Consider the following 57,363-nt stretch of genomic DNA (forward strand, 5'->3'; position numbering starts at 1 on the left):
ACGGCACAAACGCGAGAACTCAGAACCTATGGTGAGCGTGTCCTGGAGACACACTCGTTATAGGGTCAAGCGAACAAGTGCATGTGGTGGATGCCTTGGCGATCACAGGCGATGAAGGACGCGGTAGCCTGCGAAAAGCTTCGGGGAGCTGGCAAACAAGCTTTGATCCGGAGATGTCCGAATGGGGAAACCCGGCCCGAATGGGTCATCCCTTGCTGAATACATAGGCAAGGGAAGCGAACGCGGCGAACTGAAACATCTAAGTAGCTGCAGGAACAGAAATCAACCGAGATTCCCAAAGTAGTGGCGAACGAAATGGGAAGAGCCTTGTACTCTTTAGCAGTGGTGTTAGCAGAACGGGATGGAAAGCCCGGCCATAGCAGGTGATAGCCCTGTATGCGAAAACACGATTGTGGAACTAGGTGTACGACAAGTAGGGCGGGACACGTGAAATCCTGTCTGAAGATGGGGGGACCATCCTCCAAGGCTAAATACTCGTGATCGACCGATAGTGAACCAGTACCGTGAGGGAAAGGCGAAAAGAACCCCGGGAGGGGAGTGAAATAGATCCTGAAACCGCATGCATACAAACAGTCGGAGCCTGGAAACGGGTGACGGCGTACCTTTTGTATAATGGGTCAGCGACTTACATTCAGTGGCAAGCTTAACCGATTAGGGAAGGCGTAGCGAAAGCGAGTCCGAACAGGGCGTTGAGTCGCTGGGTGTAGACCCGAAACCAGATGATCTATCCATGGCCAGGTTGAAGGTGCGGTAACACGTACTGGAGGACCGAACCCACTAATGTTGAAAAATTAGGGGATGAGCTGTGGATAGGGGTGAAAGGCTAAACAAATCTGGAAATAGCTGGTTCTCTCCGAAAACTATTTAGGTAGTGCCTCGTGTCTCACCTTCGGGGGTAGAGCACTGTCATGGTTGGGGGGTCTATTGCTGATTACCCCGCCATAGCAAACTCCGAATACCGAAGAGTGCAATCACGGGAGACAGACATCGGGTGCTAACGTCCGGTGTCAAGAGGGAAACAACCCAGACCGCCAGCTAAGGTCCCCAAGATTGGCTAAGTGGGAAACGAAGTGGGAAGGCTAAAACAGTCAGGAGGTTGGCTTAGAAGCAGCCACCCTTTAAAGAAAGCGTAATAGCTCACTGATCGAGTCGTCCTGCGCGGAAGATGTAACGGGGCTAAGCCAGTCACCGAAGCTGCGGACGCGCGCAAGCGCGTGGTAGGAGAGCGTTCTGTAAGCCTGTGAAGGTGTCTTGTAAAGGATGCTGGAGGTATCAGAAGTGCGAATGCTGACATGAGTAGCGATAAAGGGGGTGAAAGGCCCCCTCGCCGTAAGCCCAAGGTTTCCTACGCAACGTTCATCGGCGTAGGGTGAGTCGGCCCCTAAGGCGAGGCAGAGATGCGTAGCTGATGGGAAGCAGGTTAATATTCCTGCACCGTCGTATGATGCGATGGGGGGACGGATCGCGGAAGGTTGTCCGGGTGTTGGAAGTCCCGGTCCCTGCATTGGAGAAGGCGCTTAGGCAAATCCGGGCGCGGAATTCAAGAGTGTGGGGCGAGCGGCTTTATGCTGCGAAGCAATCGGAAGTGGTTCCAAGAAAAGCCTCTAAGCTTCAGTCATACGAGACCGTACCGCAAACCGACACAGGTGGGCGAGATGAGTATTCTAAGGCGCTTGAGAGAACTCGGGAGAAGGAACTCGGCAAATTGGTACCGTAACTTCGGGATAAGGTACGCCCTGGTAGCTTGACTGGCCTGCGCCAGAAGGGTGAAGGGGTTGCAATAAAATGGTGGCTGCGACTGTTTAATAAAAACACAGCACTCTGCAAACACGAAAGTGGACGTATAGGGTGTGACGCCTGCCCGGTGCCGGAAGATTAAATGATGGGGTGCAAGCTCTTGATTGAAGTCCCGGTAAACGGCGGCCGTAACTATAACGGTCCTAAGGTAGCGAAATTCCTTGTCGGGTAAGTTCCGACCTGCACGAATGGCGTAACGATGGCCACACTGTCTCCTCCCGAGACTCAGCGAAGTTGAAGTGTTTGTGATGATGCAATCTCCCCGCGGCTAGACGGAAAGACCCCATGAACCTTTACTGTAGCTTTGCATTGGACTTTGAACCGATCTGTGTAGGATAGGTGGGAGGCTTTGAAGCGTGGACGCTAGTTCACGTGGAGCCGTCCTTGAAATACCACCCTGGTTTGTTTGAGGTTCTAACCTTGGCCCGTGAATCCGGGTCGGGGACAGTGCATGGTAGGCAGTTTGACTGGGGCGGTCTCCTCCCAAAGTGTAACGGAGGAGTTCGAAGGTACGCTTGGTACGGTCGGACATCGTACCTAAAGTGCAATGGCAAAAGCGTGCTTAACTGCGAGACCGACAAGTCGAGCAGGTGCGAAAGCAGGACATAGTGATCCGGTGGTTCTGAATGGAAGGGCCATCGCTCAACGGATAAAAGGTACTCTGGGGATAACAGGCTGATACCGCCCAAGAGTTCATATCGACGGCGGTGTTTGGCACCTCGATGTCGGCTCATCTCATCCTGGGGCTGTAGCCGGTCCCAAGGGTATGGCTGTTCGCCATTTAAAGAGGTACGTGAGCTGGGTTTAAAACGTCGTGAGACAGTTTGGTCCCTATCTGCCGTGGGCGTTGGAATCTTGACGGGGGCTGCTCCTAGTACGAGAGGACCGGAGTGGACGTACCGCTGGTGTACCTGTTGTCTCGCCAGAGGCATCGCAGGGTAGCTATGTACGGAAGAGATAACCGCTGAAAGCATCTAAGCGGGAAACTCGCCTGAAGATGAGGATTCCCTGGAGGCTTGACCTCCTTGAAGGGTCGTTCGAGACCAGGACGTTGATAGGCTGGGTGTGGAAGCGCAGTAATGCGTTAAGCTAACCAGTACTAATTGCCCGTAAGGCTTGATCCTATAACCAGTGTGTCTTGCCTGGTGATAGCGTTCCGCTAATGTGCCGGCCATATACGACACAACCCCCTTTACTACACCCAGATTCGTCACGCTGACCTCCGGTCAGCGTGACAACCCCTTATGCCTGGTGACCATAGCGAGTTGGAACCACCCCTTCCCATCCCGAACAGGACCGTGAAACAACTCCGCGCCGATGATAGTGCGGATTACCCGTGTGAAAGTAGGTCATCGCCAGGCTCTTATGCTCAGAACCCCTCAGCGCTTCCCGCTGAGGGGTTTTGTTTTTTTGCAACGCGCATCGCGTTCAGGGTACCGGAGCATTCCGGCCTTCCCCCCCATCTGATATCTTCCCCTCCAAGTTTCGTGCATTAGCGAAACGATGCAGTCAGCAACAGCAAAGCCGTGGTGCCAAGTTGAAGCAATGACGTAGCGCCGTAGCGGCAAAAAGTATTCGGGTTGGGGGAAAGTCATGGGGGCCAAGTTGTTTCGGCCGGTGAACTGGGCCGGCGCGGCGAGCGCGCTGGTGCTTGCGGGATGCGCTTCGACGGTGCATCCGCCCGACGATCCTTCGAGTCTTGCTGCGGCATCCGCTATCGATTGCAAGACGTTCGCCGCCAAAGCCGCCATGAAGTCGGCCGTTAGAGGGTCGCTGAGCGCGCCGCTCGTTTCCGCACTTCCCACGCTCGATCCCCTCGAACTCGCCAACCGTGCCGGCAATCCGGACGCCGATGCCGGCGGCTCGGGCGAGGCCGATAGCGAAGGCGACACCGTGATCGCGCCGCCGCTGGCGACGCTGCCGCTGTTCTCGACCGCCGCGGGTCCCGCGCGGACGCCTGCCGGCTGGCAACCCTGGACCATCAATCGCAACAAGACCCCCACGCGCTACGCACTGACGCAGGTCGATGACCGCGTGGTGCTGCATGCCGAAGCCGACAATTCGGCATCGGGCCTGTACGTGCCGCTGGAGCAGCGGACGGCCGGCACCATTCGCTGGACGTGGAAGACGCGCGACGTGATTCGTGGCGCCGATAACGGCGAGAAGCAGCGCGAAGATGCGCCGCTTCGGCTGTTCGTCGCGTTCGATGGCGACCATTCGACGCTGTCGCTGCGCGATCAGCTGATGTTCGAGATGGCCCGCATTACCACGGGCCGCGAGATGCCCTATGCCACGCTGATGTATATCTGGGGCGGGCGCCGCGCCGAAGGCACCGTGCTGCCCAACCCTCATACCGATCGCGTGCGCATGATCGTCGTGGACTCCGGCACGCGTCACGCCAACGAGTGGCGCTGCCATGAGCGCGACCTGCGCGCGGACTACAAGAAGGCGTTCGGTACCGACCCCGGCAAGGTGATTGCGGTGGGACTGATGACCGATACCGACAATACCAAGACGCGCGCCGAAGCCTGGTACGGCGATATTGCCCTCGATTAGACCGAGCAGGTCAGCGGTTCGGCGCGGTCCGCCAGCGCCAGCAGCGCGAACGACGCCAGCCAGTGGGTGGCCACGTAGTGGCCGTCCGCGGCCTGCGACAGCGAGGCCTCGAGGTGCGCCGACCATGCGCGCACCGCGAGCGGCTGCATCGGCTCGGGCAATGCGGGCGCGAGCAATCGCCAGCACCACGCGCGCGACAGGTTCAGGCCGTCGAGATGCGACAGCTTGGGATCCGAACGGTCGCTGACCATCACCGGTGTCATCCACGTGGCGAGGTCCGCCTGCGTGGGCGCGAACAACCCCCACCATTCATCGAACTCGCAGCCGTCGAGCACGTAGCGCATGAGCACCGCTTCGGTCATGCCGCCGGAGAGAAACTCGTCGCCACCCGGCTCGTAGCGGGCCGGGTAACGCTGGTCGTGACCGAACCAGCGATGGGCACGGCGTACGATTGCGCGCTTCAGCGCCGGATGCGAGTCCGTGTTGGCATACGACCACGCCATGATCAACGCGAAGGCACTATTGGCGTGCGTGCCCGTGCGAATCGGAAAATCCGCGATATCGAGATAATCGATCAGCCGCTGGGCCAGGTACGTGGCCAGCGGCGCGCATGCATCGGCCCAGCGCCTGGCCTGCGGGTCGCTGGCGGCCAGAGTGTGCAGCTCCGCCTGCAGCCGCAGCACCCACGCCCAGCCGTAGGGACGTTCGAACGTGCTTGCACCGCCATGCTCGAAATAGGCGAGTTCCGTCGCGATGGCATCGGGGCGCAGTTGCGCATCGAGCGTGGCGCGAATCTCGGTGGCGATGTCGAGCGTGGGCCGTAGCGCGAGCACGCGCACAAGCAGCCAGTGCATGTGCACGCTCGAGTGCCAGTCGTAGCTGCCGTAGAAGACCGGGTGCATGGCAACCGGCTCGGCGATATCGTCGGGGCCGGTCATCAGGTGATCGACCTTGTACGGATAGCGCCGCACCACGTTGTCGAGTGCCACGCGCGCAAAGCGCGCGGCGGTGTCGTCATCCAGCAGCGGAGGCGTCATGGATCAGGCCGGTGCGAGCCACTTTTCCACGAGCTTGACGAAGAACGTCGAGCCCACGGGCAACAGTTCGTCGTTGAAGTCGTAGCTGGGGTTGTGCAGCATGCACGGGCCCATGCCGTGGCCGGACTCGCGATGCTTGCCTTCGCCGTTGCCGATGAACAGGTAGCAGCCGGGCTTCTCCTGCAGCATGAACGAGAAATCCTCGGCGCCCATCGTCGGCTCGTAATGGCCATCGACATGGTTCGCGCCGACGAGCTCGCTGGCCACGCCCACCGCGAATTCGGTCTCGGCCGGCGTGTTGATCGTCGGCGGATAGTTGCGGTGGAACGCGAAGTCGACGGTGCAATCGAAGGCCTGCGCGACCGCGCGGGCGACTTCTTCCATGCGGCGCTCGATCAGGTCCAGCACCGGCACCGTGAACGTGCGCACGGTGCCGCCGAGCCATGCTTCGTTCGGCACGATATTGGTGGCGTCGCCGGCGTGGAACTGCGTGACGGAGATGACCGCCGTGTCGATCGGGCGCTTGTTGCGCGTGATGATGCCCTGCAGCGCAGACACGATCTGCGCGCCCGTGAATACCGGGTCCGCGCCGTTGTGCGGCATGGCCGCGTGCGCACCCTTGCCGCGCACGACGATCTTGAATTCGTTGCTCGATGCCATGAACGGGCCGGCCGTGGTGCCGAACGAACCGGCCGGCATGCCGGGCCAGTTGTGCATGCCGAACACCGCGTCGCACGGGAAGCGCTCGAACAGGCCGTCCTTGATCATCTCGCGCGCGCCGCCGCCGCCTTCTTCGGCCGGCTGGAAGATCAGGTTCACGGTGCCGTCGAACGAGCGGTGCTGCGCGAGATAACGCGCGGCGCCGAGCAGCATCGCGGTGTGGCCGTCATGGCCGCACGCATGCATCTTGCCCTTGTGCTGCGACGCGTGATCGAACGTATTGGCTTCCTGCAGCGGCAACGCGTCCATGTCGGCACGCAGGCCGATGGCGCGGTTGCTGTTGCCGTTGCGGATCACGCCGACGAGGCCGGTGGTGCCGAGGCCGCGGTGCACCTCGATGCCCCACGATTCGAGCGTGCTGGCGACGAGGTCCGCCGTGCGCTGCTCTTCGAAGCAGAGCTCCGGATGCGCGTGGATGTCTCGTCGGATCTTCTGGATTTCGGCTTGCGCCTGGAGGATTTCGGGGAGAAGTTTCATGATGCCGCTTGGGGTCGGGTCATTGCTGGCCATGGGGGACACCCCAAGATCATACGACGACCGTCATCAAAGCGCCAAAGCATGCACTTCCGATCACGTGCCCGGCTACCCGAACCCGCGTCCGCCCGCGCGGGTGGGTTTTCACGCATGGCGTGGAGGGGTTACTGCTGGAACAGTTCATGCTTGAAGTGCCCGGCCAGCCGCGTGACATTCCACGATGCGTAACGCGCCGCACCAAAACGGCGCCACGCAGCGAAGTGTCATCGATGGCTGATTGCCATTGATTCGTCCCATCCAGACTTCAGACTTCAGACTTCCTCTAGGGAGATTCGCGCGATGTTCCTTCGCAACGTCAAGAAGGCGGCCCGCCAGCTATGCGGCGCCGCGCTGCTCACCGGGGCCCTCGGCCTCTCGGCAGCCGTGCCGGTCCACGCCGCGGACCTGCGGATTGCCATGAGTTCGCCGCCGACCTCGATGGATCCGCACTTCTATAACCTGTTCTCGAACATCAACGTCTCGGAACACGTCTTCGATACGCTGATCAAGCTCGATCCGGACAGCCGCGTGATTCCCGGTCTGGCGGAGTCCTGGAAGCTCATCAACGACACCACGTGGGAATTCAAGATCCGCAAGGGCGTGAAGTGGCATGACGGCACGGAGCTGACCACCGAGGACGTGGTCTGGGCGCTCGACCGTCCCGCGACGATCCAGAACAGCCCCGGCAAGTTCGACGTCTACACGAAGGCGATCGTCGGCAAGAAGATCATCGACAAGTACACGATCCAGCTGACGACGGCGCAGCCGTATCCGCTGATGCTCAACGACCTGACCTCGGTCTTCATGGTGCAGAAGAAGGCCACGCAGGGCCTTTCCTCGGACGACTTCGCACAGGGCAAGGGCATGATCGGCACCGGCCCGTTCAAGTTCGTGAGCTATGCGCGCGACGACCGGGTCGAACTGGTGCGCAACCCCGACTACTGGGGTCCGAAGCCCGCATGGGACAAGGTGACGCTGCGCTTTATCCCGAATCCGGCCACGCGCCTCGCCGCGCTGCTGTCGGGCGACGTGCAGGCCATCGAGAACGTGCCGACGCCGGACCTGCCGAAAGTGCGCCAGGATCCGAAGCTGAACTTCTTCTCGAAGATCTCGCATCGCGTGATCTACCTGTACTTCGATACCAAGCGCGACAAGTCGCCGTTCGTCACGACGAAGGACGGTCAGCCTATGGACAAGAACCCGCTGAAGGACGCGCGCGTGCGCATCGCCATCAGCACGGCCATCAACCGCCAGGGTATCAAGGACCGCCTGATGGAAGGCCTGTCGGAGCCGACCAACAACCTCGTGCCGTCGACGCTGTTCGGCTACAACCCCGAGCTGAAGACCCTCAAGTACGACCCGGAAGCGGCCAAGAAGATGCTGGCCGACGCGGGATATCCGCAGGGCTTCGGGCTGACGCTGCATACGCCTAACAACCGCTATGTGAACGACGAGCGCATTGCGCAGACCATCGCGCAGAACCTGACGCGCGTCGGCATCGTGACCAAGGTGGAAGGCATGCCGATGGCCACGTACGCGTCGAAGGGCGGCAAGCACGAATGGTCGTTCGGCCTGGTGGGCTGGGGTGCGCAGACGGGCGAAGTGAGCTCGCCGCTGCGCGCGCTGCTGGCCTGCGAGGACTCGAAGAAGGGCTTCGGCACGGTGAACTGGGGCGAGTACTGCAATCCGAAGATGGATACGGTGCTCGAGAAGGCCCTGGCCACGGTGGACGACAACGAGCGTTCGAAGCTGCTGCAGGAAGCGACGGCGATCGGCATCCTCGATGGCGGTATCATCCCGATCCATCATCAGGTGACGACGTGGGCGACGGTCAAGGGCATTACCTACGTGCCGCGTACCGACGAACGCACCTACGCGCATAACTTCAAGCCGCAGTGACGATGGGCGGAGCTGGCTGCGGTCTGGCAGCCGGCTCCGCGCGGTGAATGTAGTCAACGCGGTCGTTGCAGGCGAAAGGATAGTGTCCCCAATATGCTGGTCTTCATCATCCGGCGCCTGATGCAGAGCATTGTCGTGCTGCTGGTCATGTCGCTGCTGGTCTTCCTCGGCGTCTTCGCCATCGGCAACCCGGTCGATATCCTGATCAGCCCGCAGGCAGACCAGGAGGACATCAAGCGCACCATCGCGGCGCTCGGTCTCGACAAGCCCCTCTGGGAGCAGTACTGGATCTTCCTGCAGAATGCGCTGCACGGAAATCTCGGCACGTCGTTCGCGCATGGCACGCCCGCGCTCAAGCTGATCTTCGAGCGCATGCCCGCGACGATGGAACTCGCGGTCTGCGCGATCCTGCTGGCCATCGTGCTCGGCATTCCGCTGGGCCTGATTGCGGGCCTGCGGCCGAACAGCGTCGCGGCCAAGTCGATCATGACGATCTCGATCCTCGGCTTCTCGCTGCCGACCTTCTGGGTCGGGCTGATGCTGATCGTCGTCTTCGCCGTGCAGCTTGGGTGGCTGCCTTCCAACGGGCGGGGCGAGACGGTGTCCGTGCTCGGCGTGCCGTTGAGCTTCCTGACGCTCGACGGCATCCGGCATCTGATTCTTCCCGCAATCACGCTCTCGTTGCTCAATATCGCGATGGTGATCCGGCTGACGCGCGCCGGCACGCAGGAGGCGATGCTGCAGGACTACGTGAAGTTCGCGCGCGCCAAGGGCCTCTCGAACTCGCGCATCGTCGGCGTGCATGTGCTCAAGAACATCATGATCCCGATCGTGACGGTCATCGCGCTGCAGTTCGGCTCGATCATCGCGTTCGCGATCGTGACCGAGTCGATCTACGCGTGGCCCGGCATGGGCAAGCTGATCATCGATTCGATTCAATTGCTGGACCGGCCCGTGATCGTCGCGTACCTGATGGTGGTCGTGACGCTGTTCATCCTGATCAACCTCGTGGTCGACATCGTGTACAGCATGCTCGACCCGCGCGTTCGCATCGCCGACAACAAGGGCTGACGTCATGAGTCTTACTACCGCATCTCAAGGCGCGACAGCCAAGCCGCAGCGCGAGCAGACGCCGTGGCGCCGGTTCGTCGGGCAGTTCGTCGCGAGCAAGCTGGCCGTGACGGGCCTGGTCGTGCTCGCGCTGATCCTGCTGGTGGCGATCTTCGCGCCGCTGCTGTCGCCGCAGAATCCGTACGACCTGTCCTCGGTCAATATCCTCGACAACTTCCGCCTGCCGGGCGAACGCGGCGACGACGGCATGCTGTTCGTGCTCGGCACCGACGAGCAGGGCCGCGACGTGCTGTCGGCGGTCATGTACGGGCTGCGCATCAGCATCGCCGTGGGCGTGGTGAGCACGATCATCGCGCTGATCGTGGGCGCGACGCTGGGCCTGCTGGCCGGTTTTCTCGGCGGCCGCACCGAAGCGATCGTGATGCGCGTGGCCGATCTGCAGCTGTCGTTTCCGCCGATCCTGCTCGCGCTGATCCTGCTGGCGCTGCTGGGCCGCGGCATCGGCAATATCGTGATCGCGCTGGTCGCGGTGCAATGGGCGTACTACGCGCGTACCACGCGCAGCGCCGCGCTCGTGGAACGGCGCAAGGAATATATCGAGGCCGCGGCGTGCCTCGGGCTGCCGGCGGGGCGCATCATGTTCCGCCATCTGCTGCCGAACTGCCTGCCGCCCCTGATCGTCATCGCGGCGCTGCAGGTGGCATCGGCGATCACGCTCGAGGCGACGCTGTCGTTCCTCGGCCTCGGCGTGCCGGTGACCGAGCCGTCGCTGGGCTCGCTGATCGCGAACGGGCAGCAGTTCCTGCTGTCCGGGAAGTACTGGATCAGCTTCTTTCCCGGCATCGCGCTCGTCACGACGATCGTCGCCATGAACCTCGTCGCGGACCAGTTGCGCGACGTGCTGAATCCGCGTCTGCAGACGCAATGACCCAGGGGGTGCCACTATGAGCCAGCCGACCTTGGTCGTGGAGAATCTCAAGACGCAGTTCTTTACGCGCGCGGGTGTCGCGCGCGCGGTCGATGACGTGTCGTTCACGGTGCGCCGTGGCGAGATCATGGGCCTGGTCGGCGAGTCCGGCTCGGGCAAGTCGATGACGGGCTATTCGATCATGGGATTGATCGACCCGCCGGGCAAGGTCGTCGATGGGCGCATCGCGCTCACGAGCCGGGACGGCATCACGCGAGACCTGCGCGCGCTCACGCCCGCGCAGCAGCGCGATGTGCGCGGCAACCGGATCGCGATGATCTTCCAGGATCCGATGATGACGCTGAATCCGGTCCTGCGCATCGATACGCAGATGATCGAGGCAGTGCTCGCGCACGAGAACGTCGGCAAGGCCGTGGCGCGCGAGCGCGCGCGCAATGCGCTGGCGCGCGTCGGCATTCCTTCGCCGGACGAGCGGCTGCAGTCCTATCCGCATCAGTTCTCGGGCGGCATGCGGCAGCGCGTGGCGATTGCGATTGCGCTGCTCAACAAGCCGGACCTGATCATCGCGGACGAGCCGACCACCGCGCTCGACGTGACGATCCAGGGGCAGATCCTTTACGAGATGCAGACGCTGTGCCGCGAGTCCGGCACCGCGCTGATCTGGATCACGCACGACCTGTCCGTGGTCGCGGGCCTCGCGGACAGCGTGTGCGTGATGTACGCGGGCAAGATCGTGGAGCAGGGCAGCGTGCAACAGGTGCTCGAGCATCCCGAGCATCCGTACACGCATGGGCTGATCAGTTCGGCGCCGTCGCGCAATCCGCGCGGTGCACCGCTGCGGCAGATTCCCGGGATGACGCCGTCGCTGCTCAACCTGCCCGGCGGCTGCTCGTTCCGCGAGCGCTGCCCCTATGCGACCGATATCTGCAAGACCGAACCGCCGCTGGCGCACACGGCCGATGGCCGGGGCCTGCGCTGTTTCCATCCGGTCGCTGCGCAACAGGAGGCCGCATGAATGCACCCGTGATCGATTCCGCGCGCGCACAGGCGGCCGCCGCGTCGGACGTTTCCAATACGGCTGAAGGGACGCCCACCGCGCCGCTGCTCGAACTGCGGCGCGTGTCCAAGCGCTTCGTCAAGTCGCTCGACACCGCCGCGAAGATTGCCAACGTGCTGGGCGCGCGCATGCGCGAGGAAGTCGTGCATGCGGTGGATCGCGTCGACCTGTCGATCCGCTCGGGCGAGGTCGTCGGTCTGGTCGGCGAGTCGGGCTGCGGCAAGTCCACGCTCGGCCGTATGGCGGTGGGTCTCCATTCGCTGACCGAAGGCGAGCGGTTCTGGCGCGGCACCGACCTCGACCGCCTGCCACCCGAGAAGCGCCGCGAGCGGCAGCTCGGCATCCAGATGATCTTCCAGGATCCGTATGCCTCGCTGAATCCGCGGCTGCGCGTGCTCGACATCGTCGGCGAGGCACCGGTGGTACACGGCATCGTGCCGAAGGGCGAGCAGAAGGCCTACGTCGAGGACATGCTCGTGCGCGTGGGGCTCGATCCCACCGTGCTGCGGCGCTTTCCGCATCAGTTCTCGGGCGGGCAACGCGCACGCATCGGCATTGCGCGCGCGCTGGCCGTGCGGCCCGAGTTCCTCGTGTGCGACGAGTCCGTGGCCGCGCTCGACGTCTCGATTCAGGCGCAGGTGCTGAACCTGTTCATGCGCCTGCGTGAAGACCTGAACCTGACGTACCTGTTCATCAGCCACGATCTTGGCGTGGTGAAGCACATCAGCGATCGCGTGGTCATCATGTATCTGGGCCGCGTGGTCGAATCCGCGCCGACCGAGGACGTGTTCGCGTCGCCGAATCATCCTTATACGCAGGCATTGCTTGCGGAGGCACCCAAGCTCGAGGTGGGCAAGAAGACTTATGTGGCGATTCGCGGCGAGATTCCGTCGCCGCTGAATCCGCCGACCGGGTGCCATTTCCATCCGCGTTGCCCGCATGCGATGGATCGGTGCCGGAGCGAGCAGCCGGCGCTCAAGGAGATTGCGCCGATGCGCTGGTCGGCGTGCCACCTCAATGACATGACGTAAGTCATGGCGAGGCCCCCCGCCATCGTCGGCGGGGGCGGGCGCGGCTCAGCGAATGACGACGCCGCGCGAATTGATGATCGTCATCTCGACGAACTTCGAACCGACGTGGTTGTCCGGTCCGAACTGGACGATAAAGCCGCCGAGGTCCACGTTGCGCATGCCCTCGACCGTCGTCACGAATTTCTCGCGCGTGAGGTCGCGGCCCGTGCGGCGCAGGCCTTCGACGAAAGCCTTCGCGGCGATGAAGCCCTCGATACTCGCGTAATCGAAGTCGTTCTGGCGGCCGGCCGCCTGGAGCAGGCGCAGATACTCGCGCACCACCGGCAGCGTCGCGTTGCCCGGATGCGGCATCACCTGCGAGATGATCACGCCGCTGCCCTGCGGACCCACTTCCTTGGCCAGCGCCTGCGTGCCGACGAACGACACGTTGTAGAACTGCCCCGTGTAGCCGCGCCGCAGCGCTTCCTTGACGAAGGCGCCGACGGTCCGGTACGCGCTCACGAGCACGACCGCATCGGGCTTGGCCTTCATGGTCTCCTGCATCGCGTCGCCGATCTCGACGGTATTGCGGACCACGTTCGCGCGCGAGACGAGTTGCACGCCGCTGTCCGCCGGCAGGCCCTTGATCGCGTGTTCGACGCCGTCGAGGCCGGACTTGCCGTACGCGTCGTCGTTGTAGACGACGGCCACGCGCTTGAGGCCCGTCGTGCGGATCTGCCGCACGATGGCCATGGTTTCCTCGTCATAGCCCGCGCGTACGTGGAATACGTAGCGGCTGCGCGGGTCGCGGAGCGATTGCGCGCCGGAGAGCGGTGCGAAGAACGGTACGCGGGCCTGGTTCGCGAGCGGCACGGCGGCCTGCGACGTCGGTGTGCCGACATAGCCGAACAGCGCAAATACGCGACTGTCCTCGATCAGCTTCTTCGTATTCTTGATGGCCTCGTCCGGCTCGTAGCCGTCGTCGAGCACCTGCAGTTCGATGCGGCGGCCGAACACGCCGCCCTGCTGGTTGATCGCGTCGAAGTACAGCCGCGCGCCCGCGTTCATCTGCTTGCCGAGCGTGGCGGTCGGACCCGTGAGCGCGGCGGACTGCCCGATGACGATCGTGTCCGCGGTGACGCCGACTTCCGCTGGCGCGGTGTTGGCCGCGAAGGCGGCGCCGGACAGGCCGGCACCCGTGACACCCATGGTGGCGCACGCCACCAGCAGGCCGGCGAGGCGCCGGCGCTTGACCCTTGATTGCAAAACCATTGTGATAGCCCCGTCAATCCAACCATTCTTGCTTGCTGCGTGCGCGGCTGCCGGTCTGTCGCCGGGCTGTTGCTAGCGCCCGGACATCATAATCGAAGAGCGGTGACTGCAAGCAAAATATGACGGTTCCGCCTGTTCGGGCGAGGCAAGGACGCCACAGGCGCGGCTAGCGGATGGCCTGCCCGCGCGCGTTGAGCACGGCCAGATCGACGAACCTCGAGCCGACGTGATCCTCCGGCGAGAACTGGATGTCGAATCCGCCCAGATCGACGGCGCGCATGCCCTCCAGAGCGGCGATGAACCTGTCGCGCGTCGGGTCGCGGCCCGTGCGGCGCAGCCCTTCGACAAACGCCAGCGCGGCGATGAATCCCTCGAGGCTCGCATGGCTGTACGCGCCGGCATGGCCGGCGGCCGCGAGCAGGCGCTGGTACTCGCGCACGAGCGGCAGCGTGGCGTTACGCGGGTTCGGCATGACCTGCGAGACGACGACGCCGGCCGCCTGGGCGCCGAGCGCCTTCGCCAGCGAGGTGGCGCCGACCGAGGAGAGGCAGTAGAACTGGCCCGCATAGCCGCGCCGCAGCGCCTCGCGGATAAACGCGGCGGCCGTGCCGTAGGCGCCGATCACCGCGACCGAGTCGGGATGCTGCTCGAGGACCGCCGCCGCCGTGGCGCTGACATCCACGGCATTTCGTGCCACCGCGTGTTCGCCGGTGATCCGCACATCGGCGGCCGGCCGGCTCCGCACCGCCCTGGCGATGCCCTCGAGGCCCTCGCGGCCGTAGCTGTCGTCGTAATAGACCACGGCAAGCCGATGCAGGCCCGACGATGCAATCTGCCGCACGATGGCCGCCGTTTCGCGGTCGTATCCCGCCCGGACATGGAACACATGGCGGTTGACGGGCGTGCGCAGCGCGCGGGTGCCCGTGAACGGCGCGAACAAGGGGATGCGCGCCTGCTGGATGAGCGGCAGCACCGCCAGAGTCGTGCTGGTGCCCACATAGCCGAAGAGCGCGAACATGCCGTCGACGAGCAGCTTGCGCGTGTTGCGTGTGGTTTCGTCGGGCACATAGGCGTCGTCGAGCGCGTGCAGTTCGATCGCGCGGCCGAAGATGCCGCCGTGCCGGTTTACGTTGTCGAAGCACAGCCGCGCGCCGAGGTTCAGCTGGGTGCCGAGCTCGGCGGCGGGGCCCGACAGCGGCGCCGACTGGCCGATCAGGAGGGTGGTGGGGGTGACGCCGGGCTCCGGCCGGACGCCGATGCGCGTGTCGGTGCGGGCGGGCTCCGCCGCGGCAGCGGGGCGCAGGGCGGCAAACGGGGTGGCGAGCGCGGGCAGCGTGCCGGCGAGGCGGCCGCAGAAATGCCTGCGGCCCTGCCCGGACGCGAGGTCTGCGGTGGGGTCCGGGTTTCGGTCCATAGGGAAGGATCTTGAAAGCCAGTGGGGCCGCGAAGCGTAAGTCGGATGGGCGCCGCAGGGCCGGATTCGAATACAATCCTTAACAAAATTCCGCCGGCATTCGCTGCGTCGCGGGCGCCGGCCGTCCTGCCCCCATCTCGTATTTCCGTCCCCATGGCCACCAGCATCGTCCGCGCCGCCTGTCCCCACGATTGTCCCGATACCTGTGCCTTGCACGTCACCGTCGAGGACGGCCGCGCCATCAAGGTCGTGGGCGACCCCGACCATCCCGCCACGCGTGGCGTGCTGTGCACGAAGGTGTCGCGCTATACCGAGCGGACCTACCACCGTGACCGCCTGCTGACGCCGCTGCGGCGCGTGGGCAAGAAGGGCGAAGGACGCTTCGAACCCATTTCGTGGGACGAGGCGCTGACGGAGATCGCGAGCCGGCTGTCCGGCATTGCCGCGCGCGATCCGCAGGCGATCGTCCCGTACAGCTACGCGGGCACGATGGGCCTCGTGCAGGGGGAGAGCATGGCCGCGCGCTTCTTCCACAAGCTCGGCGCGTCGCTGCTCGACCGCACGATCTGCGCGAACGCGGGCGCGACCGCGCTGCGCTATACGTTCGGCGCGCCGGTCGGCATGGATATCGAGTACGTGGCCGACGCGAAGCTCGTGATCATCTGGGGCGGCAACCCGATTGCCTCGAACCTGCATTTCTGGACGCGCGTGCAGGAAGCCAAGCGCCGCGGCGCGACGCTCGTGGCGATCGATCCCTACCGCTCGCTGACGGCCGAGAAATGCCATCGCCATATCGCGCCGATGCCGGGCACTGACGGCGCGCTCGCGCTGGCGATCATGCACGTGCTGATTCGCGACGATCTGCTGGACCACGACTACATTGCGCGGCACACGGTCGGCTTCGACGCGCTGCGCGAGCGCTCGGCAGCGTTCACGCCCGAGCGGGCGGCCGGTATCTGCGGCATTCCCGTGGACGATATCGAATGGCTGGCCGCGCTCTATGGCCGCACCGCGGTGCGGGAGCGCCAGCCCGTGGCCATCCGCCTGAACTACGGCATGCAGCGCGCCCATGGCGGCGGGCAGGCCGTGCGCGCGGTGGCATGCCTGCCGGCGCTCGTCGGCGCATGGCGCCACGCCGCGGGCGGCATGCAGCTATCGACGTCGGGCTTCTTCCCCGTCGACAACCAGGCGCTGCAACGGCCCGACCTGCTGCCGGACTGGCCGCGCGTGCCGCGCACGGTGAACATGAGCACCATCGGCGATGCGCTGCTCGACGACGGCACGGGCGGCAACGGCCCGAAGATCGAGGCGGTGGTCGTCTACAACAGCAACCCCGTCGCCGTGGCGCCGGAGTCCGCGAAGGTCGCGGCCGGCTTCGCGCGCGAGGACCTGTTCACGGTGGTGCTCGAGCACTTCCGCACCGATACGGCCGATTACGCCGATATCGTGCTGCCGGCCACGACGCAGCTGGAACACGTCGATGTGCACAAGGCCTATGGCCATACCTACTTCCTCGCCAACAACCAGGCGATTGCGCCGATCGGCGAGTCGCTCCCGAACACCGAGATCTTCCGCCGGCTGGCGGCGCGCATGGGCTTCACGGACCCGTGCTTCCAGGACAGCGACGAGGCCATTGCCGCGCAGGCGATCGATCGTGGCGACGCGCGCGCGAAGGGTATCGACTGGGACACGCTGAAGGCCGAGGGGTGGCAAAAGCTGAACGTGCCCGCGGCGCCGTTTGCCGACGGCAACTTTCCGTCGGCCTCGGGCAAGTGCGCGTTCTATTCGGAAGCGATGGCGCGCGACGGGTTCGACCCGCTGCCCGCCTATGTGCCGCCGTACGAGTCTCCGGCCACGGCGCCGGACCTCGCCTCGCGGTATCCGCTCGCGATGATCTCGCCGCCCGCGCGCAACTTCCTGAACAGCTCGTTCGTGAACGTCGATAGCCTGCGGGCCACCGAGGGCGAGCCGCATCTGGACATCCATCCGCAGGACGCGGCGGCGCGCGGCATCGTGGATGGCGCGATCGTGCGCGCGTTCAACGACCGCGGCACCCTGCGCGTCCGGGCACGCGTGACCGAGCGCGCGCGTCAGGGGCTCGTGGTGGGGCTCTCCATCTGGTGGAAGAAGCTCGCGCCGGACGGCAAGAACGCCAACGAACTGACGAGCCAGCGCCTGACCGACCTGGGGCGCGCGCCGGTCTTCTACGACTGCCTCGTGGAAGTGGAGGCGGTGACCCAGTCCGAACGCGAGGGCATCGCGTCATGATCCGGCGGCCGGCCTGCCGGCGCGTGGCGGGTGCGATCCTCGCACTCGCCGCCGCCGTGCTCGTGGCCGGCTGCGACACGCTGGGGTATTACTACCAGTCGATCGGCGGGCATCTGGGCGTGATGGCGCAGGCACGGTCGCTCGACGATGCGATCGCCAACGCGAACGATGCCAACGACGCGCGCCTTGCGCAGCGACTGGCGCTGGCCGGCAGGATGCGCGACTTCGCGTCGCGCGAACTGCTGCTGCCGGACAACGGCAGCTACCGCCGCTATGCAAACCTGCATCGGCCGTACGTGGTGTGGAGCGTGTTTGCCACGCCCGAGCTGTCGATGGACCTGCACAAGTGGTGCTTCCTGGTCGTCGGCTGCATCACGTACCGCGGCTACTACGCGCAGGACGATGCCGACCGCTATGCGGCGGAGTTGCGCAAGGAAGGCTACGACGCCTACGTGGCGGGCATTCCCGCCTATTCGACGCTTGGCTATTTCGACGATCCGCTGCTGAACACGTTCGTCTATCTGCCCGAGGGCGAACTCGCGCGCATGATCTTCCACGAACTCGCGCATCAGGTCGTGTACGTGCGCAACGACACCGCGTTCAACGAATCGTTCGCCACGGCCGTGGAAACGGCGGGCGTGGAGCGCTGGCTCGCGGAGGATGCGTCGCCCGACGCGCGCGCGAGCTACCGGCTCTACGACGAGCGCCGCGTGCAGTTCCGGGCGATGCTGCTGCGCACGCGCGACCGGCTCGTCGCGCTCTACCGATCGAATCAGGACGAGGCGGCCAAGCGGCGCGGCAAGGCGCAGATCTTCGCCGACCTGCGCGCCGAGTACGAGACGCTCAAGACATCGTGGGGCGGCTACAGCGGCTACGACCGCTGGTTCGACCGGCCCCTGACCAATGCCCAGCTCGCGGCCGTGGCCACCTATCAGCAATGGGTGCCGGCGTTCACCGCGCTGCTCGCGCAATGCCACGGCGAGTGGAAGTGCTTCTATGCGGCCGCCGGGCGCATCGGCGATCTGCCCGCGAAGGAGCGCGACGCTGCGCTGCGCAGGCTCGCGCCGCCGGCCACGCATGTGGAGCCGCTGACGGCCGACCGCGCGGGCAACTGATTGCCGTCAACTGACGCATCGGAATCGTCCTAGCCCGACCTCGCACATGCGAGAATTGCGCACCATGTCACACGCCCCAAAGAAAACGCACACCGGACCGCGCGCCGCCGAGGCGCTGACGCTCGCGGAAGACGGACCGGCACGCGCCCACGTGGCCGAGCGGCAGGAAGCCCGGCGGCGGCAGATTCTGGATGCCGCGGCGCAGCTCTTCTACACGAAGGGCTATCCCGGCATGACGATGAACGACCTGTGCCGCGCGCTGGGCGTGACCAAGCCCGCCGTCTACTATTACTTCACCGACAAGTACGAGATCTTCGACATCCTGTGCCGGGAGTCGGCGCAGACCTGCCTGCCCGTGCTTCGCGAGACGGCCGATGCGTCGCTGCCCGTGCGCGAGCGGTTGCAGGCCTGCCTGCTGGAGCTCGCGCGGCGCTGCGTGCGTTGCCATGTCGCGGCCACGCTGAGTTTTCGGGACAACCAGTACCTGAAGCCGGATACGGTGGCATGGCTCGAGCGCATGGCGCGCGATTTCTATCGCGACCTGTACGCGTTGCTCGACGAGGGCCGTTCCGCGGGTGTGCTGTCGTTCGGCGATGCGCGCGTGACCGCGCATGCGATCGGCAGTGTCATCGGGTTCATGTACACGTGGCATGTGCCGGGCCGCATGGATGAAGAACTGCTGGCGCGCGAGCTGGCCGCGAACATGATGAAGCTGGTGCTGCCCTGAGCGGGCGCGGCTGCCGGTAGGGGTAATCCCTCGCAAGGGTCTGTCGAGTGTCGCATAATTCACGATTCAGGCGAATTGTGGTGTCGAGGAGTTCATCTAACGTGTTGTCTTAGGCGGGGCGCACGTTTAGGATTCCCCAAAAAAGCGAACGACCATTCAGAAATTCAGGAGACCGGCGTATGGAAAAACTGTGGCTGAAGCAATATCCGGCAGGCGTCCCCGCGGAGATCGATGCCAGTCCCTATCGTTCGCTGGCCCAGTTGCTCGAGGAATCGTTCCGTACCTATGCGGCCAGGCGCGCGTTCGTGTGCATGGATGCGTCCATCACGTATGGCGACCTCGACCGCCTCTCGCGCCAGTTCGGCGCGTGGCTCCAGTCGCGGGGGCTGAAGCCCGGCGCGCGCGTGGCCATCATGATGCCGAACGTGCTGCAGTATCCGGTGGTGCTGGCGGGGGTGCTACGCGCGGGCTACGTCGTGGTCAACGTCAATCCGCTGTACACGCCGCGTGAGCTCGAGCATCAGCTGAAGGACAGCGGCGCCGAGGCGATCGTCATCCTCGAGAATTTCGCGGCCACGCTGCAGGCGGTGCTGCCGAACACGCCGGTGCGCCACGTGGTGGTGGCGAGCATGGGCGACATGCTGGGCACCGTGAAGGGCGCGGTCGTCAACTTCGTCGTGCGCAACGTCAAGAAGATGGTGCCCGAGTGGCAGTTGCCGAACTGCGTGCGCTTCAACGACGTCCTCCGCGAGTCGCGCCAGCTGACGCTGGCGCCGGTGAATACCGGTCCCGACGATATCGCGTTCCTGCAGTACACGGGCGGCACCACGGGGATCTCGAAGGGCGCGGTGCTGCTGCATCGCAATGTCGTGGCCAATGTGCTGCAGTCCGAGGCATGGATGCAGCCCGCGCTGGACAAGGGCGCGCCGATCGACCAGGTGATCACGATCACCGCGCTGCCGCTGTACCACATCTTCGCGCTCACGGTCTGCTGCCTGCTGGGCATGCGCAATGGCGGCCTGTCGGTGCTGATTCCGAATCCGCGCGATATCCCGGGCTTTATCAAGGAACTGCAGAAGTACCGCTTCAATATGTTCCCGGCCGTGAACACGCTCTACAACGCGCTGCTCAATCATCCGGACTTCGACAAGGTCGATTTCTCGGGGTTGCGCGTCGCGAACGGCGGCGGCATGGCGGTGCAGGAGGCCGTGGCGAAGAAGTGGCTGTCGCGCACGGGCTGTCCGATCATCGAAGGCTACGGCCTCTCGGAGACGTCGCCGTCGGCCACGTGCAATCCGACCGATACCGATGCGTTCTCGGGCACGATCGGGCTGCCGCTGCCCTCGACGGAAATCGCGATCCGCGACGACGACGGCAACGACGTGCCGCTGGGCCAGCCCGGCGAAATCTGCCTGCGCGGGCCGCAGGTGATGGCGGGCTACTGGAACCGCCCCGACGAGACGGCCAAGGTCATGACGCCCGATGGCTACTTCAAGACCGGCGATATCGGCGTGATGGACGAGCGCGGCTACACGAAGATCGTCGATCGCAAGAAGGACATGATCCTGGTCTCGGGCTTCAACGTCTATCCGAACGAGGTGGAAGGGGTCGTGGCCGAATGCCCGGGCGTGCTCGAAGTGGCCGCGGTGGGCGTGCCCGACGTGCACTCGGGGGAGGTCGTGAAGCTCTTTATCGTGCGCAAGGACCCGGCGCTCTCGGAGGAGTCCGTGATCGCGTTCTGCAGGGAGCGGCTGACGGGCTACAAGCGTCCGAAGTACGTCGAGTTCCGCACCGAACTGCCGAAGACCAACGTCGGCAAGATCCTGCGTCGCGAACTGCGCGACAGCCGCCAGGCGGCCTGACCCCGGTCAGTCGCCAGCGGCCCGGGCCCTTCAACACTCGTTGGACGGGCCCATCTGCGGCTGCTGCACGCCATCGGGGTAAGTCAGCCGCACGCATGTGCCGACGTCGAGCCCTGGCGCGGCCGGCGCGTTGACGGACGCGATGGTGCCATCCTGCGCGCGTACCTTGTACTGGAAGAGGTCGATCTGCTGCGCGGGCGGCGGCTTGTTGAACAGCCGCGACAGATCGAACGACATCCCGACCCCCACGCCACCGCCACCGCCGCCACCCACACCGGCGGCGCCGACGCCCACGCCGGTGCCGCCATAGGCCGGCGTCTGGGTGACATCGACCCGCGACAGATAGGTTTTCTCGGTAACGCGGCCGAGCTTCACGGTGGCGTTGATGGGCGTGACCTGCGGCGGTTGCGGCTGGCTCGCGCACGCGGTCAGCAGCGCGGCCAGCGCGAGCGGAGAACTGGCAAGAAGGGTGCGGACGAGTGTCATGACGTGGTCAGGCTGGTTTTGAGGGTGCCGAGCAGTCGGAACAGCGCGTCGCGATCGGCTTCGGCGAGCCCCGCGAACAGACGTTCGACCCACGCTTCGTGCGCAAGTGCCATGCGCGAAAAGGCTTCCCGGCCAGCCGGTGTCAGCCGGATGAGATAGGCGCGGCGATCGTTGGGCAGGGGCTCGCGCGTGACGAGGCCCTCTTCCTGCAACTGATCGGTAATGCCGGTGACGTTGCCACCCGTGACCATCATGCGGCGCGACAGCTCGCCCATCTTGAGGCCCTCGGGATGGCGGTCCAGCTGGGACATGAGGTCGAACCGCGGCAGCGTGACCGCGAAGTCCTGACGCAGGCGCGAGCGGATATCGGTTTCCACCAGCGTGGTGCAGGTCAGCAGCCGCAGCCACAGACGCAGCGCGGCGTGGCCGCTGTCGCCGGCGCGCGTTTCCAGATCGATCTGTGCGTGCGGTTCGGTAGCGGACATGGCGGGGCGGCGGACATTTGTTGAAGTCTCAAGTATATGCCCATGCCCGCCGTGCCCGGGCCTGCGGGAACGCGGTCAGTCCACCTTCGCGCCCGAGTCCTTCACCACCTTCGCCCATTTGACGTGCTCGGACTTGATCAGCGCCGCGAACTGCTCGGGCGTGTTGCCGCTCGGGTCCGCGCCCTGCGCGAGCATGCGTTCGCGCACCGCCGGCGTGGCCAGGCTCCTGGCCACTTCCTGCTGGATCTTCTGGATGATCTCGTGCGGCGTGCCGGCGGGAGCGAGCAGGCCGAACCACGAGCTGGCCTCGAAGCCCGGCAGCTTGGCGGCCTGCGCGACGGTCGGCAGGTCGGGCAGCGCCGGCGACGGCTTGGCGCTGGTGACCGCGAGCGCCTTGAGCTTGCCGGCCTTGATCAGTGCCATCGACGACGGCAGGTTGTCGAACATGACCTGCATGGTGCCGCCCGCGAGGTCCGCCAGCGCGGGGCCGCTGCCGCGGTACGGGAAATGGACCATGAAGGTCTTGGTCTGCGTCTTGAACAGTTCGCCGGCCAGATGGATCGAGGTGCCGTTGCCGCTCGACGCCATGTTGAGCTTGCCGGGGTTGGCGCGCGCGTAGGCGATGAGGTCGTTGACGCTGTTGATGTGGTTCTGCTGCGCGAAGGCGGGGTTCACCACGAGCACGTTCGGCACCGCGGCCACGAGCGTGATCGGCGCGAAGTCCTTGATCGGATCGAACGGCAGCTTGCCGTACAGCGACTGGTTGATGCCGTGCGTGCCCACGGTGCCCATGAGCAGGGTGTAACCGTCCGGGGCGGACTTCGCGACCATGTCCGCGCCGATGTTGCCGCCGGCGCCGGGGCGGTTATCGACGACGACGTTCCAGCCCGCGAGCTTGGACAGCTCGGCCGAGACCGCGCGGGCGAGGATGTCGGTGGTGCCGCCGGCCGCGAACGGCACGACCAGGCGGATCGGCTTGTTGGGGTAGGGGTCGGCGGCGTGCGCGGCGGGCAGGGCGAAGGGCAGTACGGCGGCCGACAGCAGCAGCGCGAGCGCGCGGCGGCGAGGTTGTTGCATGGCGATGTCTCCAGAATGGGGGCCGGGATGGGTCCGGTCTCGCCGCCCATTCTAGTTGCATGTGGCGCACACCGTGGATGAGGGAAATCCCACTGTCGGCCGTGGTGTTCCCTCACCCGGAGGATCAGAACTTGTGCCGGATGCCGAGCGCCACGCCGATCATCGTGTTCTTGCCCGCCTGCGGGAAGTATCCGTTCGCGAAGCTCACGGCCGAGGTGTCGAAGTTCAGGCCCGAGTTCTTGGAGAAGCCCGTGGTCAGGTACACGTCGGTGCGCTTGGAGAAGTTGTAGTCCGCCACGAAGCTGATCTGCCACGGGTTGGTCGGGTTGTTCGAGGGCGATGCCAGCGTGGGGCGCAGCTGCTTGAGGTCGTCGTAGAAATACGCCAGCGTGAGGCTGAGCGGCGCGGTGACCTGATAGTTCAGGCCGACCCAGTAGTAGTTGTCGCGCTGCAGTTCGCTGCCGTCGGGGGCGGTGATGCGGCCCCAGCGGTAGCCGGCCATCAGCTTGGCGGGGCCATAGCTGTAGCTGGCCGCGGCACCGATCTTGCGCGAGCGGCCGGGGTCGTTGATCGTGGCCGTCGGTCGCCATTCGTCATAGGCGACCGTCAGGCCGAGCGGCCCGGACATGTACAGCAGGCCCGCACCGCCGCCCGCGTTGTTGTCGAAGTTGCCGGGGGTTTCGCCCGAGCCGCCGTTCGCGAGCGGATTCAGGCCGATGGCCGCGACGCCCGTGCCGAAGCTCCAGTGCGCTTCCGCAGTCAGCGCGCCGAACACGGCGGTGTACTTGACGGTGTTGTCGGAGCGGAAGTTGGTGCCCAGCTGCGCGACCACGGGCTCGTAGATCGTGGCGTAACCGGTCGGCGAGAAGTTCGCGAACATGTCGAACATCGTCGTGTACTGGCGGCCGAAGGTCAGCCGGCCCAGCGAGTCGTTCTGCATGCCGACGTACGCCTGGCGGCCGAACAGGCGGCCGCCCTGCTGCGACTTGCCGTCATCGACGCCGAAGCCCGATTCGAGCACGAACAGGGCCTTCGTGCCGCCGCCGAGGTCCTCGGTGCCGCGCAGGCCCCAGCGCGAGCCGGACAGGCCGCCACCGGTCTGCAGCCCGACGCGGCTGCCGCCGCCGGGCTGGTTGAATCCGGGTGCCAGGTGATTGTTGTATTCGATCGGCAGATCGACGACGCCGTAGAGGATCACGCTCGATTGAGCGGCCGCCACGCCGGAGAACGTACTCAAGGCCGCAAGCGCGAGAAGCGATTTCTTCATGCTCGGTTATCTCCATATAAGAATTATGTGGAGCGCGGAAGAATCTCCTCACTGCCTGTCTCTCTCTCTCTCATCCTTCCGCGCCCAACTTCTTGCCGAAGTCGGGAAACACTCTAGCGCACGGAGTCATGCAATTGACCCTGAGGTAAACGTCTTGTCTTCTTTTCACAACTCAGGGTTTGTGGGGACCGGTGCCAGCACTGGCGCGGCCTTGCGGGGCGCGGACAGGAACGCTCGGAGTACAATGCGGGAATTCCCGGACCGGTAGCGCCGCGCATTTCGGATGACGACGACGGCTGCTGGAAACTCCTCATTGCCTATCCATCGACATACATGGACTTCCTGATTCGAGAATTCGACGTGGCATTGCGCGCGATCGCCGGCGTGACCCGTGCCGGCCGCGAGAATCCCGCGAACCGTCTCGCGCCCGATACCGAACCGTTGTCGGCGGCCGAGCGCCAGCACGTGGCCGGGCTCATGCGAATCAACCATGTGGGAGAGGTATGCGCGCAGGCCCTGTACCAGGCGCAGAAGCTGACCGCGCATAGCGCGCCCGTGCGCGCGCAGATGGACGAGGCCGCGCGCGAGGAAGAAGACCATCTGTCGTGGTGCGCGGACCGGCTGCGCGAACTGGGTTCGCGTCCGAGCCTGCTCAACCCCGTGTGGTACGCGGGCGCATTCGCGATCGGCTGGCTCGCGGGCCGCGCGGGCGATCGCGTGAGCCTGGGCTTCGTCGCCGAGACCGAGCGGCAGGTCGAACATCATCTGACCAGCCATCTCGACAAGCTGCCGCAGGCCGATGGCCGCTCGCGCGCGATCCTCGAGCAGATGCGCGACGACGAGATCCGTCACGGCGATGCCGCGCGCGATGCGGGCGGGATACCGCTCCCGAACGCGATCCGCGCGCTCATGCGTGGTGCATCGCGCGTCATGACGACCACCGCGTACCGCGTCTGACGGCACGGTCCGACGCCTCGGCGCGGCGGGTCATGCGACCGCGTGCGAGGGCTGCACGCCGGGGCTGTGGAAAACCCGCGCGAGCCCTTGCGCGAGCGGGGCGCGCGGCAAAACGTTGTATCCTTCGCAACGGCGCGAAATCGCGTCGAAATCCTTTGTCGACGCGGTGTCCTCGGACGGTTCTCAGGTGGTTTCTCCGGTTTACTCCCTAAGATCTTCATTTCATTGATATTTCACTGTCATGGTGCGTGAGGTTGGCGCGCTAAGTCTTTGTTCTGATTCGAAAAACCCCCTTTTCTCCCCTGTTGCGCAGCCTTGACCGGCCAAAGTGCTTACTCTAAAGTGGGAAATTGTGTGAGCAAGTGTGTTTTTGTGTGATTTAGGGGTGCATTGCTGCGATCATTCCCGGAAGCTAGTGGATTCGAGTCGCAGCGCCCACGGGGGGAGAGAGTTTGTTCCAGGGAGCTTCGGCGCTTTCGCTGGATGCCAAGGGTCGGATGTCCATTCCGGCGCGGCATCGCGAGGCGCTGCATCAGCAGGCCGAGGGCCGGGTGACGCTGACCAAGCACCCGGACGGCTGCCTGTTGCTGTTTCCCCGACCCGAATGGGAATCCTTCCGTAACCGCATTGCGGCACTGCCGATGGACGCGCACTGGTGGAAGCGCATCTTTCTGGGGAATGCCGCCGACGTGGACATGGACGGCGCCGGCCGCGTGCTGATTGCACCGGAGCTGCGCACGGCCGCCACGCTCGACAAAGAGGTCATGCTGCTCGGCATGGGCAGTCATTTCGAAATCTGGGATGCCGCGACGTACACCGCCAAGGAACAGCAGGCGATGGCGCAGGGCATGCCGGAAGCGTTGAAGCAATTCTCTTTCTGAAGAGGTCATGAGCCCTACCGGAACGCCGGGGACCACCGCCCTGCGCCATCGCACCGTGTTGCTGGACGAAGCCGTCGAGGCGCTCGTCTGGCGGCCCGACGGCGCCTATGTGGACGGCACCTTCGGCCGGGGCGGGCACAGCCGCGCCATCCTCGCGCGGCTGGGACCAGCCGGGGCGCTCGTCGCGTTCGACAAGGATCCGGCAGCAATCGCAGAAGCGGGCACCATCCAGGATGCCCGCTTCTCCATTGAGCACGCGAGCTTCGGCACGATGGGCGAACGCCTGTCCGGTCGTGCGCCGCTCGCGGGGGTGTTGCTCGACCTGGGGATCAGCTCGCCCCAGATCGACGAGGCGGCGAGGGGGTTCTCCTTTCGTTTCGATGGCCCGCTGGACATGCGCATGGACACCACGCGCGGCATGACCGCGGCCGAATGGCTCGCGCAGGCGGACGAGCAGGACATTGCCAGGGTGATACGAGACTATGGGGAAGAACGGTTTGCTGTACAGATTGCAAAGGCGATTGTTGCTCGCCGGCGCGAACCCGGCGATGGCGGACCCATCGCCACTACTGCCGACCTTGCCGCGCTCGTGGCGAAAGCCGTCAAAACACGCGAGAAGGGCCAGGACCCTGCGACCCGCACCTTTCAGGCTCTACGGATTTTCGTCAATCAAGAGCTTGAGGACCTCGAGAGAGGTCTGAAGGCGGCATACGAACTGCTCCAGGTCGGAGGCCGCCTCGTGGTGATCAGCTTTCACTCGCTCGAGGACCGCATCGTCAAGCGGTTCATGCAGGCGCACGCGCGTCCGCAGATGGATGCCGACCCGGCGCTGCGCCGTGCGCCGTTGCGCGCGGCCGACCTGCCGCAGCCCACGCTGAAACTGCTTGGCCGCTTCAAGCCGAGCGAGCAGGAGGTGACCGACAACCCGCGCGCGCGCTCCGCCGTGATGCGTGTGGCCGAGAAACTCTCTGCCGGGGCGGTGACCGCATGAACCGCCTGACCTTCTTCCTGCTCGCCGCGCTGGTGTTCTGCGCGCTGTCGCTCGTCGGTGCCCAGCATCAGGCGCGCACGCTGTTCGTCGCGCTCGAGCGCGCGCAGGCGGAGGAGAAGCAGCTCGATATCGACTGGTCCCGCCTGCAGTACCAGCAGAGCGCGCTCGGCAAGAGCGCGCGCATTGCCGACGCGGCACGCACGCAGCTGAAGATGGCGCCCGTCATGCCGGGCAAGACGCAGTATCTGGCCGGCGTGGCGCTGCCCGCGCCCGGATCCGTCGCCAATACGGCCGCAGGATCGGCCGCGAGCGCTGCGGCGCCGGAGGCAAGCAAATGAGTCTGGCCCGTCCGAGCCTCGGCGCCCGCGCGCGCGGTAACAATGCCTCTCGCCAGCAGGCGCAGCCGCAGTCGCGTCCGCGCACGGGCCAGTTTTCGGCGAGCCCCGTGCTGGGCCTGCGTCTGCCGATGTGGCGCTCGAAGTTCGTCGTGTTCCTGATGTTCGCGGCGTTCGCGGCGCTGGCCGCGCGCGCGCTGTGGATCCAGGGGCCCGGCAACCAGTTCTATGAGGCCGAGGGCAAGAAGCGCTTCCAGCGCACGCTGGAACTGCCCGCCACGCGCGGCAAGATTCTGGACCGCAATGGCCTCGTGCTCGCCACGAGCCTGCCGGTGAAGGCCGTCTGGGCTGTGCCCGAGGACGTGCCGAACGATATTTCCGCGGCGGACCGGCGCCAGCTCGCGAAGCTGCTCGAAATGTCCGAGAAGGACCTGCAGCGCAAGTTCGACGAGGACAAGAGCTTCGTCTACCTGAAGCGCCAGGTGCTGCCGGACGCGGCCGACAAGATCGCCGCGCTCAAGATCGAGGGCATTCACCAGACGCGTGAATACAAGCGCTTCTACCCGGAAGGGGAGGCGATGGCGCACATCGTCGGCTTCAACAACGTCGAGGACAAGGGTCAGGAAGGCGTGGAACTCGCGCGCGAGGACATGCTGGCGGGCAAGCCCGGCGCGCGTCAGGTCATCAAGGACCGCCTCGGCCGCGTGGTCGAGGACGTCGGCATCCTGAAGACGCCGCGCGACGGCCGCGACATGCAGCTGTCGATCGACGCGAAGATCCAGTACCTGGCCTTCAACGAAGTGAAGGCCGCCGCCGAGCGCAGCAAGGCCAAGGCCGTGAGCGCGGTGGTGCTCGACGCGCAGACCGGCGAGGTGCTGGCGCTGGCGAACTGGCCGACCTACAACCCCAACGACCGCTCGCGCCTGACGGGCGAGCAGCTGCGCAACCGCGTGCTGACCGACACGTTCGAGCCCGGTTCGATGATGAAGCCGATTACGGTGGGCCTCGCGCTGCAGCTGAAGCGCGTGACGCCGTCGACGGTGGTCCAGACCACCGGCAAGTACAACTTCGAAGGCGCGACGATCACCGATACGCACAACTACGGCGCGCTGACCGTGGGCGGCGTGATCCAGAAGTCGAGCAACATCGGCACGACCAAGATCGCGATGATGCTCAAGCCGCAGGAAATGTGGGACATGTTTACCAGCGTCGGCCTCGGCCAGGCGCCGAAGATCGGCTTCCCGGGCGCGGTGGCCGGCCGCGTGCGTCCGTTCAAGAGCTGGCGGCCGATCGAGCAGGCGACCATGTCGTATGGCTACGGCCTGTCGGTGTCGCTGTTCCAGATCGCGCACGCCTATACGATCTTCGCGCACGACGGCGAGATCATTCCGGTGTCGATGTTCAAGACCAACGGCCCCGCCACGGGCGAGCGCGTGCTGTCGCCGCAGGTGGCGCGCGACGTGCGCGCGATGCTCGAGACCGTGACGGCGCCCGGCGGTACCGCGCCCGAAGCGCAGGTGATGGGCTATCGCGTCGGGGGCAAGACCGGTACCGCCTACAAGCACGTGGGCCGCGGCTACGACCGCAGCAAGTACCGCGCATCGTTTATCGGCCTGGCGCCGATGTCGAACCCGCGCGTGATCGTCGCGGTGAGCGTCGATGAACCGACGGCCGGCAGCCACTATGGCGGCGCGGCGGCGGGTCCGGTGTTTTCGCAGATCATGGGCGGCACGCTGCGCGCGCTGAATGTCCAGCCCGATTCGCCGATTCGCCAGCTCATGGTCAGCGACAAGGTGCAGGAGAGCGAGCCCTGGGTGGCAACGCCATGACGGACAAGCCGATGCTCCCCTCCGATGTCCAAGCACAGGCCAGCGACGCGCTGGCCTGGCTGCATGCGCGGGTGCCAGCCGGCGCGCGCCTGACCGGCGACACGCGCCGGCTGGCGCCGAACGACGTGTTCTTCGCGTACGTGCTGGGCAATGCGCGTCTGGCGACCGATGGCCGGCCGCATATCGCGGGCGCGATTGCCGCCGGCGCCTCGGCCGTGGTGTACGAGGCGGACGGCTACGCCTGGCGGGACGGCGACGCCGCCCCGCATCTGGCGATCCGTGGCCTCCATCGTCTGGCGGGCCCGATCGCCGCGGGCTGGTATCGCATCGCCGAACGCGACCTTGCCGTGACGGGTATCACCGGCACCAACGGCAAGACCTCCTGCGCGCAATGGCTGGCGCGCGTGCTGCGGGCCGCCGGTACGCCGTGCGCGACCATCGGCACGCTGGGCACGGGTTTCCCCGACGCGCTGCATATGACGGGCTTCACCACGCCCGATGCCGTGCAGCTGCAGCAGAGCCTGGCCGATCTGCACGACGCGGGCGCGCGGGCCGTGGCGATGGAAGTATCGTCGCACGGGCTCGAGCAGGGCCGCGTCGCGGGCACGCGCTTCGGTGTGGCCGTGCTGACGAACCTGACGCAGGACCACCTCGACTATCACGGCACGATGGCCGAGTACGAGGCGGCCAAGCAGTTGCTGTTCCGCTGGGAGGGCCTGGGCGCCGCGGTGATCAACCGTGACGACGCGATGGGCCAGCGCCTGCTCGCGGGCGATGCGGCGGGAACCACCGCGCCGCGCGTGATCGAGTACGGCATCGATGGCGATGCCGCGCCGACGGCCGCGCGCGCGGCATGGCTGCGTGCGACCAACGTGCGCGCCACGGCGACCGGCACGGCTTTCCATATCGATGGCAGCTTTGGCAGCGCCGACCTGATGACGCCGATGATTGGCGCGTTCAACGTCAGCAACCTGCTGGCGGTGCTCGGCGCCGCGCTCGCCAACGGCGTCGCATGGGACGCCGCGGTCGCCGCGCTGCGCACGCTCGCGCCCGTGGATGGCCGCATGGAACTGTTCGGCGGCCACGACGCGCCGCTCGCGGTGGTCGACTACGCGCATACGCCCGACGCGCTGGCCAAGACGCTGGCCGCGCTGCGGCCCGTCGCAGCCGCGCGGCAGGGCCGGCTGTGGTGCGTGTTCGGCTGCGGCGGCGACCGCGACGCGACCAAGCGCCCGCTGATGGGCGAAGTGGCGGAACGGCTGGCCGACGAGGTCGTGCTGACCAGCGACAATCCGCGCAGCGAGGACCCCCAGAACATCCTGGACGCAATTGCCGACGGCATGCAGGACCGTTCGCGCGCGCGCCAGATCGAGGACCGCGCCGCCGCAATCCTTTACGCAATCAAGCATGCGGCATCCGCCGACGTGGTGCTCGTGGCCGGCAAGGGCCATGAAGCGACGCAGGAGATTCAGGGGCGCAAGCGTCCGTTCTCCGATCGCGAGCACGTGCGCCTGACGCTCGGTACCCGGGGGGTGTCCGCATGACCCCCGACATGAATACGATGATGACCACGCTGCAGCAGGCCGCCGGCTGGATCGACGGCGCCAAGGTGCTCGGCGACGGCACGCGCGCGTTCTCGCGCGTGCATACCGACAGCCGCACCGTGGCACCCGGCGACCTGTTCGTCGCGCTGCGCGGCGACCGGTTCGACGCGCATGACTTTCTTGCCGACGTGGTGGCGCGCGGCGCCGCCGCGGTGCTCGTCAGCCGCGACGTCGACGTGGGGGTGCCCGCGATCGTCGCGCCCGATACGCGTCTCGCGCTCGGCGACCTCGCTGCCGGCTGGCGCCGTGCGTTCACGCCGCCGACGGTGGCCGTGACGGGCAGCAACGGCAAGACCACGGTCAAGGAAATGATCGCCGCCATCTTCGCGGCGGCCGTCGGCGAGGCCGACCGGCTGGCCACGGGCGGCAACCTGAACAACGATATTGGCCTGCCGCTGACGGTGCTGCGCCTGCGCGCGCACCACAAGCTGGCCGTGCTCGAACTCGGCATGAACCATCCGGGGGAGACGGTGTACCTGGCGCGCATCGCGCAGCCGACCGTCGCCGTCATCACCAACGCCCAGCGCGAGCATCAGGAATTCATGGTCAGCGTGGCGGCCGTGGCGGCGGAGCATGCGCATGCGATCGCCGCGTTGCCGGCCGATGGCGTTGCCGTGTTCCCGATCGACGCCGAAAGCGGCGGCGCGCATGCCGATGTCTGGCGCGCGGCGGCGGGCAACCGCCCCGTGCTGTCGTTCGGTACCGACGCCGCCGCGGATGTCCGCGCGACGGTCACGCTCGAGGACGGCGTGCAGGTGCTGCACGTGACGGCGCCGGGCAAGACGTTCGATGTACGGCTGCAACTGCTGGGCACGCACAACGTGCGCAACGCGCTCGCCGCCACGGCCTGCGCGCTCGCGGCCGGCGTCGATATCCCGGCCATTCAGGCCGGACTGGCCGGGTTCTCGGCGGTCAAGGGCCGTCTGCAGGTGAAGCACACCGCCGCGGGCGTCGTATTGATCGACGATACCTACAACGCGAATCCGGACTCGATGCGCGCCGCGATCGACGTGCTGGCCGGGTTTGCCGCGCCGCGCGTGCTCGTGCTCGGCGACATGGGCGAGGTGGGCGATCAGGGGCCGGCGTTCCATACGGAAATCGGTGCCTATGCGCGCGAGCGCGGGGTCGATGCGCTGTGGGCGACCGGCGAGCTGGCCGTGCATACGGTCAAGGCGTTTGGCAAAGGCGCCACACACATGGAGAGCGCCGAGGCACTCGTGCAGGCGCTCGTGGGAGGGACGGTGGCCGATGCGGGCGCCGTGCTGGTGAAGGGATCGCGCTTCATGCGCATGGAACGGATCGTCGATGCGCTGGTCGCATCCACTCCCGTTCAATCACGAAAAGACTAAAGATGTTATTGGCTCTGGCCCAGTGGCTGCAAAACGATTACAGCTTCCTGCGGGTCGTCAACTACCTGACGTTCCGCGCGGTGATGGCCAACCTCACCGCGCTGGTGATCGGTCTCGGATTCGGTCCGTGGGTCATCCGTCGCCTGACCGAAATGAAGATCGGCCAGGCCGTGCGCACGATCGGCCCGCAGACGCACCTCGTGAAGTCGGGTACGCCGACGATGGGCGGCGTGCTCGTGCTGATCTCGATCGCCATCTCCACGCTGCTGTGGTGCGACTGGGGCAACCGTTTCATCTGGGTGGTGATGCTGGTCACGCTGGGCTACGGCGCGGTGGGCTGGGTCGATGACTACCGCAAGGTGGTGTATCGCGACCCGCGCGGCATGTCGAGCCGCGAAAAGTTTTTCTGGCAGACGCTGATCGGCCTCGTGGCCGCGACCTATCTCGCGTTCTCGGTGTCGGAAGCGAGCAACGTGCGCGTGTGGACGCTGTTCCTGAGCTGGATCGAGGGCGGCTTCCTCGCGGACGTGCCGTACAAGACGAACCTGATCGTGCCCTTCTTCAAGGAGGTCAGCTATCCGCTGGGCGTGGCCGGTTTCATCGTGCTGTCGTACTTCGTGATCGTCGGCTCGAGCAACGCGGTGAACCTGACCGACGGTCTCGACGGCCTCGTGATCATGCCCGTGGTGCTGGTCGGCGGCGGGCTGGGCGTGTTCGCGTACGTGATGGGCAGCTCGGTGTACAGCAAGTACCTGCTGTTCCCGCATATCCCGGGCGCGGGGGAATTGCTGATCTTCTGCTCGGCGATGGCCGGCGCGGGGCTCGCGTTCCTCTGGTTCAACGCGCACCCGGCCAAGGTATTCATGGGCGACGTGGGCGCGCTGGCGCTCGGCGGCGCGCTAGGCACGATCGCGATCATCGTGCGGCAGGAAATCGTGCTGTTCGTGATGGGCGGCATCTTCGTGGTGGAAACGCTGTCGGTGATGCTGCAGGTCACGTGGTTCAAGTTTACGAAGCGCCGTTACGGCGAGGGCCGGCGGCTGTTCCGCATGGCACCGCTGCACCACCACTTCGAGCTGAGCGGCTGGAAGGAAACGCAGGTGACGGTGCGGTTCTGGATCATCACGATGCTGCTCGTGCTCATCGGGCTCTCGTCGCTGAAGCTGCGGTAAATCGATCGTACCGACGGATCAACTGGATAAAAGGCAGGAATACGAAGTGTTTGGCGCGTTGCAGAAACCTCATGTGCTGGTACTGGGCCTCGGCGAGTCGGGGCTGGCCATGGCACGCTGGTGCGGCCGGAACGGCTGCCGCGTGCGCGTGGCCGACACGCGCGAGGCGCCTGCCAACCTGAGCACGCTGCAGGCCGAAGTGACCGGCGCCGCGTTTGCGGGGGGCGCGTTCACCGAGGCCCTGCTGGAAGACGTGACGCTCGTGGCGATCAGCCCGGGCCTGTCGCCGAACGAGCCGGCCACGCGCGCGCTGCTGGACGCGGCGCAGGCGCGCGGCATCCCCGTGTGGGGCGAGATCGAACTGTTCGCGCAGGCGCTCGGCTATCTGGAAGGGGTCTCCGGCTACGCGCCGCGTGTGCTCGCGATTACCGGCACGAACGGCAAGACCACCACGACCGCGCTGGCGGGACGGCTGGTCGAGCGCGCCGGCAAGACCGTCGCGGTGGCCGGCAATATCAGCCCGTCCGCGCTCGACAAGCTGTCGGCCTGCATCGACGGCGCGACGCTGCCCGACGTCTGGGTGCTCGAGCTGTCGAGCTTCCAGCTTGAATACACGTTCTCGCTGGCGCCGCACGCGGCGACCGTGCTCAATGTCTCGCAGGACCATCTGGACTGGCACGGGACGATGGAAGCCTACGCGGCCGCCAAGGCGCGTGTGTTCGGGCCGGCGGACAAGGACTGCGTGCAGGTGCTCAACCGCAACGACCGCCTGACGATGGACATGGCGCGCAAGGGCACGGTGCCTGTCACCTTCGGTACGGACCTGCCCGAGAACGTAGGCAGCTACGGCGTGCTGCGCGAAGGCGGCATGCCGTGGATCGTGCTGGCCGAACCGGACAGCGAGTCGGATGGCGAGCCGAAGCCGCGCCGCCGCAAGCAGGCGGCCGGGGCGGTCGAGGAAGCGGTGCCCGTGCGCCACAAGCGCCTGATGCCGGCGGACGCGCTCCATATCCGCGGCCTGCACAACGCGACCAACGCGATGGCCGCGCTGGCGCTCTGCCGCGCGATCGATCTGCCGATGTCCGCGCTGCTGCATGGCCTGCGCGAGTACCGCGGCGAGCCGCACCGTGTGGAGTGGGTCGCGACGATCGACGAAGTGGAGTACTTCGACGACAGCAAGGGCACCAATGTCGGCGCCACCGTGGCGGCGCTCAACGGGCTGGACAAGCGCGTGGTGCTGATCGTCGGCGGCGAAGGCAAGGGGCAGGATTTTTCGCCGCTGGCGGCGCCGGTCGCGCAATACGCGCGCGCGGTGGTGCTGATCGGCAAGGCCGCGGGCGAGCTGCGCGCGGCGCTGCAGGGCACGGGGGCGAACCTCGTGGAGGCCGAGTCGCTCGAGGCGGCGGTGCTGCAGTCGGCGGGGCTCGCCCATGCCGGTGACGTGGTGCTGCTGTCGCCGGCCTGCGCGAGTTTCGACATGTTCCGCAATTACGTGCATCGCGCCGAGGTGTTCCGCGGCGCGGTGGAAGAACTGGCACTGTCCCGGGGGATCCTGCCATGAACGACGCACAGGTCAAGCGCAGCGGCTTCATCGGCGCCACCATCGGTAACGCGTGGGGTGGCCTGCGCGATGCCGTCTCGGGGGTCAAGCCGACGCGTTCCCGCATGATGGAGTACGACCAGCCCCTGCTGTGGGTGTCGATCGTGCTGCTCGCGTTCGGCCTGGTAATGGTCTATTCGGCATCCATCGCGCTGCCGGATTCGCCGCGTTATGCCAATTACCGCGAGAGCCACTTCCTGATGCGGCATGCGTTCGCGCTGCTCATCGGGCTGTCCGCGGCGCTGGTTGCGTTCCAGATTCCGGTCAAGGTGTGGGACCGCTATGCGCCCAAGCTGTTCGTGATCGCGCTGGTGCTGCTGATCGTGGTGCTGGTGCCGTTCGTCGGCAAGGGCGTGAACGGCGCGCGGCGCTGGATTCCGCTCGGCGTGATGAACTTCCAGCCGTCCGAGCTCATGAAGCTGGCGGTGGTGCTGTACGCGGCGAACTACACGGTGCGCAAGCAGGAGTGGATGCAGACCGTGTCCAAGGGCTTCCTGCCGATGGGCGTGGCCGTGGTGGTGGTCGGCATGCTGCTGCTGCTGGAGCCTGACATGGGCGCGTTCCTCGTGATCGCCGCGGTGGCCATGGGCATCCTGTTTCTCGGCGGCATCAACGGCAAGCTGTTCGCGGGCCTCGTCGGCGTGGCCGTGGGTGCGTTCGCGCTGCTGATCACCGCGTCGCCCTGGCGGCGCGAGCGGATCTTCGCGTATCTGAATCCGTGGGAAGAGAGCAACGCGCTGGGCAAGGCGTATCAGCTCACGCACTCGCTGATCGCGTTCGGCCGCGGGGAATGGACGGGCGTGGGGCTGGGCGGCAGCATCGAGAAGCTGCACTACCTGCCCGAAGCGCATACCGACTTCATCCTCGCCGTGATTGGCGAGGAATTCGGCTTTATCGGCGTGCTCGTGATGATCGTGCTGTTCTACTGGCTCGTGCGCCGCGCGTTCGGCATTGGCCGCACGGCGCTCCAGCTGGACCGCACGTTCGCGGGACTCGTGGCCAAGGGCATCGGCGTGTGGATCGGCTGGCAGACCTTCATCAACATGGGCGTGAACCTCGGGCTGCTGCCCACCAAGGGGCTGACGCTGCCGCTGGTGAGCTACGGCGGTTCGGGGATTCTGATGAACTGCGTCGCCCTGGCGATCCTGCTGCGCATCGATTACGAGAATCGCGTGCTGATGCGTGGAGGAAAGGTATGACCGATCGCACGCTGCTCGTGATGGCCGGCGGCACCGGGGGACACGTATTCCCGGGGCTGGCGGTCGCGCGGGCGTTGCGCGACGACGGCTGGCGCGTGGTCTGGCTCGGCAATCGCACGGGCATGGAAGCCACGCTGGTGCCGAAGTACGACATCCCGATGGAGTTCATCCAGTTCGGCGGGCTGCGCGGCAAGGGCCTCGTGACCAAGCTGCTGCTGCCGCTGAACCTGCTGCGCGCATTCTGGCAGAGCATCGGCGCGCTGCGCCGCGTGCGGCCCGACGTGGTGCTCGGCATGGGAGGCTACATCACGTTCCCGGCCGGCATGATGGCGTCGCTGCTGGGCCGGCCGCTCGTGCTGCACGAGCAGAACTCGGTCGCCGGCCTTGCCAACAAGGTGCTGGCGAAGGTGGCCGACCGCGTGCTGTGCGCGTTTCCGGACGCGCTGCCGAACAGCGAATGGACGGGCAATCCGGTGCGCGACGAGGTGACGCATCTGGCGGCGCCGGAGCAGCGTTACGACGGTCGCACCGGTCCGCTGCGCGTGCTGGTCGTGGGCGGCAGCCTCGGCGCGGCCGCGCTGAACGACGTCGTGCCGAAGGCCATCGCGCTGCTGCCCGAGGCGGCGCGGCCCGTGGTGCGGCATCAGGCCGGCGCGAAGCAGATCGATCAGCTGCGCGCCAACTACGCCGCCGCCGGCGTGGCGGGCGAGTGCCTGCCGTTTATCGACGACATGGCCGCGGCGTATGCCGAGGCCGATCTGGTCATCTGCCGCGCGGGCGCGATGACGGTATCGGAAGTGGCGGCCGCCGGTGTGGCGGCCCTGTTCGTACCGTTTCCGCACGCGGTGGACGACCACCAGACCACCAACGGCGCCTTCCTGTCGAAACAGGGCGCGGCGCTGCTGGTGCCACAACATGAACTGACCGCGCAGGGGCTGGCACAGACGCTGGCCAACCTGTCGCGGCCGCAATTGAAAGACATGGCGCGCATGGCGCGCGGCCTGGCCAAACCGGAGGCAACCCGGCGCGTCGCCGAGATTTGCCGCCAGATGGCGGGCGCATGACAGAACGGAATCGATGAAGCATATCGTCAAGAACATCCACTTCGTAGGGATCGGCGGTGCCGGCATGAGCGGCATCGCGGAGGTCCTGTTGAACCTGGGCTACAAGGTCTCGGGTTCGGACGTGGGCAGCAATGCGGCCACGAAGCGGCTGGCATCGCTCGGCGCGCGCGTGGCCCACGGGCACGATGCCGCCAACGTGGTGGGCGCCAACGCGGTGGTCGTGTCGACCGCCGTCACGAACGACAATCCCGAGGTGCTGGCCGCGCGTGCGAGCCGCATCCCGGTGGTGCCGCGCGCGGTCATGCTGGCCGAGCTGATGCGGCTCAAGCAGGGCGTGGCCATTGCCGGCACGCACGGCAAGACCACGACCACGAGCCTCGTGGCCTCGGTGCTGGCCGAGGGCGGACTGGATCCGACCTTCGTGATCGGCGGCCGCCTCAACTCCGCGGGCGCGAACGCGCGCCTGGGCACGGGCGACTTCATCGTGGCCGAGGCCGACGAGTCGGACGCGTCGTTCCTGAACCTGTTCCCGGTGATGGAAGTCATCACGAACATCGACGCGGACCACATGGACACCTACGGGCACGACTTCGCGCGGCTCAAGCAGGCGTTCATCGAGTTCACGCAGCGGCTGCCGTTCTACGGCATCGCGGTGCTGTGCGTCGATGATCCGAACGTGCGCGAGATCCTGCCGTTCGTGTCGAAGCCCATCGTGCGCTACGGCTTTGCCGAGGACGCGCAGGTGCGCGCGGTGAATCCGCGCGCCGTCGATGGCCAGATGCACTTCACGGTGCTGCGCCAGATCAACGGCCATACCGAGCCGCCGCTCGACGTGGTGCTGAACCTGCCGGGCCTGCACAACATCCAGAACGCGCTGGCGGCGATCGCGATCGCCACCGAGCTCGAAGTCCCCGACGCGGCCATCGTCAAGGCGCTGCGCGAGTTCCACGGTGTGGGCCGCCGCTTCCAGCGCTACGGCGAGGTGGCGACGCCCGACGGCACCGGCACGTTCACGCTCGTGGACGACTACGGCCACCATCCCGTGGAAATGGCCGCGACGCTGGCCGCCGCGCGCGGCGCGTTCCCGGACCGCCGGCTCGTGCTGGCCTTCCAGCCGCACCGCTTTACGCGGACGCGCGACTGCTTCGAGGATTTCGTGAAGGTGCTGGGCACCGTCGATGCGCTGCTGCTGGCCGAGGTCTACGCGGCCGGCGAGCAGCCGATCGTCGCGGCCGACGGCCGGGCGCTCACGCGCGCGCTGCGTGTCTCCGGCAAGGTGGAGCCCGTTTTCGTGGAACAGATGGACGAGATGTCGCAGGCGATCCTCACCGCGGTACGCCCTGGCGACGTGGTCGTGACGATGGGCGCAGGCTCGATCGGCGGCATTCCGGGACAACTCGTGTCCCATCAGCAACCGGCAGGAGGCCAGGCATGAGCTTCGTCGCCCAACCCAATATCGATCCGAAATCCCTGGGCAAGGTCGGCGTGCTGTTCGGCGGCCGTTCGGCCGAGCGCGAGATTTCGCTGCTGTCCGGCAACGGCGTGCTGGCCGCGCTCCAGGCGCGTGGCGTGGATGCCCACGGCTTCGATCCGGCGCTCCGTCCGCTGACGGACCTCGTCGCCGAGAAGTTCGACCGCGTCTTTATCGCGCTGCATGGCCGCTACGGCGAGGACGGGACGATGCAGGGGCTGCTCGAGCAGTTCGGCATTCCCTATACCGGCAGCGGCGTACTCGCGTCCGCGCTGGCGATGGACAAGCAGGCGACCAAGCGCCTGTGGATCACGCACGACCTGCCGACGCCGCGCTTCGCGATGCTGCGCGCGGATACCGATTTCGCGGCCGTGGTGCGGGATCTGGGGCTGCCGCTGATCGTCAAGCCGGCGCGCGAAGGGTCGTCGATCGGCCTGACCAAGGTCACCGCCGCGGACCAGATGCGCGCCGCCTACGAGAAAGCGGCCTCGCTCGACCTCGACGTGATTGCCGAGTCGTTCATCGACGGCGACGAGCTGACCTGCCCCGTGGTAGGGGAGGGCGCCACCGCCGAAGCGCTGCCGGTCATCAAGATTGTCGCGCCCGAGTCGAACTACGACTATCAAAATAAATACTTTACTGACGTTACCCAATACTTGTGCCCGTCGGGCCTGCCGCCCGAGGTGGAAGCCGAAGTGCAGCAGCTCGTGGTCGATGCGTTCCGCGTGCTCGGCTGCCGCGGATGGGCGCGTGCCGACGTCATGCTCACGCGCGACAACAAGCCTTACCTGCTCGAAATGAATACCTCGCCCGGCATGACCGGCCATTCGCTCGTGCCGATGTCCGCGCGCGCGGCCGGCATCAGCTACGAGGATTTCGTGCTGCAGGTGGTGGCGCAGGCCACGCTGGAGCTGCACCCGAACGAACACTGGAAGCCAGAGTAACCCGAGTCCGACGAAAGATATGTGGCATAACGCACGCCTGCTCAACATCATCGCCTCCGCGCTCTATGCGCTGGTGGCGCTGATGGCGCTCGCGGCCGGCCTGTTGTGGCTGGCCCAGCGGCCGGTGTTCGCCATTACCCATGTCGATCTGTCGTCGATGGACGGCGCGACGCTGCGTCACGTCAACGGACCGAGCGTCCGCGCCAATGCGCTGGGCAAGCTGTCGGGCAACTTCTTCACGCTCGACCTCAATGCCGCGCGCCAGGTGTTCGAGTCGGTGCCCTGGGTGCGGCGCGCGAGCGTGCGCCGCGAATGGCCGAACGGTCTCGCGGTGGAAGTGGAAGAGCACGAGGCCCTCGGCACGTGGGGCGGTGCGGACAGCGGCCGCCTGATCAATACGTACGGCGAGGTGTTCGTCGCGAACACCGCCGAGGCGGAAGAGGATGCCCAGCTGCTGGCGCTCGACGGGCCGCCGGACAGCGAGGGCGACGTGGTCGAGAAGCTCGAGGTCATGCGCGAGTGGTTCAAGCCGTTGAAGGCGGAGCCGCTGGCGGTGGCGCTGTCGTCGCGCTATGCGTGGCGCGCGCGGCTGTCCAACGGCATGGTCGTCGAACTCGGCCGCGAGCAGACCGACGAGGATCGCGCCGCGATGGAAGCCCGGGTCAGGCGGTTCGTCACCGCATGGCCGCAGGTCACCGAGCAGTGGGGCCGGCAGATCGATTATGCGGATCTGCGCTATCCCAACGGCTTTGCGATCCGCGCGGCCAACGTGCGCTTCCTGACCGATGCGCAGGCGGCGGCAGCGGCCAAGGCGGCGGCCGCGGCGGCAGCGCGTGGCGCGGCAGGCAACAGTCCCAACAACAATCCGACGCGACTCAAGAGCAAGAACGCGGAGAAAACTCGATGAGCAAGGAATACAAGGACCTTCTGGTTGGTCTGGACATCGGCACCTCGAAGGTGGCGGCGGTGGTCGCGGAACTGCGCCCCGACGGCAGCTACGAGGTGATCGGGATGGGCCAATCCGAGTCCAAGGGGCTGAAGAAGGGGGTCGTGGTCAATATCGAGGCCACCGTGCAGTCGATCCAGCGCGCGCTCGAGGAAGCCGAGCTGATGGCCGACTGCAAGATCTCGGAAGTCTTCACGGGCATCGCGGGCAGCCATATCCGCAGCTTCAATTCGAGCGGGATGGTCGCGATCAAGGACAAGGAGGTCACGCAGACCGACGTGGCGCGCGTGATCGAGACCGCCAAGGCGGTCAATATCCCGACCGACCAGCAGATCCTGCACATCCTCACGCAGGAATTCATCATCGACGGTCAGGAAGACGTGCGCGAGCCCATCGGCATGAGCGGCATCCGCCTCGAGGTGAAGGTGCATATCGTGACGGGCGCGGTCAGCGCGGCGCAGAACATCGTCAAGTGCGTGCGCCGCTGCGGGCTGGAAGTGCACGACCTGATCCTGCAGCCGCTGGCCTCGAGCCTTGCGGTGCTGACCGAGGACGAAAAGGAACTCGGCGTGGTGCTGGTCGATATCGGCGGCGGCACGACCGACATCGCGATCTTCAGCGAAGGCGCCATCCGCCATACGGCGGTGATTCCGATCGCCGGCGACCAGATCACCAACGACATCGCGATGGCGCTGCGCACGCCGACGCCCGATGCCGAGGACATCAAGATCCAGTACGGCATCGCCAAGCAGGCGATTGCCGATCCGGAAGACATGATCGAAGTGCCCGGCGTGGGCGACCGCGGTACGCGCACGCTGTCGCGCCAGGCGCTGGCCGCGGTGATCGAGCCGCGCATCGAGGAACTGTATTCGCTCGTGCATCAGGTGGTGCGCGAGTCGGGCTACGAGGAACTGCTGTCGTCGGGCGTGGTCATCACGGGCGGTACCGCGATGATGCCGGGCATGGTGGAACTGGGCGAGGACATCTTCCTGAAACCCGTGCGCGTGGGGGTGCCCGAGTATCGCGGCAACCTGCACGAGGTGGTGAAGAGCCCGCGCTATTCCACGGTCATGGGTTTGTTGCTCGAAGGACGCGTGCAACGGATGCGCGGCCGCAAGGTGGCCGTGCAGAGCGGTTCGGTAAAGCAGGTATGGACACGCATGAAGGAATGGTTCGTCGGAAATTTCTGACCCGTTTCTTTCGCGTTGGGTTTTCGGTTTCTTAACGTTTTCTTTTTTTGTTTTTTTGTTCAGAAACCAAGGGTTGCGGCGGGGAGGCTGCAGCGTTTGGGGACTGATTCTTCTCGGAGGCAGTGATGGACTTTGACATGATCGAATCGGAGATGCAGGACGGCACCATCATCAAAGTGGTTGGCGTGGGTGGCGCGGGCGGTAACGCCGTGCAGCACATGATCAGCCGCGGCGTGCAGGGTGTGGAATTCATCTGCATGAACACCGACGCGCAGGCGCTGAAGCGTTCGACCGCTTCGCGCGTGCTGCAACTCGGCAACACGGGTCTCGGCGCCGGCGCCAAGCCGGAGGTCGGCCGCAATTGCGCCGAACAGGCGCGCGAGCAGATCGCCGATGCGCTGCGTGGGGCGCACATGGTCTTCATCACTGCCGGCATGGGCGGCGGTACCGGTACGGGCGCGGCCCCGATCGTGGCGCAGGTGGCCAAGGACATGGGCATCCTGACGGTGGGCGTGGTCAGCAAGCCGTTCGAGTTCGAAGGCGCGCGCCGCGCGAAGGTCGCCGAGCATGGCTCGAGCGAGCTGGAGTCGTCGGTGGACTCGCTGATCGTCGTGCTGAACGAGAAGCTGTTCGAAGTCATGGGCGACGACGCCGAGATGGACAAGTGCTTCCAGTGCGCGGATGACGTGCTGCACAACGCCGTGGCCGGCATCGCCGAGATCATCAATGTCGATGGTCTGGTGAACGTCGACTTCGAAGACGTGAAGACCGTCATGGGCGAGCAGGGCAAGGCCATGATGGGCACGGCAACCGTGTCCGGCGTGGACCGCGCGCGTCTGGCGGCCGAGCAGGCCGTGGCCAGCCCGCTGCTGGAAGGCGTCGATCTGTCGGGCGCGCGTGGCGTGCTCGTGAACATCACGGCCAGCCGCTCGCTCAAGCTGTCGGAAACCAAGGAAGTCATGAACACCATCCGCAGCTACGCCGCGGAAGATGCGACCGTGATCTTCGGTACGGTGTACGACGATTCGATGAGCGACGCGCTGCGCGTGACCGTGGTGGCCACGGGCCTGGGCCGCTCGGCCAAGAAGCAGCAGCCGATGACGCTGCTGAAGACCGGTACCGACAACAACCCGGTGCAGATGATGGCCGGCATGGTTGCCGCGCCGAGCCACGCGTCGCCGGACTACAGCGGCCTGGACACGCCGGCGGTATGGCGTTCGTCGCGGGAATCGGCATCGGCCCACGTGGCCGCGCTGCAGGAGAAGGGCGTCGACACGTACGACATTCCCGCGTTCCTGCGCAAGCAGGCGGATTGAGTCGGGTCCGGCGGTGCCGCGCAGCGGCCGTGCCAGACAGAACGCGCCAGGCCCCAATGCGCGTGACATGAGCGCTCCCCATCCGCTCATGCCACGCGGGACCTGACTCGTCCTGACTTCGGCCGGCCGTCAAGCGACGCCGCAGGAAAAGCCTCCGTCCACATCCCGTTGCCGGGACGGGCGTGCCAAGTGGCCGCCTCCCCGGACTGTGCCCGCCCTGCCCGGCGGCGGGATGTTGTGCTGTCGTCGTTCGTTCGCCGAATCGCTCGCCGATCTTGTCCGCCCGGCATTCCGGTACGCTCCCCAGCGCGCCGGGATGCCGGGCGGACGGCATTCCTGAAAACGTGTTTCAATTGCCACCCGCATGAGCGCCGCTTGGCCGGGGCCGCATCGGCCCCTATGATGCAGGCAGGCTTCCACCCGAAAGGACACTCCGCATGATCGCCGTTGGTAACCGCGTGCCCGACGCCACGCTTTATGAATTCTTCGAGGTCGAGACGGGCGGCTGCGCGCTCGGTCCCAATGCGTTTCCGGTGTCCGAACTGGTGAAGGGCCGCAAGGTGGTGGTGTTCGGCCTGCCCGGCGCGTTCACGCCGACCTGCTCGGCCAAGCATGTGCCCGGCTACGTCGCGCTGGCCGACGAGCTGCGCGCCGCCGGCGTCGACGAAATCTGGTGCCACTCGGTCAACGATGCGTTCGTGATGGGCGCGTGGGGCCGCGAGCAGCAGGCTGGCGGCAAGGTCCGCATGATGGCCGACGGCGCCGCCGAATGGGCTCGCGCGCTCGGTCTCGACCAGGATCTCGGCGGTCGCGGCCTGGGCGTGCGCGCCAAGCGCTACGCGATGATCGTCGATGATGGCGTGGTCACGCATCTGGCCGTGGAAGGTCCGGGCGAATTCAAGGTCAGCAGTGCCGAAGCCATCCTCGAGGCGTTGCGCGGCTGACACGGCCACCTGCAATATTGTGATCTATTCGCAATATATGACGGTATTGCTAACACCCCGAAACAAAGTGGTGCAGCGCAGTACACAGTGCGGTGGTAGTATTGCGTTATTGAAAAGTAGGGCTAATAGCTTTAAGCAATAGAAAGCTTAATGCAGGATTAGCCAGCCATCGTTGAGGCGGTCATGCTCAAACAGCGCACCATCAAATCTCTCGTAAAGACCGTCGGTATCGGGTTGCATTCCGGCCGCAAGGTGACCTTGTCCCTGCGTCCCGCACCCGTCGATGCCGGTATCGTCTTCACCCGCGTCGATCTGCCCGAGCCGGTCGAGATTCCCGTCGCCGCGTCGGCCATCGGCGATACACGTCTCGCGTCCGTGCTGCAGAAGAACGGCGCGCGCGTCTCGACGGTCGAGCACCTGATGTCCGCCTGCGCGGGCCTCGGCATCGACAATCTCTATGTCGATGTGGACGCCGAGGAAATTCCGATCATGGACGGCAGCGCGGCCTCGTTCGTGTTCCTGCTCCAGTCGGCAGGCATCGAGGAGCAGTCGGCCGCCAAGCGTTTTATCCGCGTCAAGAAGGCCGTGGAAGTGCGTGAAGGCGACAAGCTTGCGCGCCTGGAACCGTTCTTCGGCTTCAAGCTCGCGTTCACGATCGACTTCCGCCACCCCGCAGTGGACAAGACGGGCCAGACGTTCTCGATCGACTTCGCCGACACCAGCTACGTCCGCGAGATCGCGCGTGCCCGCACGTTCGGCTTTGCCCACGAAGTGGAAGCGCTGCGCGAGATGGGCCTGGCGCGTGGGGGCAGCCTCGACAATGCGATCGTGCTGGACGAGCACCGCATGCTGAACAACGAGGAATTGCGCTACGGCGATGAATTCGTGCGCCACAAGATCCTCGATGCGATTGGCGATCTCTATGTCATCGGCCATCCGCTGATCGGCGCCTACGTCGCGCACAAGTCGGGCCACGGTCTCAACAACCAGCTGCTGCGTGCGTTGCTGGCGGACCAGGAAGCGTACGAAATCGTGACGTTCGACAAGGTGGAGGACGCGCCGGTCGCGTTCCTGCCGCAGGTGCAGCCCGCCTTCGCCTGAAGACCGGGTGCATGCCATCAAGGGCTCTCGTCACGAGAGCCCTTTTTTTTCGTCCGGCGCTGTGTCGCTTTGTATCGGCGATGCGATTCGCGGGAATGCGGGCAATTGCGAGCGAAGCGCGCGGTGGCGGCTGTCACCCTGATGCGGCCGCGCCAACCCGGCGCCCACACAGGACCCGCATGTACGCCCGTATCCACGACACCACGCTCTTCTATGACATCGACGGCGCCGAGTACGACCCAGGCAACGGCGAACTTCTTCGCAAGCCGGTGCTCGTCGTGCTGCACGGCGGGCTCGGTTTCGACCATGCCTACCTGAAGCCCGGCCTCGGGCCGCTGCGCGACCACGCGCAACTGCTCTATGTCGATCTGCGTGGGCAGGGGCGCTCCGGCCGTCCGCCGCTCGAGACCTGCACGCTCGAGCAGATGGCCGACGACGTGGCGGCGCTATGCGCGTCGCTGGGCCTCCCCTACGTCCACGTGTTCGGGCATTCGGCCGGCGGATTCGTCGCGATGCATCTCGCGCTGCGCCACCCGGCGCTCGTCGCGGGCATGATCCTGTGCGGCAGTTCGCCGACCGTACAGCCGATTACCGAGGAGGAAGGCGCCGAGCCCGCGCCGTCGCTGGCGTCGCGCGCGGGCCCCGGGACGCTCGCGGTGGCCGGCCGCGTGTTCGGTGGCGACATCAGCGACGAGAGCGTGGCCGACTTCTTTCGCGAGGTCGGGCCGTTCTACGCGGCGCCCGACCATATGCATGTGCCGCCGCGGCTGACGGCGCTGAGCGCAATGGACGTCCCGATGATGCGGCACTTCATGACGGCGCTCGCGCCGGGATACGACCTGCGGCCGCGCCTGGGCGGGATCGCGGCGCGCGTGCTGGTGATCGTCGGACGGGAAGACTGGGTATGCCCGCCGCGTGCCGGCCGGGCGCTCGCGCGCGGGATTCCGGGCGCGCGGCTGGTCGTGCTCGAAGACGCGGGGCACTTCACGTTCTCGGAGGCGCCTGCGGCGTTCCTCGACGCGGTGGCCAGCTTTCTGCCGCCGGCCGCGGCCGCATAGCGGCCGAAGGGGGAAGGGGAAGGGGAAGGGAGAAGGCGCTAGCGCCGGCCGTGCCGCGCCAGCAGCGCATCGACGGCCGCCTTCAGCGGCGAGTCCGGCAGGCTGCGCGACAGCTGGTCCATGCTGGAGAGGCCCAGCGGCGTCATGTCGCGCTGGCGCTGCCGCACGACAGGGCCCGTGTCCCAGTCTCCGCGCCCGGCCTCAGGTTGTACCCGTACCCGGATTGCGGTAACCTGCGAGCCCCGCTGCTGCAGCCGGGCAAGTAACGTCGGCGCCACCTGGCGCACGCGCGCCGCCGCGGCGCCGTGGGCGGCCAGCAGCAGCAAGGTGTGCTCCGACTGCGGTCCACGGTTGTCGTGCTTGATGCCGGCCACCGAGATGCCCGACCGCAGGCCCTGCAGGCCTTGTGGCAGCAGCGACAGGACTTCCGCTTCCAATGACGCCAGATCCCGCGCCGTCCGCATCAGGGACGACACCGGACCGGCTTTTTCCAGCCAGTCGTTCAGCGGCTTGGCGGCCTGCGTCTGGAGCGCGTGGTGTGTGAACATTCGCATGCCGTGAATTCTAGCGTGCAATCCGGTGCCCACGAGAGCGCCGGAGCATGCCGGCATGCATGCCCGGTCGCCGGGCCTTGGTCGGAAGGGGTAATGTCATGCAGGTCATCATGGTGCATCCGCGCGGCACGCGCGTGCTGCGGTTCGAGCTGACGCGTCTGCGCGTCGCGCTGGCGCTCGTGCTGATGTGCGCGGTCGTGGCCGCCGTCTCGTCGGGGCTCACGTGGCTGTTCGCGAGCCGGACCGCTGGGACCTCCGCGGTCGCGCGCGACAACGACTATCTGCGCGAGAACCTGGCCGTCATGGCCACGCGGGTCGGCGAACTGCAGGCGCGCATGGTGCGCCTCGACGCGCTCGGGGAGCGCGTCTCCGGCCTCGCGGGAATCTCGCCGCAGGATTTCGACTTCCGCCATGTGCCGCCCCGCGGCGGCCCGGAGCGCCCGGCCAGGTCGTCCGGCTCGGCATCGTCCGACCTCACGCTGCCCGACCTCGATGCCGCGCTGCGCCAGCTCGGCGAGGACGCCGACCACCGCGCCGACTACTTCAACGTCGTCGAGACCACGCTGCAGGACCGCCAGCTGAGCGACAAGCGCCTGCCGCGCGTGATGCCGGTGGCGACCGGATACAACGCCTCGAGCTTCGGCGCCCGCATCGACCCGTTCTCGGGCCGGCGCGTGCAGCACGACGGCGTGGACTTCGCCGCGCCGGCCGGCACGCCGATCGTCGCCGCGGCGGGCGGCGTGGTGGTGGCGCAGGAGTGGCACCACGAGTACGGCAATATGATCGACATCGACCACGGCAACGGCCTCAAGACGCGTTATGCGCACGTTTCGCGCTCGCTGGTCAGGAACGGCGACCTCGTCCGCGCGGGCCAGAATATCGCGCAGGTGGGCAGTACGGGCCGCTCCACGGGGGCGCATCTGCACTTCGAAGTGCACGTCGATGGCCAGGCGCGCAATCCGGCAGGTTTTCTGATGACGGCGACGGCGCCCACGCCGACCGACCGTGCGGCCATCCGCTAGGTAGTGAACCCGGCTCCCGGGGTTACGTCAAACCGGGGTGGCAAGGGCCGGGCCGCGCCTCGGGCGCGTGATAAACTCGGCGTTTCGCGCCAGTTTTTTCCAGCGCCAACGTTTCCAATGTCTCGCGCCGCCGATCGCAGCTTCAACCGACCGGCGCGCGCAGGTGAAAGCACTCGATGATCACGGGCCTTCTCAAGAAAGTCTTCGGCAGCCGCAACGAACGGCTGATCAAACAATACCGCCGCACGGTCGCGCAGATCAACGCGCTCGAGCCGAAGTTCGAAACGCTCTCGGACGACGAGCTGCGCGGCATGACCGAGACCTTCCGTCAGCGTCACGCCGGTGGCGAATCGCTCGAGGCACTGCTGCCCGAAGCCTTCGCGGTCTGCCGCGAGGCCAGCAAGCGCGTCATGAAGATGCGGCACTTCGACGTGCAGATGATCGGCGGCATGGTGTTGAACGACAACAAGATCGCCGAAATGCGCACGGGCGAGGGCAAGACCCTGACCGCGACGCTGGCCGTCTACCTGAACGCCATCACGGGCAAGGGCGTGCACGTCGTGACCGTGAACGACTACCTCGCGCAGCGCGATGCCGAGTGGATGGGCCGCCTGTACAACTTCCTGGGCCTGTCGGTGGGGGTGAACCTCTCGCAGATGCCGCACGACCTGAAGCAGGCCGCCTACGCCGCGGACATCACGTACGGCACGAACAACGAGTTCGGCTTCGACTACCTGCGCGACAACATGGTCTACGACCCGTCGCAGCGCGTGCAGCGTCCGCTGAACTACGCGATCGTCGATGAGGTGGACTCGATCCTGATCGACGAAGCGCGTACGCCGCTGATCATTTCGGGCCAGGCCGAGAACCAGACCGATCTGTACCAGCGCATGAACGGCATTCCGAAGCTGCTGGAGCGCCAGATCGGCGAGGAAAAGGCCGACGGTACCGGCGTGGAGAAGCCCGGCGACTACTACGTCGACGAGAAGGGCCATCAGGTCTACCTGACCGAGGCCGGCCACGAGAAGGCCGAGCAGATCCTCGCGCAGCAGGGCCTGATCGGCGAGGGCGAATCGCTCTACGCGCCGCAGAACATCACGCTGATGCACCATCTGTATGCCGCGCTGCGCGCGTACAGCCTGTTCCATCGCGACCAGCACTACGTGGTGCAGAACGACGAGGTGATCATCGTCGACGAATTCACGGGCCGCCTGATGACGGGCCGCCGCTGGTCCGACGGCCTGCACCAGGCCGTGGAAGCCAAGGAAGGCGTGACGGTCCAGCAGGAAAACCAGACGCTGGCGACCATCACGTTCCAGAACTACTTCCGCATGTACGAGAAGCTGGCCGGCATGACCGGCACGGCCGATACGGAAGCGTACGAATTCCAGGAGATCTACGGTCTCGAGGTCGTCGTGATCCCGACCAATCGCCAGGCCCAGCGCAAGGATCTGCAGGATCAGATCTACAAGACGTCGAAGGAACGCTACGACGCCGTGGTGCGCGACATCCGCGACTGCTACGAGCGCGGCCAGCCGGTGCTCGTGGGCACGACGTCGATCGAGACCTCTGAATACCTGTCGGATCTGCTGAACAAGGAAAAGCTGCCGCATCAGGTGCTCAACGCCAAGCAGCATGCGCGCGAGGCGGAGATCGTCGCGCAGGCGGGCCGTCCGAAGATGATCACGATCGCGACCAACATGGCCGGCCGCGGTACCGACATCGTGCTCGGCGGCAACGTCGAGAAGCAGGCGGGTTTCATCGAGGCGGACGCGAGCCTGTCCGACGAAGAGAAGGCCGTGCGCATCGCGCAGCTCAAGGACGAATGGCAATCGCTGCATGACGCCGTCAAGGCCGCCGGCGGCCTGCATATCGTCGGCACCGAGCGCCACGAATCGCGCCGTATCGACAACCAGCTGCGCGGCCGCGCGGGCCGCCAGGGCGATCCGGGTTCCTCGCGCTTCTACCTGTCGCTCGACGACCAACTGCTGCGTATCTTCGCGGGCGACCGCGTGCGCGCGATCATGGAACGCCTGAAGATGCCCGAGGGCGAGCCGATCGAGGCCGGCATCGTCACGCGCTCGATCGAATCGGCGCAGCGCAAGGTAGAAGGCCGCAACTTCGATATCCGCAAGCAGCTGCTGCAGTACGACGACGTTGCCAACGACCAGCGCAAGGAGATCTACAAGCTCCGTAACGACGTGCTCGAGTCGAAGGACGTTGGCGAGATGGTCGGCAACCTGCGCGAGAGCGAACTCGTGGAAATGTTCCGCGAGCACGTGCCGGCCGAGTCGATGGAAGAACAGTGGGACGTGGCGGGCCTCGAGCAGCGCCTGCGCGACGACTGGGGCCTGACGGTGCCGCTGGCCGCGACCATCGAGGGCGCGCAGAGCATCGAGGACGAAGAACTGCTGAACCTGATCATGACCGCGGCGCGCGAGCAGTACGACGCCAAGGTGAATCAGGTGGGCCGCGAGTCGTTCGCGGGATTCGAACGCTCGGTCATGCTGCAGAGCATCGACACGCACTGGCGCGAGCATCTGGCCGCGCTCGATCACCTGCGCCAGGGCATCCATCTGCGCGGCTATGCGCAGAAGGATCCGAAGCAGGAATACAAGCGCGAGTCGTTCGAATTGTTCGCGCGTCTGCTGGACGTGATTCGCGCCGAAGTCACGCGCGTGATCTTCAACGTGCAGATCCAGTCGCCGGAGCAGCTCGAGCAGGCGTCCGAGCAGATCGAGGAGGGCCTGGCCCACCTCGAGAACGTGCAGTACAAGCACGACGAGTTCGCCGAGGGTGGCGAATCCGTGGAAGACGCGTCGCTGGCACGCCGCGGCACGGCGGTTGCCGCCTCCGCCGCGATGGGGGGCGACGTGGCGCTGGCCGGCATGCCGAAGGTCGGCCGCAACGATCCGTGCCCGTGCGGTTCGGGCAAGAAGTTCAAGCAATGCCACGGTCGTCTGAGCTGATCCCGCTCTGACCGCAGGTCCCGTAGAACACGTTCATGCCCGCGCGATGCGGGCATGTTCGTCAGTAGCACTCAGAACAATCTTCGCAGAGGTATCGCACATGGCCGTCAACCTTCCGCTGCCGCAGGCAGAAAACCTGAAATCCGTGGCCGGCGTCGAGCTCGGCTGGGCCGAGGCAGGCATCCGCAAGGCCAACCGCAAGGACGTGCTCGTGGTCCGCGTGGCCGAGGGCAGCACGGTGGCAGGCGTGTTCACGCAGAACCGTTTCTGCGCGGCGCCCGTTCAGGTGTGCCGCGAACATCTGGCCGCGGGCAAGGGGATTCGCGCGCTCGTGGTGAACACGGGCAATGCCAACGCCGGCACCGGCGAGCCGGGCCTCGTGGCCGCGCGCGCGACGTGCGATGCGGTGGCCGCCCAGCTCGGTATCCGGGCGGACCAGGTGCTGCCGTTCTCGACCGGCGTCATCCTCGAGCCGCTGCCCGTGGATCGGCTCACCGCCGGCCTGCCGGCCGCGATCGCCAACGCCAGGCCGGACAACTGGCTCGCGGCCGCCGAGGCGATCATGACGACCGACACGCAGCCGAAGGCGGCATCGCGGACGGTGCAGATCGACGGCAAGACCGTGACGCTGAGCGGCATCAGCAAGGGCGCGGGCATGATTCGCCCGAACATGGCGACGATGCTCGGCTTTATCGCGATGGACGCGGGCGTGGCGCAGCCTGTGCTGCAGCAGCTCGTGTCGCACGCGGCCGACCACTCGTTCAACAGCATCACGATCGATGGCGACACCTCGACCAACGACTCGTTCGTGCTCATCGCGACGGGCAAGTCGGGCGTGACCATCGGGCAGGCCGACGGCGCCGCATTCGCCGCGCTGAAGGAGGCCGTGACCTCGCTGGCGCAGGAGCTCGCGCAGATGATCGTGCGCGACGGCGAGGGCGCTACCAAGCTGATGACGATTCGCGTCGAAGGCGGCAATAGCGTGGCCGAGTGCCGCCAGATCGCGTACGCGATCGCGCACTCGCCGCTGGTCAAGACCGCGTTCTACGCATCGGACCCCAATCTGGGCCGTATCCTGGCCGCGATCGGCTATGCCGGCGTGAACGACCTCGACGTGAACCGCGTGAACCTGTGGCTGGACGACGTCTGGGTCGCGCGCGACGGTGGCCGCAATCCCGACTACCGGGAAGAGGACGGCCAGCGCGTGATGAAGCAGGCCGAGATCACGGTACGCGTGGCACTGGGCCGCGGCAACGCCGAGGCCACCGTGTGGACCTGCGACCTGTCGCACGACTACGTGTCCATCAACGCCGATTACCGCTCCTGATCTTTCCATTCGCCCCGCCATGTCCGACCTTGCCAATCGCCTCGACGCCTTTCTCGCCCGACTCGAACAATGGCTGCCGCCGCAGCTGACCGACGCCGACTGGCAGGAGGCGGTCGCATTCCGCTGGCGCAAGCGGCAGAGCCTGTTCGGCAATATCGGCTATCTGCAGGCGATCAAACAGCTGCCGCCGATCCATCTGGACGACCTCAAGAACATCGAGCGCCAGAAGGATGCCATCGTGGCCAACACGCGCCAGTTCGTGAACCGCCTGCCGGCCAACAACGTGCTGCTGACGGGCGCGCGCGGCACCGGCAAGTCGTCGCTGATCAAGGCCTGCCTCAATGCCTACGTGAAGGACGGCCTGCGGCTGGTCGAGGTGGACAAGGACGACCTCGGCGACCTCGGCGATATCGTCGAGCAGCTGTCGCAGCGTCCCGAACGCTTCGTGATCTTCTGCGACGACCTGTCGTTCGAGGATGGCGAGTCGGGCTACAAGTCGCTGAAGTCGGCGCTCGACGGCTCGGTGGCCGCGCAGTCGGACAACGTGCTGATCTACGCCACGTCCAACCGCCGCCACCTGCTGCCCGAGTACATGAAGGACAACGAGACCTACCGGCATACCGACGATGGCGAGATCCATCCGGGCGAAGTGGTCGAGGAAAAGATCTCGCTGTCCGAGCGCTTCGGGCTGTGGCTGTCGTTCTACCCGCCCAAGCAGGACGAATACCTGGCCATCGTCGGCCACTGGCTGTCGCACTTCGGCTGCACCGAGGAAGACATTGCCGCGGCGCGCGGCGATGCGCTCGTGTGGGCGCTCGAGCGCGGTTCGCGGTCCGGCCGTGTGGCGTGGCAGTTCGCGCGCGACTGGGGCGGCAAGCACGGCAAGCCGTACGCATGAGCGGCGACATGACGGGGCAGCCCGCGCAGCCGCGCAAGGTCACGGAAGTCGCCGTCGGCGTGATGGTGCAGCCGGACGGGCGTTTCCTGCTGGCGCAGCGGCCGGCGGGCAAGCCATACGAAGGCTACTGGGAATTCCCTGGCGGCAAGCTGGAGCCGGGCGAGTCGGTCGAGGCGGCGCTTGCGCGCGAGCTCCACGAGGAGCTCGGGCTCGACGTGCTGCAAAGCGAGCAGTGGCGCGTGCTCGAACACGATTACCCGCACGCCTATGTGCGGCTGTATTTCTGCAAGGTCACGGCATGGCGGGGGGAGCCCGTCGGCCGTGAGGGCCAGGCATTCGCCTGGCAATCGGTACCCGTGGCGGTCACGCCGCTGTTGCCGGCCACGATTCCCGTGGTCGAATGGCTCGCGGAGGAAGCAGCAAGTCGTTGAAACGCGCCGGGCAGAGCGCGCTTTCCACTACCACCGGAGTGTCCGCATGCAGCGTGTCGAACGTGTTGCCGACGATATTTCCCTGCCTGAACTGACCTTGCGCGGCGTCATCCTCGGCGCGCTCATCACGGTGGTCTTCACGGCCTCCAATATCTACCTGGGCCTCAAGGTCGGCCTGACCTTCTCCTCGGCGATTCCCGCCGCCGTCATCTCGATGGCGGTGCTGCGCCTGTTCCCGGGGGCCAATATCCTCGAGAACAACATGGTGCAGACGCAGGCCTCGGCCGCGGGCACGCTGTCCTCGATCATCTTCATCCTGCCGGGCCTCGTCATGCTGGGACACTGGCAGGGCTTTCCGTTCTGGCAAACGCTCGCGATCTGCGCGGCGGGCGGCATGCTCGGCGTGATCTTCAGCATTCCGCTGCGCCATGCGATGGTCGTCAACAGCGACCTGCCGTATCCCGAAGGCGTCGCGGCGGCCGAGATCCTGCGCGTGGGCAGTGCGTCGCAGGAGGCCGGCACCCGATCCTCGACGGGCCTCGCGGACCTCGTGGCGGGCGGTCTGGCCGCGGGCCTGTTCAGCTTTGCCGCCGGCGGGCTGCGCGTGCTGGCGGAGGGGGCCAACGCATGGCTGGCCGTGGGCGCCTCGATCGTGCGGCTGTCCATGGGTTTCTCGCTCGCGCTCGTGGGCGCGGGCTATCTGGTGGGCATCGTCGGCGGCATGGCGATGCTGCTCGGGCTGTTTCTTACGTGGGGCATCGCGGTACCGTGGCTGACGGCCATCACGCCGATGCCGGCCGATGCGACGCTGGCCGCCTTCGGTACAAAGATCTGGAGCACGCAGGCACGCTTTATCGGCGCCGGCACGATCGCGATCGCGGCCATATGGACGCTGGCCACGCTGTTCAAGCCGATGGTGGATGGCGTGCGCGCGTCCATGGGGGCGTCGTTCGGTTCGCTGCGGCGTGGCGCCCAGACCGGAGCTGCCGGCGCGGGAGATCTCCCGCGTACGCAGCGCGACCTCCCCGCACGGTGGATCGGCCTGCTGACGCTCCTGCTCGTGGCCGTGCTGGCCATCACGTTCGGATACTTCCTCGCACCGGCGCCGCTCGCCACGGGCCCCGCATGGCGGCTGGTCGCCTGCGCGGTACTGTTCGCGTTCGTGTTCGGCTTCCTCGTCGCGGCGGCGTGCGGCTATATGGCCGGACTGGTCGGATCGTCGGCAAGCCCGATTTCGGGCATCGGGATCATTGCGGTGATCCTGGTCTCCCTGCTGATTCTCGGCGTGGGCACGCTCGACGGTCTGCTTGGGACGCCCGAGGGGGGCAAGTTCGCGATCGCGCTGGCCATCTTCACGACATCGGCGGTGGTCGCGGTGGCCTCGATCTCCAACGACAACCTCCAGGATCTCAAGACGGGCTGGCTCGTCGGTGCGACGCCGTGGCGCCAGCAGGTGGCGCTGCTGATCGGCTGCGTGGTCGGTGCCGCGGTCATCCCGCCAGTGCTGGAGCTGCTGTATCACGCGTATGGCTTCGCGGGGGCACTGCCGCGTCCGGACATGGATCCGAACCAGGCGCTGGCGGCGCCGCAGGCCACGCTGATGACGGCGATCGCCACCGGCATTTTCACGCATCAGCTCAACTGGGCGATGATCCTGACCGGCGTCGCGCTCGGCGTGGTGCTGATTGCGATCGACGAGGCGCTGCGCCGCCGGGGCGGCGTGGCGCGCCTGCCCGTGCTGGCCGTCGGCATCGGCATCTACCTGCCGCCGACGATCAGTTCGGCGCTCGTGGTGGGCGCGGTGCTGTCATGGTGGCTGATGCGCGCCGAACGCCGCCGCGCGCAGGCACGCGGCGACGACGTGCAACAGGCGCTCGAGCATGCGGAGCGCCGCGGCACGCTGCTTGCGTCGGGGCTGATCGTCGGGGAGAGTCTGGTCGGCGTGGCGCTGGCCGCGGTCATCGGCCTGTCGGGCCATGAAGCGCCGCTCGCGCTCGTCGGCGAGGGCTTCGCGGCGACGGCCCAGTGGCTGGGCCTCGCGGTGTTCGTGCTCGTGTGCGTGGCGTTTTGCCGGCGGGTGCTGGCGGCCGCTCGCTAGCGCCGCCGGGCTTCAGTCTTCGGGCAGGTCCGGCGAGGGGGTCTCGCCGGGTTTGCCACCGATCACGTACTTCTCGGCGGCCCAGGCACCGAGGTCGATCTGCTTGCACCGATTGGAGCAGAAAGGCCGGAACTTGTTCTCGGGCACCCATTCCACATCGGTGCCGCAGGTAGGGCATTTGACTACGGCAGGCATCGGCGTTCTTGAGTCTGCAACTTCAGAAATTACACAGCTTGAGCAGGAACGGGATATCGGCGTCGACCGAGCGCGGCCGCATGTCGCCGTCCTGCTGGGTGAAGCGGACCCAGAGCATGTACTTGTTCGCGCTCATCTCGGGGATGAACGCCAGCAGCGATTCGTCGAGGTAGACCTGCATCAGCTGGTAGCTGCGGCCCGACAGCATCTGCTGGTAGCTGCCGCCGGTCGCGATGACCTTGCCGCTCTGACCCGACTCGCGCAGCAGCCGCAGCACGATGGAGGCGCCCATCCGCAGCGAAGCCAGCGGCCGCGCCCACTTGAGGACGTCGGCGCGGCGGTCTTCGGCCGGGCGATGCTGCCAGGCGTAGTAGGCGGGCAGGTCGAATTCGCAGGTGCCGCCCGGAATGATCGCGCGGCTGCGGATGCTCGTCAGCCATTCGTTCTCGGTCAGCAACTGGCCGGCCTTGCCGAAGGTCTGGTTCAGCGCGGTGATGCCCTGTTCGATCTCGGAGATCACGGCCACGAGCGCGTCCTGATCGATCTGCGGGTTCGCGCGCAGCGGCGCCAGCGCCTGGCGCTGCCGCTCGAGTTCCTTGATCAGGTCAGTCTTGAGGTCGGCGCGGCCTGCCACGTCGATGATCTCGAACAGCGTCGTGATCGCGACATGGTGCTGCAGGGCGTGTTCCTGCGCGAGGAAATAATCCAGCCGATCGAACAGGTCTTCCAGTCGCAGAAGCGTCCTGATTCGTTCGTTGAAAGGATATTCGTACAGGATCAAGTGGTTGTCCGTGCTGCGGGCCGCGATGCGGCAGAAGCGGCTGTGTCGCTGAATTGCGATATTTCCCGCTTGTTTTCAGCGCATTCTATGCGAGTCGGGGCGCGAGGACAAATCCAATTGTTACGAAATCCGACGATCGTCATCGGCGTCGATCATCTGCGTCGATCATTTGGGTCGATCACCTGCTGCAATCACTTGCTGCAATCACTTGCGCCGATACAGCGCGTCGAGCCGCTCGACCTGGGGAGGCAGCGCCTCGGGCGGCCCGTCGTTGTCGATCACATCGTCCGCGCAGGCGAGCCGTGCGCTGCGCGTGGCCTGCCGGCGCATGATGGCCTCCACCTGTTCGCGCGTAAAACCGTTGCGCGCCATCACGCGCGCAATCTGGGTCGCTTCGCTGCAATCCACCACGAGCACGCGGCCCACGCGCTCGCGCCAGGTGCCGGACTCCACGAGCAGCGGCACCACGTAGATCAGATAGGGATGCGCCCCCGCGGCGCGGATGGCCTCGGCGCGTGCCATCGTCAGCGTGCGGATCAGCGGATGCGTGATGGA

Annotated in this window: 47 protein-coding genes and 2 rRNA genes (1 of these 49 cut by a window edge); 37 read left to right on the forward strand and 12 right to left on the reverse strand. The window is 66.2% G+C overall.

Annotated features, from left to right (window positions below):
• Window positions 1-63: 63 nt before the first annotated feature.
• From FOB72_RS16865 to FOB72_RS16875, 3 genes are all read left to right on the forward strand, one after another.
• Window positions 64-2,942 (forward strand): 23S ribosomal RNA (locus FOB72_RS16865).
• Between the two features lie 123 nt (window positions 2,943-3,065).
• Window positions 3,066-3,179 (forward strand): 5S ribosomal RNA (rrf, locus tag FOB72_RS16870).
• Between the two features lie 232 nt (window positions 3,180-3,411).
• Window positions 3,412-4,374, forward strand: coding sequence for a DUF3047 domain-containing protein (locus FOB72_RS16875; RefSeq protein ID WP_150373631.1), 963 nt, complete (start codon window positions 3,412-3,414; stop codon window positions 4,372-4,374).
• Here the strand turns inward: FOB72_RS16875 and FOB72_RS16880 are convergent.
• Together FOB72_RS16880 and FOB72_RS16885 are read right to left on the reverse strand one after the other, a co-directional pair.
• On the reverse strand, window positions 4,371-5,411 hold the full coding sequence (locus FOB72_RS16880; protein WP_150373632.1) for a DUF2891 domain-containing protein: 1,041 nt from the start codon (window positions 5,409-5,411) through the stop codon (window positions 4,371-4,373). The genes FOB72_RS16875 and FOB72_RS16880 overlap by 4 nt on opposite strands.
• Before the next feature lie 3 nt (window positions 5,412-5,414).
• A complete protein-coding gene (locus FOB72_RS16885; RefSeq protein ID WP_150373633.1) occupies window positions 5,415-6,608 on the reverse strand; it encodes a M20 aminoacylase family protein in 1,194 nt (397 codons plus the stop codon).
• A gap of 336 nt (window positions 6,609-6,944) precedes the next feature.
• Between FOB72_RS16885 and FOB72_RS16890 the strand changes: the two genes are divergently transcribed.
• From FOB72_RS16890 to FOB72_RS16910, 5 genes are all read left to right on the forward strand, one after another.
• Complete coding sequence (locus tag FOB72_RS16890; RefSeq protein ID WP_150373634.1) at window positions 6,945-8,543, forward strand: ABC transporter substrate-binding protein; 1,599 nt, start codon at window positions 6,945-6,947, stop codon at window positions 8,541-8,543.
• A gap of 93 nt (window positions 8,544-8,636) precedes the next feature.
• On the forward strand, window positions 8,637-9,614 hold the full coding sequence (locus tag FOB72_RS16895) for an ABC transporter permease (RefSeq protein WP_150373635.1): 978 nt from the start codon (window positions 8,637-8,639) through the stop codon (window positions 9,612-9,614).
• Window positions 9,615-9,618: 4 nt separating this feature from the next.
• Entirely contained in the window at window positions 9,619-10,542 is a 924-nt protein-coding gene (locus FOB72_RS16900; protein ID WP_150373636.1) for an ABC transporter permease, read from the forward strand.
• A 16-nt stretch (window positions 10,543-10,558) separates the two neighbouring features.
• Window positions 10,559-11,557, forward strand: coding sequence for an ABC transporter ATP-binding protein (locus FOB72_RS16905; RefSeq protein ID WP_150373637.1), 999 nt, complete (start codon window positions 10,559-10,561; stop codon window positions 11,555-11,557).
• A complete protein-coding gene (locus tag FOB72_RS16910) occupies window positions 11,554-12,630 on the forward strand; it encodes an ABC transporter ATP-binding protein (protein WP_223851370.1) in 1,077 nt (358 codons plus the stop codon). The genes FOB72_RS16905 and FOB72_RS16910 overlap by 4 nt, the downstream gene beginning before the upstream one ends.
• Window positions 12,631-12,675: 45 nt before the next feature.
• Here FOB72_RS16910 and FOB72_RS16915 read toward each other — a convergent pair whose 3' ends face one another.
• The gene (locus tag FOB72_RS16915; protein WP_150373638.1) at window positions 12,676-13,881 is read right to left on the reverse strand and encodes an ABC transporter substrate-binding protein; all 1,206 of its coding nucleotides are present in this window, start codon (window positions 13,879-13,881) and stop codon (window positions 12,676-12,678) included.
• Between the two features lie 166 nt (window positions 13,882-14,047).
• The gene (locus FOB72_RS16920) at window positions 14,048-15,295 is read right to left on the reverse strand and encodes an ABC transporter substrate-binding protein (protein WP_150373639.1); all 1,248 of its coding nucleotides are present in this window, start codon (window positions 15,293-15,295) and stop codon (window positions 14,048-14,050) included.
• Between the two features lie 153 nt (window positions 15,296-15,448).
• Between FOB72_RS16920 and FOB72_RS16925 the strand changes: the two genes are divergently transcribed.
• The 4 genes from FOB72_RS16925 (at window position 15,449) to FOB72_RS16940 (ending at window position 21,267) form a co-directional block, all read left to right on the forward strand.
• Window positions 15,449-17,563, forward strand: coding sequence for a molybdopterin-dependent oxidoreductase (locus FOB72_RS16925; RefSeq protein WP_150373640.1), 2,115 nt, complete (start codon window positions 15,449-15,451; stop codon window positions 17,561-17,563).
• Complete coding sequence (locus tag FOB72_RS16930) at window positions 17,560-18,678, forward strand: aminopeptidase (protein ID WP_150373641.1); 1,119 nt, start codon at window positions 17,560-17,562, stop codon at window positions 18,676-18,678. The genes FOB72_RS16925 and FOB72_RS16930 overlap by 4 nt, the downstream gene beginning before the upstream one ends.
• Before the next feature lie 64 nt (window positions 18,679-18,742).
• Window positions 18,743-19,405 carry a TetR/AcrR family transcriptional regulator gene (locus FOB72_RS16935; RefSeq protein WP_191002164.1) on the forward strand — a complete coding sequence of 221 codons (663 nt, stop codon included), beginning with the start codon at window positions 18,743-18,745 and terminating at the stop codon, window positions 19,403-19,405.
• 179 nt (window positions 19,406-19,584) lie between these two features.
• On the forward strand, window positions 19,585-21,267 hold the full coding sequence (locus FOB72_RS16940; protein WP_150373643.1) for a long-chain fatty acid--CoA ligase: 1,683 nt from the start codon (window positions 19,585-19,587) through the stop codon (window positions 21,265-21,267).
• 30 nt (window positions 21,268-21,297) lie between these two features.
• Here the strand turns inward: FOB72_RS16940 and FOB72_RS16945 are convergent, their stop codons facing one another.
• The 4 genes from FOB72_RS16945 to FOB72_RS16960 all read right to left on the reverse strand — a co-directional run bounded on the left by FOB72_RS16945 (window position 21,298) and on the right by FOB72_RS16960 (window position 24,582).
• The gene (locus tag FOB72_RS16945; RefSeq protein ID WP_150373644.1) at window positions 21,298-21,753 is read right to left on the reverse strand and encodes a hypothetical protein; all 456 of its coding nucleotides are present in this window, start codon (window positions 21,751-21,753) and stop codon (window positions 21,298-21,300) included.
• Window positions 21,750-22,238, reverse strand: a complete 489-nt coding sequence (locus FOB72_RS16950; RefSeq protein WP_150373645.1) for a MarR family winged helix-turn-helix transcriptional regulator — start codon at window positions 22,236-22,238, stop codon at window positions 21,750-21,752. Before FOB72_RS16950 ends, FOB72_RS16945 begins: the two co-directional genes overlap by 4 nt.
• Window positions 22,239-22,313: 75 nt before the next feature.
• Entirely contained in the window at window positions 22,314-23,315 is a 1,002-nt protein-coding gene (locus FOB72_RS16955) for a Bug family tripartite tricarboxylate transporter substrate binding protein (RefSeq protein WP_150373646.1), read from the reverse strand.
• A gap of 124 nt (window positions 23,316-23,439) precedes the next feature.
• Window positions 23,440-24,582: a porin gene (locus FOB72_RS16960; protein WP_150373647.1), complete on the reverse strand. Its 1,143-nt coding sequence runs from the start codon at window positions 24,580-24,582 to the stop codon at window positions 23,440-23,442.
• A 333-nt stretch (window positions 24,583-24,915) separates the two neighbouring features.
• Here FOB72_RS16960 and coq7 point away from each other — a divergent pair, with 333 nt between their 5' ends.
• The 19 genes from coq7 (at window position 24,916) to FOB72_RS17055 (ending at window position 46,533) form a co-directional block, all read left to right on the forward strand.
• Entirely contained in the window at window positions 24,916-25,539 is a 624-nt protein-coding gene (gene coq7 / locus FOB72_RS16965; protein WP_150373648.1) for a 2-polyprenyl-3-methyl-6-methoxy-1,4-benzoquinone monooxygenase, read from the forward strand.
• A 452-nt stretch (window positions 25,540-25,991) separates the two neighbouring features.
• The gene (gene mraZ, locus FOB72_RS16970; RefSeq protein ID WP_150373649.1) at window positions 25,992-26,420 is read left to right on the forward strand and encodes a division/cell wall cluster transcriptional repressor MraZ; all 429 of its coding nucleotides are present in this window, start codon (window positions 25,992-25,994) and stop codon (window positions 26,418-26,420) included.
• A gap of 7 nt (window positions 26,421-26,427) precedes the next feature.
• Window positions 26,428-27,411, forward strand: a complete 984-nt coding sequence (gene rsmH / locus FOB72_RS16975) for a 16S rRNA (cytosine(1402)-N(4))-methyltransferase RsmH (RefSeq protein ID WP_150373650.1) — start codon at window positions 26,428-26,430, stop codon at window positions 27,409-27,411.
• Window positions 27,408-27,749, forward strand: coding sequence for a cell division protein FtsL (gene ftsL, locus FOB72_RS16980; protein ID WP_150373651.1), 342 nt, complete (start codon window positions 27,408-27,410; stop codon window positions 27,747-27,749). The genes rsmH and ftsL overlap by 4 nt, the downstream gene beginning before the upstream one ends.
• Window positions 27,746-29,575 carry a peptidoglycan D,D-transpeptidase FtsI family protein gene (locus tag FOB72_RS16985; protein WP_150373652.1) on the forward strand — a complete coding sequence of 610 codons (1,830 nt, stop codon included), beginning with the start codon at window positions 27,746-27,748 and terminating at the stop codon, window positions 29,573-29,575. The genes ftsL and FOB72_RS16985 overlap by 4 nt, the downstream gene beginning before the upstream one ends.
• On the forward strand, window positions 29,572-31,119 hold the full coding sequence (locus tag FOB72_RS16990) for a UDP-N-acetylmuramoyl-L-alanyl-D-glutamate--2,6-diaminopimelate ligase (RefSeq protein ID WP_150373653.1): 1,548 nt from the start codon (window positions 29,572-29,574) through the stop codon (window positions 31,117-31,119). Before FOB72_RS16985 ends, FOB72_RS16990 begins: the two co-directional genes overlap by 4 nt.
• On the forward strand, window positions 31,116-32,528 hold the full coding sequence (locus FOB72_RS16995) for a UDP-N-acetylmuramoyl-tripeptide--D-alanyl-D-alanine ligase (protein ID WP_223851371.1): 1,413 nt from the start codon (window positions 31,116-31,118) through the stop codon (window positions 32,526-32,528). The genes FOB72_RS16990 and FOB72_RS16995 overlap by 4 nt, the downstream gene beginning before the upstream one ends.
• 2 nt (window positions 32,529-32,530) lie before the next feature.
• Window positions 32,531-33,700, forward strand: coding sequence for a phospho-N-acetylmuramoyl-pentapeptide-transferase (mraY, locus tag FOB72_RS17000; RefSeq protein WP_109580034.1), 1,170 nt, complete (start codon window positions 32,531-32,533; stop codon window positions 33,698-33,700).
• A gap of 46 nt (window positions 33,701-33,746) precedes the next feature.
• Window positions 33,747-35,261 carry a UDP-N-acetylmuramoyl-L-alanine--D-glutamate ligase gene (gene murD / locus FOB72_RS17005; RefSeq protein ID WP_150373654.1) on the forward strand — a complete coding sequence of 505 codons (1,515 nt, stop codon included), beginning with the start codon at window positions 33,747-33,749 and terminating at the stop codon, window positions 35,259-35,261.
• Complete coding sequence (gene ftsW / locus FOB72_RS17010) at window positions 35,258-36,499, forward strand: putative lipid II flippase FtsW (protein WP_150373655.1); 1,242 nt, start codon at window positions 35,258-35,260, stop codon at window positions 36,497-36,499. The genes murD and ftsW overlap by 4 nt, the downstream gene beginning before the upstream one ends.
• On the forward strand, window positions 36,496-37,563 hold the full coding sequence (gene murG / locus FOB72_RS17015) for an undecaprenyldiphospho-muramoylpentapeptide beta-N-acetylglucosaminyltransferase (RefSeq protein WP_150373656.1): 1,068 nt from the start codon (window positions 36,496-36,498) through the stop codon (window positions 37,561-37,563). The genes ftsW and murG overlap by 4 nt, the downstream gene beginning before the upstream one ends.
• 13 nt (window positions 37,564-37,576) lie before the next feature.
• Window positions 37,577-38,998, forward strand: coding sequence for a UDP-N-acetylmuramate--L-alanine ligase (gene murC, locus FOB72_RS17020; RefSeq protein WP_150373657.1), 1,422 nt, complete (start codon window positions 37,577-37,579; stop codon window positions 38,996-38,998).
• Complete coding sequence (locus FOB72_RS17025; RefSeq protein WP_150373658.1) at window positions 38,995-39,978, forward strand: D-alanine--D-alanine ligase; 984 nt, start codon at window positions 38,995-38,997, stop codon at window positions 39,976-39,978. The genes murC and FOB72_RS17025 overlap by 4 nt, the downstream gene beginning before the upstream one ends.
• Before the next feature lie 19 nt (window positions 39,979-39,997).
• Window positions 39,998-40,885 carry a cell division protein FtsQ/DivIB gene (locus FOB72_RS17030; protein WP_150373659.1) on the forward strand — a complete coding sequence of 296 codons (888 nt, stop codon included), beginning with the start codon at window positions 39,998-40,000 and terminating at the stop codon, window positions 40,883-40,885.
• On the forward strand, window positions 40,882-42,114 hold the full coding sequence (gene ftsA, locus FOB72_RS17035; RefSeq protein ID WP_017227546.1) for a cell division protein FtsA: 1,233 nt from the start codon (window positions 40,882-40,884) through the stop codon (window positions 42,112-42,114). The genes FOB72_RS17030 and ftsA overlap by 4 nt, the downstream gene beginning before the upstream one ends.
• 125 nt (window positions 42,115-42,239) lie before the next feature.
• Window positions 42,240-43,430, forward strand: coding sequence for a cell division protein FtsZ (ftsZ, locus tag FOB72_RS17040; RefSeq protein WP_150373660.1), 1,191 nt, complete (start codon window positions 42,240-42,242; stop codon window positions 43,428-43,430).
• Window positions 43,431-43,867: 437 nt separating this feature from the next.
• Window positions 43,868-44,374: a peroxiredoxin gene (locus tag FOB72_RS17045; protein WP_150373661.1), complete on the forward strand. Its 507-nt coding sequence runs from the start codon at window positions 43,868-43,870 to the stop codon at window positions 44,372-44,374.
• Window positions 44,375-44,557: 183 nt separating this feature from the next.
• On the forward strand, window positions 44,558-45,475 hold the full coding sequence (gene lpxC / locus FOB72_RS17050) for a UDP-3-O-acyl-N-acetylglucosamine deacetylase (RefSeq protein ID WP_150373662.1): 918 nt from the start codon (window positions 44,558-44,560) through the stop codon (window positions 45,473-45,475).
• A 179-nt stretch (window positions 45,476-45,654) separates the two neighbouring features.
• Entirely contained in the window at window positions 45,655-46,533 is an 879-nt protein-coding gene (locus FOB72_RS17055) for an alpha/beta fold hydrolase (protein WP_191002165.1), read from the forward strand.
• 38 nt (window positions 46,534-46,571) lie between these two features.
• Here the strand turns inward: FOB72_RS17055 and FOB72_RS17060 are convergent, their stop codons facing one another.
• The gene (locus FOB72_RS17060) at window positions 46,572-47,087 is read right to left on the reverse strand and encodes a DciA family protein (protein WP_150373664.1); all 516 of its coding nucleotides are present in this window, start codon (window positions 47,085-47,087) and stop codon (window positions 46,572-46,574) included.
• Between the two features lie 98 nt (window positions 47,088-47,185).
• Here FOB72_RS17060 and FOB72_RS17065 point away from each other — a divergent pair, with 98 nt between their 5' ends.
• The 6 genes from FOB72_RS17065 (at window position 47,186) to FOB72_RS17090 (ending at window position 55,832) form a co-directional block, all read left to right on the forward strand.
• On the forward strand, window positions 47,186-48,109 hold the full coding sequence (locus FOB72_RS17065; protein ID WP_150373665.1) for a M23 family metallopeptidase: 924 nt from the start codon (window positions 47,186-47,188) through the stop codon (window positions 48,107-48,109).
• Window positions 48,110-48,285: 176 nt separating this feature from the next.
• On the forward strand, window positions 48,286-51,078 hold the full coding sequence (gene secA / locus FOB72_RS17070; RefSeq protein WP_150373666.1) for a preprotein translocase subunit SecA: 2,793 nt from the start codon (window positions 48,286-48,288) through the stop codon (window positions 51,076-51,078).
• A 100-nt stretch (window positions 51,079-51,178) separates the two neighbouring features.
• Window positions 51,179-52,405 carry a bifunctional glutamate N-acetyltransferase/amino-acid acetyltransferase ArgJ gene (gene argJ, locus FOB72_RS17075; protein WP_150373667.1) on the forward strand — a complete coding sequence of 409 codons (1,227 nt, stop codon included), beginning with the start codon at window positions 51,179-51,181 and terminating at the stop codon, window positions 52,403-52,405.
• A 19-nt stretch (window positions 52,406-52,424) separates the two neighbouring features.
• On the forward strand, window positions 52,425-53,303 hold the full coding sequence (locus FOB72_RS17080) for an ATP-binding protein (RefSeq protein ID WP_109580048.1): 879 nt from the start codon (window positions 52,425-52,427) through the stop codon (window positions 53,301-53,303).
• On the forward strand, window positions 53,300-53,734 hold the full coding sequence (locus FOB72_RS17085) for an NUDIX domain-containing protein (protein ID WP_150373668.1): 435 nt from the start codon (window positions 53,300-53,302) through the stop codon (window positions 53,732-53,734). The genes FOB72_RS17080 and FOB72_RS17085 overlap by 4 nt, the downstream gene beginning before the upstream one ends.
• 46 nt (window positions 53,735-53,780) lie before the next feature.
• Window positions 53,781-55,832, forward strand: coding sequence for an OPT family oligopeptide transporter (locus FOB72_RS17090; RefSeq protein WP_150373669.1), 2,052 nt, complete (start codon window positions 53,781-53,783; stop codon window positions 55,830-55,832).
• Between the two features lie 12 nt (window positions 55,833-55,844).
• Here FOB72_RS17090 and FOB72_RS17095 read toward each other — a convergent pair whose 3' ends face one another.
• The 3 genes from FOB72_RS17095 to coaE all read right to left on the reverse strand — a co-directional run.
• A complete protein-coding gene (locus FOB72_RS17095; protein ID WP_150373670.1) occupies window positions 55,845-56,027 on the reverse strand; it encodes a DNA gyrase inhibitor YacG in 183 nt (60 codons plus the stop codon).
• A 22-nt stretch (window positions 56,028-56,049) separates the two neighbouring features.
• Window positions 56,050-56,808 carry a cell division protein ZapD gene (zapD, locus tag FOB72_RS17100; protein ID WP_150373671.1) on the reverse strand — a complete coding sequence of 253 codons (759 nt, stop codon included), beginning with the start codon at window positions 56,806-56,808 and terminating at the stop codon, window positions 56,050-56,052.
• 204 nt (window positions 56,809-57,012) lie between these two features.
• A protein-coding gene (coaE, locus tag FOB72_RS17105; protein WP_150373672.1) for a dephospho-CoA kinase crosses the window boundary here: on the reverse strand, window positions 57,013-57,363 show its 3' portion. Its footprint extends 252 nt past the window's final position; 351 of the gene's 603 nt are visible here — the last part of the coding sequence; its start codon lies beyond the right edge, outside the window; it ends in the stop codon at window positions 57,013-57,015.

The sequence above is a fragment of the Cupriavidus pauculus genome (genome assembly GCF_008693385.1).
Lineage (GTDB): Bacteria > Pseudomonadota > Gammaproteobacteria > Burkholderiales > Burkholderiaceae > Cupriavidus > Cupriavidus pauculus_D.

Excerpts from the sequence above, each read along its gene's own strand:
- FOB72_RS16875 (WP_150373631.1), top strand. The coding sequence starts at position 3,412 with ATGGGGGCCAAGTTGTTTCGGCCGGTGAACTGGGCCGGCGCGGCGAGC.
- FOB72_RS16880 (WP_150373632.1), bottom strand. The coding sequence starts at position 5,411 with ATGACGCCTCCGCTGCTGGATGACGACACCGCCGCGCGCTTTGCGCGC.
- FOB72_RS16885 (WP_150373633.1), bottom strand. The coding sequence starts at position 6,608 with ATGAAACTTCTCCCCGAAATCCTCCAGGCGCAAGCCGAAATCCAGAAG.
- FOB72_RS16890 (WP_150373634.1), top strand. The coding sequence starts at position 6,945 with ATGTTCCTTCGCAACGTCAAGAAGGCGGCCCGCCAGCTATGCGGCGCC.
- FOB72_RS16895 (WP_150373635.1), top strand. The coding sequence starts at position 8,637 with ATGCTGGTCTTCATCATCCGGCGCCTGATGCAGAGCATTGTCGTGCTG.
- FOB72_RS16900 (WP_150373636.1), top strand. The coding sequence starts at position 9,619 with ATGAGTCTTACTACCGCATCTCAAGGCGCGACAGCCAAGCCGCAGCGC.
- FOB72_RS16905 (WP_150373637.1), top strand. The coding sequence starts at position 10,559 with ATGAGCCAGCCGACCTTGGTCGTGGAGAATCTCAAGACGCAGTTCTTT.
- FOB72_RS16910 (WP_223851370.1), top strand. The coding sequence starts at position 11,554 with ATGAATGCACCCGTGATCGATTCCGCGCGCGCACAGGCGGCCGCCGCG.
- FOB72_RS16915 (WP_150373638.1), bottom strand. The coding sequence starts at position 13,881 with ATGGTTTTGCAATCAAGGGTCAAGCGCCGGCGCCTCGCCGGCCTGCTG.
- FOB72_RS16920 (WP_150373639.1), bottom strand. The coding sequence starts at position 15,295 with ATGGACCGAAACCCGGACCCCACCGCAGACCTCGCGTCCGGGCAGGGC.
- FOB72_RS16925 (WP_150373640.1), top strand. The coding sequence starts at position 15,449 with ATGGCCACCAGCATCGTCCGCGCCGCCTGTCCCCACGATTGTCCCGAT.
- FOB72_RS16930 (WP_150373641.1), top strand. The coding sequence starts at position 17,560 with ATGATCCGGCGGCCGGCCTGCCGGCGCGTGGCGGGTGCGATCCTCGCA.
- FOB72_RS16935 (WP_191002164.1), top strand. The coding sequence starts at position 18,743 with ATGTCACACGCCCCAAAGAAAACGCACACCGGACCGCGCGCCGCCGAG.
- FOB72_RS16940 (WP_150373643.1), top strand. The coding sequence starts at position 19,585 with ATGGAAAAACTGTGGCTGAAGCAATATCCGGCAGGCGTCCCCGCGGAG.
- FOB72_RS16945 (WP_150373644.1), bottom strand. The coding sequence starts at position 21,753 with ATGACACTCGTCCGCACCCTTCTTGCCAGTTCTCCGCTCGCGCTGGCC.
- FOB72_RS16950 (WP_150373645.1), bottom strand. The coding sequence starts at position 22,238 with ATGTCCGCTACCGAACCGCACGCACAGATCGATCTGGAAACGCGCGCC.
- FOB72_RS16955 (WP_150373646.1), bottom strand. The coding sequence starts at position 23,315 with ATGCAACAACCTCGCCGCCGCGCGCTCGCGCTGCTGCTGTCGGCCGCC.
- FOB72_RS16960 (WP_150373647.1), bottom strand. The coding sequence starts at position 24,582 with ATGAAGAAATCGCTTCTCGCGCTTGCGGCCTTGAGTACGTTCTCCGGC.
- coq7 (WP_150373648.1), top strand. The coding sequence starts at position 24,916 with ATGGACTTCCTGATTCGAGAATTCGACGTGGCATTGCGCGCGATCGCC.
- rsmH (WP_150373650.1), top strand. The coding sequence starts at position 26,428 with ATGAGCCCTACCGGAACGCCGGGGACCACCGCCCTGCGCCATCGCACC.
- ftsL (WP_150373651.1), top strand. The coding sequence starts at position 27,408 with ATGAACCGCCTGACCTTCTTCCTGCTCGCCGCGCTGGTGTTCTGCGCG.
- FOB72_RS16985 (WP_150373652.1), top strand. The coding sequence starts at position 27,746 with ATGAGTCTGGCCCGTCCGAGCCTCGGCGCCCGCGCGCGCGGTAACAAT.
- FOB72_RS16990 (WP_150373653.1), top strand. The coding sequence starts at position 29,572 with ATGACGGACAAGCCGATGCTCCCCTCCGATGTCCAAGCACAGGCCAGC.
- FOB72_RS16995 (WP_223851371.1), top strand. The coding sequence starts at position 31,116 with ATGACCCCCGACATGAATACGATGATGACCACGCTGCAGCAGGCCGCC.
- mraY (WP_109580034.1), top strand. The coding sequence starts at position 32,531 with ATGTTATTGGCTCTGGCCCAGTGGCTGCAAAACGATTACAGCTTCCTG.
- ftsW (WP_150373655.1), top strand. The coding sequence starts at position 35,258 with ATGAACGACGCACAGGTCAAGCGCAGCGGCTTCATCGGCGCCACCATC.
- murG (WP_150373656.1), top strand. The coding sequence starts at position 36,496 with ATGACCGATCGCACGCTGCTCGTGATGGCCGGCGGCACCGGGGGACAC.
- murC (WP_150373657.1), top strand. The coding sequence starts at position 37,577 with ATGAAGCATATCGTCAAGAACATCCACTTCGTAGGGATCGGCGGTGCC.
- FOB72_RS17025 (WP_150373658.1), top strand. The coding sequence starts at position 38,995 with ATGAGCTTCGTCGCCCAACCCAATATCGATCCGAAATCCCTGGGCAAG.
- FOB72_RS17030 (WP_150373659.1), top strand. The coding sequence starts at position 39,998 with ATGTGGCATAACGCACGCCTGCTCAACATCATCGCCTCCGCGCTCTAT.
- ftsA (WP_017227546.1), top strand. The coding sequence starts at position 40,882 with ATGAGCAAGGAATACAAGGACCTTCTGGTTGGTCTGGACATCGGCACC.
- ftsZ (WP_150373660.1), top strand. The coding sequence starts at position 42,240 with ATGGACTTTGACATGATCGAATCGGAGATGCAGGACGGCACCATCATC.
- FOB72_RS17045 (WP_150373661.1), top strand. The coding sequence starts at position 43,868 with ATGATCGCCGTTGGTAACCGCGTGCCCGACGCCACGCTTTATGAATTC.
- lpxC (WP_150373662.1), top strand. The coding sequence starts at position 44,558 with ATGCTCAAACAGCGCACCATCAAATCTCTCGTAAAGACCGTCGGTATC.
- FOB72_RS17055 (WP_191002165.1), top strand. The coding sequence starts at position 45,655 with ATGTACGCCCGTATCCACGACACCACGCTCTTCTATGACATCGACGGC.
- FOB72_RS17060 (WP_150373664.1), bottom strand. The coding sequence starts at position 47,087 with ATGCGAATGTTCACACACCACGCGCTCCAGACGCAGGCCGCCAAGCCG.
- FOB72_RS17065 (WP_150373665.1), top strand. The coding sequence starts at position 47,186 with ATGCAGGTCATCATGGTGCATCCGCGCGGCACGCGCGTGCTGCGGTTC.
- secA (WP_150373666.1), top strand. The coding sequence starts at position 48,286 with ATGATCACGGGCCTTCTCAAGAAAGTCTTCGGCAGCCGCAACGAACGG.
- argJ (WP_150373667.1), top strand. The coding sequence starts at position 51,179 with ATGGCCGTCAACCTTCCGCTGCCGCAGGCAGAAAACCTGAAATCCGTG.
- FOB72_RS17080 (WP_109580048.1), top strand. The coding sequence starts at position 52,425 with ATGTCCGACCTTGCCAATCGCCTCGACGCCTTTCTCGCCCGACTCGAA.
- FOB72_RS17085 (WP_150373668.1), top strand. The coding sequence starts at position 53,300 with ATGAGCGGCGACATGACGGGGCAGCCCGCGCAGCCGCGCAAGGTCACG.
- FOB72_RS17090 (WP_150373669.1), top strand. The coding sequence starts at position 53,781 with ATGCAGCGTGTCGAACGTGTTGCCGACGATATTTCCCTGCCTGAACTG.
- FOB72_RS17095 (WP_150373670.1), bottom strand. The coding sequence starts at position 56,027 with ATGCCTGCCGTAGTCAAATGCCCTACCTGCGGCACCGATGTGGAATGG.